Annotated in this window: 55 protein-coding genes, 1 riboswitch and 1 other annotated feature (1 of these 57 cut by a window edge); of the genes, 44 read left to right on the forward strand and 11 right to left on the reverse strand. The window is 44.1% G+C overall.

Translation table 11 applies throughout. The annotated features are described in order from the left end of the window. Nucleotides 1–14 carry the 3' end of a hypothetical protein gene (locus tag ACTW1R_RS01665; protein WP_008376271.1) on the forward strand. It extends 244 nt beyond the left edge of the window, so only the last 14 of its 258 coding nucleotides appear in the window; its start codon lies off the left edge, out of view; its stop codon occupies nucleotides 12–14. 24 nt (nucleotides 15–38) lie between these two features. Here ACTW1R_RS01665 and ACTW1R_RS01670 read toward each other — a convergent pair whose 3' ends face one another. After that, nucleotides 39–932: a hypothetical protein gene (locus ACTW1R_RS01670; protein WP_271814677.1), complete on the reverse strand. Its 894-nt coding sequence runs from the start codon at nucleotides 930–932 to the stop codon at nucleotides 39–41. Between the two features lie 464 nt (nucleotides 933–1,396). Between ACTW1R_RS01670 and ACTW1R_RS01675 the strand changes: the two genes are divergently transcribed. The 13 genes from ACTW1R_RS01675 to ACTW1R_RS01735 all read left to right on the forward strand — a co-directional run bounded on the left by ACTW1R_RS01675 (nucleotide 1,397) and on the right by ACTW1R_RS01735 (nucleotide 15,924). Beyond that, the gene (locus ACTW1R_RS01675; protein WP_086338981.1) at nucleotides 1,397–1,786 is read left to right on the forward strand and encodes a hypothetical protein; all 390 of its coding nucleotides are present in this window, start codon (nucleotides 1,397–1,399) and stop codon (nucleotides 1,784–1,786) included. Between the two features lie 1,026 nt (nucleotides 1,787–2,812). Then, nucleotides 2,813–7,681 carry a hypothetical protein gene (locus ACTW1R_RS01680; RefSeq protein ID WP_489927379.1) on the forward strand — a complete coding sequence of 1,623 codons (4,869 nt, stop codon included), beginning with the start codon at nucleotides 2,813–2,815 and terminating at the stop codon, nucleotides 7,679–7,681. A 14-nt stretch (nucleotides 7,682–7,695) separates the two neighbouring features. After that, the gene (locus ACTW1R_RS01685; RefSeq protein ID WP_010748658.1) at nucleotides 7,696–8,064 is read left to right on the forward strand and encodes an LPXTG cell wall anchor domain-containing protein; all 369 of its coding nucleotides are present in this window, start codon (nucleotides 7,696–7,698) and stop codon (nucleotides 8,062–8,064) included. Beyond that, nucleotides 7,997–8,710 carry a WxL domain-containing protein gene (locus tag ACTW1R_RS01690; protein ID WP_221889157.1) on the forward strand — a complete coding sequence of 238 codons (714 nt, stop codon included), beginning with the start codon at nucleotides 7,997–7,999 and terminating at the stop codon, nucleotides 8,708–8,710. The genes ACTW1R_RS01685 and ACTW1R_RS01690 overlap by 68 nt, the downstream gene beginning before the upstream one ends. Nucleotides 8,711–8,755: 45 nt before the next feature. Beyond that, nucleotides 8,756–9,556 (forward strand): WxL domain-containing protein, encoded by an 801-nt coding sequence (locus ACTW1R_RS01695; RefSeq protein ID WP_015508841.1) that lies wholly within the window; start codon nucleotides 8,756–8,758, stop codon nucleotides 9,554–9,556. A gap of 11 nt (nucleotides 9,557–9,567) precedes the next feature. Continuing rightward, nucleotides 9,568–10,308 carry a WxL domain-containing protein gene (locus ACTW1R_RS01700; RefSeq protein ID WP_060792398.1) on the forward strand — a complete coding sequence of 247 codons (741 nt, stop codon included), beginning with the start codon at nucleotides 9,568–9,570 and terminating at the stop codon, nucleotides 10,306–10,308. A gap of 67 nt (nucleotides 10,309–10,375) precedes the next feature. After that, nucleotides 10,376–11,458, forward strand: a complete 1,083-nt coding sequence (locus tag ACTW1R_RS01705) for a WxLIP family cell surface protein (protein ID WP_087626807.1) — start codon at nucleotides 10,376–10,378, stop codon at nucleotides 11,456–11,458. After that, nucleotides 11,448–12,248 carry a class A sortase gene (locus ACTW1R_RS01710; RefSeq protein ID WP_087628152.1) on the forward strand — a complete coding sequence of 267 codons (801 nt, stop codon included), beginning with the start codon at nucleotides 11,448–11,450 and terminating at the stop codon, nucleotides 12,246–12,248. The genes ACTW1R_RS01705 and ACTW1R_RS01710 overlap by 11 nt, the downstream gene beginning before the upstream one ends. A 44-nt stretch (nucleotides 12,249–12,292) precedes the next feature. Then, nucleotides 12,293–12,784 carry a hypothetical protein gene (locus ACTW1R_RS01715; RefSeq protein WP_015508844.1) on the forward strand — a complete coding sequence of 164 codons (492 nt, stop codon included), beginning with the start codon at nucleotides 12,293–12,295 and terminating at the stop codon, nucleotides 12,782–12,784. After that, entirely contained in the window at nucleotides 12,762–14,222 is a 1,461-nt protein-coding gene (locus ACTW1R_RS01720) for a helix-turn-helix domain-containing protein (protein ID WP_010748665.1), read from the forward strand. Before ACTW1R_RS01715 ends, ACTW1R_RS01720 begins: the two co-directional genes overlap by 23 nt. A gap of 208 nt (nucleotides 14,223–14,430) precedes the next feature. Further along, a complete protein-coding gene (locus ACTW1R_RS01725; RefSeq protein ID WP_005227190.1) occupies nucleotides 14,431–15,000 on the forward strand; it encodes a TetR/AcrR family transcriptional regulator in 570 nt (189 codons plus the stop codon). A gap of 3 nt (nucleotides 15,001–15,003) precedes the next feature. After that, a complete protein-coding gene (locus tag ACTW1R_RS01730) occupies nucleotides 15,004–15,462 on the forward strand; it encodes a low molecular weight protein-tyrosine-phosphatase (protein WP_005227191.1) in 459 nt (152 codons plus the stop codon). A gap of 108 nt (nucleotides 15,463–15,570) precedes the next feature. Beyond that, nucleotides 15,571–15,924 carry a hypothetical protein gene (locus tag ACTW1R_RS01735; protein ID WP_005227192.1) on the forward strand — a complete coding sequence of 118 codons (354 nt, stop codon included), beginning with the start codon at nucleotides 15,571–15,573 and terminating at the stop codon, nucleotides 15,922–15,924. Between the two features lie 63 nt (nucleotides 15,925–15,987). On the opposite strand, the gene ACTW1R_RS01740 is transcribed toward ACTW1R_RS01735, so the two are convergent. From ACTW1R_RS01740 to ACTW1R_RS01765, 6 genes are all read right to left on the reverse strand, one after another. Continuing rightward, the gene (locus tag ACTW1R_RS01740) at nucleotides 15,988–16,347 is read right to left on the reverse strand and encodes an iron chaperone (RefSeq protein WP_087626808.1); all 360 of its coding nucleotides are present in this window, start codon (nucleotides 16,345–16,347) and stop codon (nucleotides 15,988–15,990) included. Between the two features lie 360 nt (nucleotides 16,348–16,707). Further along, nucleotides 16,708–18,213: a helix-turn-helix domain-containing protein gene (locus tag ACTW1R_RS01745; protein ID WP_005227194.1), complete on the reverse strand. Its 1,506-nt coding sequence runs from the start codon at nucleotides 18,211–18,213 to the stop codon at nucleotides 16,708–16,710. A 118-nt stretch (nucleotides 18,214–18,331) separates the two neighbouring features. Then, a complete protein-coding gene (brnQ, locus tag ACTW1R_RS01750; RefSeq protein ID WP_086338985.1) occupies nucleotides 18,332–19,684 on the reverse strand; it encodes a branched-chain amino acid transport system II carrier protein in 1,353 nt (450 codons plus the stop codon). Nucleotides 19,685–19,888: 204 nt separating this feature from the next. Beyond that, nucleotides 19,889–20,623 carry an amino acid ABC transporter ATP-binding protein gene (locus tag ACTW1R_RS01755; protein WP_005227196.1) on the reverse strand — a complete coding sequence of 245 codons (735 nt, stop codon included), beginning with the start codon at nucleotides 20,621–20,623 and terminating at the stop codon, nucleotides 19,889–19,891. An 11-nt stretch (nucleotides 20,624–20,634) separates the two neighbouring features. Further along, nucleotides 20,635–22,224, reverse strand: a complete 1,590-nt coding sequence (locus ACTW1R_RS01760; protein ID WP_087626810.1) for an ABC transporter permease subunit — start codon at nucleotides 22,222–22,224, stop codon at nucleotides 20,635–20,637. A gap of 115 nt (nucleotides 22,225–22,339) precedes the next feature. Further along, nucleotides 22,340–22,513: riboswitch (Lysine riboswitch) on the reverse strand. A gap of 147 nt (nucleotides 22,514–22,660) precedes the next feature. Further along, nucleotides 22,661–22,963, reverse strand: a complete 303-nt coding sequence (locus ACTW1R_RS01765) for a hypothetical protein (protein WP_005227198.1) — start codon at nucleotides 22,961–22,963, stop codon at nucleotides 22,661–22,663. Nucleotides 22,964–23,280: 317 nt separating this feature from the next. Here ACTW1R_RS01765 and ACTW1R_RS01770 point away from each other — a divergent pair, with 317 nt between their 5' ends. Next, the gene (locus ACTW1R_RS01770; protein ID WP_311903421.1) at nucleotides 23,281–24,198 is read left to right on the forward strand and encodes an ABC transporter ATP-binding protein; all 918 of its coding nucleotides are present in this window, start codon (nucleotides 23,281–23,283) and stop codon (nucleotides 24,196–24,198) included. Between the two features lies 1 nt (nucleotide 24,199). Beyond that, nucleotides 24,200–24,961: a DUF2705 family protein gene (locus tag ACTW1R_RS01775; RefSeq protein WP_010748673.1), complete on the forward strand. Its 762-nt coding sequence runs from the start codon at nucleotides 24,200–24,202 to the stop codon at nucleotides 24,959–24,961. A 75-nt stretch (nucleotides 24,962–25,036) separates the two neighbouring features. On the opposite strand, the gene ACTW1R_RS01780 is transcribed toward ACTW1R_RS01775, so the two are convergent. Further along, nucleotides 25,037–25,942, reverse strand: coding sequence for a sensor histidine kinase (locus ACTW1R_RS01780; protein ID WP_087626813.1), 906 nt, complete (start codon nucleotides 25,940–25,942; stop codon nucleotides 25,037–25,039). A gap of 14 nt (nucleotides 25,943–25,956) precedes the next feature. Next, nucleotides 25,957–26,625 (reverse strand): response regulator transcription factor, encoded by a 669-nt coding sequence (locus ACTW1R_RS01785; protein WP_087628153.1) that lies wholly within the window; start codon nucleotides 26,623–26,625, stop codon nucleotides 25,957–25,959. Nucleotides 26,626–26,782: 157 nt separating this feature from the next. Here ACTW1R_RS01785 and ACTW1R_RS01790 point away from each other — a divergent pair, with 157 nt between their 5' ends. The 7 genes from ACTW1R_RS01790 to ACTW1R_RS01820 all read left to right on the forward strand — a co-directional run bounded on the left by ACTW1R_RS01790 (nucleotide 26,783) and on the right by ACTW1R_RS01820 (nucleotide 33,495). Beyond that, complete coding sequence (locus ACTW1R_RS01790) at nucleotides 26,783–27,475, forward strand: NAD-dependent protein deacylase (protein WP_015508851.1); 693 nt, start codon at nucleotides 26,783–26,785, stop codon at nucleotides 27,473–27,475. A 13-nt stretch (nucleotides 27,476–27,488) separates the two neighbouring features. Next, nucleotides 27,489–28,337 carry a chorismate mutase gene (locus ACTW1R_RS01795; RefSeq protein WP_087626814.1) on the forward strand — a complete coding sequence of 283 codons (849 nt, stop codon included), beginning with the start codon at nucleotides 27,489–27,491 and terminating at the stop codon, nucleotides 28,335–28,337. Continuing rightward, nucleotides 28,334–28,858 (forward strand): transcription repressor NadR, encoded by a 525-nt coding sequence (locus ACTW1R_RS01800; protein ID WP_005227206.1) that lies wholly within the window; start codon nucleotides 28,334–28,336, stop codon nucleotides 28,856–28,858. The genes ACTW1R_RS01795 and ACTW1R_RS01800 overlap by 4 nt, the downstream gene beginning before the upstream one ends. A 121-nt stretch (nucleotides 28,859–28,979) precedes the next feature. Then, nucleotides 28,980–29,218, forward strand: a binding site (T-box leader). Nucleotides 29,219–29,577: 359 nt separating this feature from the next. Then, nucleotides 29,578–30,654 carry a methionine ABC transporter ATP-binding protein gene (locus ACTW1R_RS01805; protein WP_010748679.1) on the forward strand — a complete coding sequence of 359 codons (1,077 nt, stop codon included), beginning with the start codon at nucleotides 29,578–29,580 and terminating at the stop codon, nucleotides 30,652–30,654. After that, nucleotides 30,655–31,335, forward strand: a complete 681-nt coding sequence (locus ACTW1R_RS01810) for a methionine ABC transporter permease (protein WP_010748680.1) — start codon at nucleotides 30,655–30,657, stop codon at nucleotides 31,333–31,335. Between the two features lie 52 nt (nucleotides 31,336–31,387). Beyond that, on the forward strand, nucleotides 31,388–32,227 hold the full coding sequence (locus ACTW1R_RS01815) for a MetQ/NlpA family ABC transporter substrate-binding protein (RefSeq protein WP_005227209.1): 840 nt from the start codon (nucleotides 31,388–31,390) through the stop codon (nucleotides 32,225–32,227). A 59-nt stretch (nucleotides 32,228–32,286) separates the two neighbouring features. Then, complete coding sequence (locus ACTW1R_RS01820) at nucleotides 32,287–33,495, forward strand: M20 family metallopeptidase (protein WP_087626815.1); 1,209 nt, start codon at nucleotides 32,287–32,289, stop codon at nucleotides 33,493–33,495. A 78-nt stretch (nucleotides 33,496–33,573) separates the two neighbouring features. Here ACTW1R_RS01820 and def read toward each other — a convergent pair whose 3' ends face one another. Further along, complete coding sequence (gene def, locus ACTW1R_RS01825; RefSeq protein ID WP_005227211.1) at nucleotides 33,574–34,137, reverse strand: peptide deformylase; 564 nt, start codon at nucleotides 34,135–34,137, stop codon at nucleotides 33,574–33,576. A 246-nt stretch (nucleotides 34,138–34,383) separates the two neighbouring features. Between def and ACTW1R_RS01830 the strand changes: the two genes are divergently transcribed. The 21 genes from ACTW1R_RS01830 to ACTW1R_RS01930 all read left to right on the forward strand — a co-directional run bounded on the left by ACTW1R_RS01830 (nucleotide 34,384) and on the right by ACTW1R_RS01930 (nucleotide 56,819). Next, on the forward strand, nucleotides 34,384–35,448 hold the full coding sequence (locus ACTW1R_RS01830; protein WP_311903419.1) for a DUF871 domain-containing protein: 1,065 nt from the start codon (nucleotides 34,384–34,386) through the stop codon (nucleotides 35,446–35,448). Further along, nucleotides 35,441–36,349: an N-acetylmuramic acid 6-phosphate etherase gene (murQ, locus tag ACTW1R_RS01835; protein WP_005227213.1), complete on the forward strand. Its 909-nt coding sequence runs from the start codon at nucleotides 35,441–35,443 to the stop codon at nucleotides 36,347–36,349. The genes ACTW1R_RS01830 and murQ overlap by 8 nt, the downstream gene beginning before the upstream one ends. Continuing rightward, the gene (locus tag ACTW1R_RS01840) at nucleotides 36,349–38,361 is read left to right on the forward strand and encodes a glucose PTS transporter subunit IIA (protein WP_087626817.1); all 2,013 of its coding nucleotides are present in this window, start codon (nucleotides 36,349–36,351) and stop codon (nucleotides 38,359–38,361) included. Before murQ ends, ACTW1R_RS01840 begins: the two co-directional genes overlap by 1 nt. Before the next feature lie 128 nt (nucleotides 38,362–38,489). Beyond that, complete coding sequence (locus ACTW1R_RS01845) at nucleotides 38,490–39,521, forward strand: LPXTG cell wall anchor domain-containing protein (RefSeq protein ID WP_086294464.1); 1,032 nt, start codon at nucleotides 38,490–38,492, stop codon at nucleotides 39,519–39,521. Between the two features lie 266 nt (nucleotides 39,522–39,787). Beyond that, nucleotides 39,788–40,456 (forward strand): TetR/AcrR family transcriptional regulator, encoded by a 669-nt coding sequence (locus tag ACTW1R_RS01850; RefSeq protein ID WP_005227217.1) that lies wholly within the window; start codon nucleotides 39,788–39,790, stop codon nucleotides 40,454–40,456. Further along, nucleotides 40,449–42,176: an ABC transporter ATP-binding protein gene (locus ACTW1R_RS01855; RefSeq protein ID WP_005227218.1), complete on the forward strand. Its 1,728-nt coding sequence runs from the start codon at nucleotides 40,449–40,451 to the stop codon at nucleotides 42,174–42,176. Before ACTW1R_RS01850 ends, ACTW1R_RS01855 begins: the two co-directional genes overlap by 8 nt. Then, on the forward strand, nucleotides 42,173–44,053 hold the full coding sequence (locus tag ACTW1R_RS01860) for an ABC transporter ATP-binding protein (protein ID WP_005227219.1): 1,881 nt from the start codon (nucleotides 42,173–42,175) through the stop codon (nucleotides 44,051–44,053). Before ACTW1R_RS01855 ends, ACTW1R_RS01860 begins: the two co-directional genes overlap by 4 nt. Nucleotides 44,054–44,257: 204 nt before the next feature. Continuing rightward, entirely contained in the window at nucleotides 44,258–45,403 is a 1,146-nt protein-coding gene (argD, locus tag ACTW1R_RS01865; protein WP_015508858.1) for an acetylornithine transaminase, read from the forward strand. A gap of 146 nt (nucleotides 45,404–45,549) precedes the next feature. Further along, entirely contained in the window at nucleotides 45,550–46,572 is a 1,023-nt protein-coding gene (gene argC, locus ACTW1R_RS01870; protein WP_016609579.1) for an N-acetyl-gamma-glutamyl-phosphate reductase, read from the forward strand. A gap of 78 nt (nucleotides 46,573–46,650) precedes the next feature. Further along, nucleotides 46,651–47,841, forward strand: coding sequence for a bifunctional glutamate N-acetyltransferase/amino-acid acetyltransferase ArgJ (gene argJ / locus ACTW1R_RS01875; RefSeq protein WP_015508860.1), 1,191 nt, complete (start codon nucleotides 46,651–46,653; stop codon nucleotides 47,839–47,841). A gap of 35 nt (nucleotides 47,842–47,876) precedes the next feature. Then, complete coding sequence (argB, locus tag ACTW1R_RS01880; protein ID WP_074535346.1) at nucleotides 47,877–48,638, forward strand: acetylglutamate kinase; 762 nt, start codon at nucleotides 47,877–47,879, stop codon at nucleotides 48,636–48,638. Nucleotides 48,639–48,813: 175 nt separating this feature from the next. Beyond that, nucleotides 48,814–49,635, forward strand: coding sequence for a VOC family protein (locus tag ACTW1R_RS01885; RefSeq protein WP_015508862.1), 822 nt, complete (start codon nucleotides 48,814–48,816; stop codon nucleotides 49,633–49,635). Between the two features lie 199 nt (nucleotides 49,636–49,834). After that, on the forward strand, nucleotides 49,835–50,851 hold the full coding sequence (locus ACTW1R_RS01890; RefSeq protein ID WP_142974005.1) for a serine hydrolase domain-containing protein: 1,017 nt from the start codon (nucleotides 49,835–49,837) through the stop codon (nucleotides 50,849–50,851). Nucleotides 50,852–50,896: 45 nt separating this feature from the next. Further along, nucleotides 50,897–51,850: a mannose-6-phosphate isomerase, class I gene (manA, locus tag ACTW1R_RS01895; RefSeq protein WP_170927559.1), complete on the forward strand. Its 954-nt coding sequence runs from the start codon at nucleotides 50,897–50,899 to the stop codon at nucleotides 51,848–51,850. 199 nt (nucleotides 51,851–52,049) lie between these two features. Further along, on the forward strand, nucleotides 52,050–53,189 hold the full coding sequence (locus tag ACTW1R_RS01900) for a cysteine desulfurase family protein (protein ID WP_015508865.1): 1,140 nt from the start codon (nucleotides 52,050–52,052) through the stop codon (nucleotides 53,187–53,189). 68 nt (nucleotides 53,190–53,257) lie between these two features. Then, nucleotides 53,258–53,599, forward strand: coding sequence for a DUF1831 domain-containing protein (locus ACTW1R_RS01905; protein ID WP_005232263.1), 342 nt, complete (start codon nucleotides 53,258–53,260; stop codon nucleotides 53,597–53,599). Nucleotides 53,600–53,776: 177 nt separating this feature from the next. Continuing rightward, the gene (locus ACTW1R_RS01910; RefSeq protein ID WP_005227233.1) at nucleotides 53,777–54,622 is read left to right on the forward strand and encodes an aldo/keto reductase; all 846 of its coding nucleotides are present in this window, start codon (nucleotides 53,777–53,779) and stop codon (nucleotides 54,620–54,622) included. A 41-nt stretch (nucleotides 54,623–54,663) separates the two neighbouring features. Next, nucleotides 54,664–55,269, forward strand: coding sequence for a metallophosphoesterase (locus ACTW1R_RS01915; protein WP_005227234.1), 606 nt, complete (start codon nucleotides 54,664–54,666; stop codon nucleotides 55,267–55,269). A 205-nt stretch (nucleotides 55,270–55,474) separates the two neighbouring features. After that, nucleotides 55,475–56,038, forward strand: a complete 564-nt coding sequence (gene amaP / locus ACTW1R_RS01920) for an alkaline shock response membrane anchor protein AmaP (protein ID WP_005227235.1) — start codon at nucleotides 55,475–55,477, stop codon at nucleotides 56,036–56,038. Nucleotides 56,039–56,049: 11 nt separating this feature from the next. Next, entirely contained in the window at nucleotides 56,050–56,244 is a 195-nt protein-coding gene (locus ACTW1R_RS01925; protein ID WP_005227236.1) for a DUF2273 domain-containing protein, read from the forward strand. A 56-nt stretch (nucleotides 56,245–56,300) separates the two neighbouring features. After that, on the forward strand, nucleotides 56,301–56,819 hold the full coding sequence (locus ACTW1R_RS01930; RefSeq protein ID WP_005227237.1) for an Asp23/Gls24 family envelope stress response protein: 519 nt from the start codon (nucleotides 56,301–56,303) through the stop codon (nucleotides 56,817–56,819). An 86-nt stretch (nucleotides 56,820–56,905) separates the two neighbouring features. On the opposite strand, the gene ACTW1R_RS01935 is transcribed toward ACTW1R_RS01930, so the two are convergent. Further along, complete coding sequence (locus tag ACTW1R_RS01935; protein ID WP_087626828.1) at nucleotides 56,906–57,619, reverse strand: C39 family peptidase; 714 nt, start codon at nucleotides 57,617–57,619, stop codon at nucleotides 56,906–56,908. Between the last annotated feature and the right edge of the window lie 52 nt (nucleotides 57,620–57,671).

Below are 57,671 nucleotides of genomic sequence, written 5' to 3' on the forward strand. Positions count from 1 at the left end.
ACAAAAAGAGATAAGCGTAAAGCTCATCTCTTTTTATACTATCTAGAAACTTCGTGGATCACTTCGATTTTATAAGGAATGATAAAGCCTGCTCTTTGCATTGCATAACAATAATTGTTTCCGAATCCCACCTCGAAGTTGCCATCATAACCATTTAGCTCCCATTTGAAATCAAATATATCCGTAACCTTTACTTGAGTCCAATAATTTCCATTGGCTTGTTTCTTATAAGTTACTGTGTAACTAACTCCACGTAACGCTGTGTGAAGTTGGCCGCTTAGAAATGTATAACTTCCTGAGAAAGAACCAGATTTTTTACCTGTAGAAAATGCTTCTTTTTTAAGTCTAGAATAATAAGCGGTCATTAACTCCTCGCCGTCTACAGTCTTTGCCCAGCTATCGTTTTTATTAACATATGTCGAAGGTTTCCATGTTGGATTCCAATAGTAATTCTCAGCAGAAATAATGGCGTGCTTCATATAAGCAGCAGTCTGATTGTGACCTTTTTTCTTAACCATTGATATACCTTTATTGTATGCAGCAATTGCAGCCGCATAAACTGGATTTGCAGGAGTTACCGATGATCTAGCACCTATCTTAGACTTTGGTTCAACATAAAAAGGATCAACTGATTCGGCAACGTCCGCTTTATACTCTTCCAACAATGCATCTTGTTCGGCATCATAGGAATTTAAAACTGTTAAACTCTCATTTAAAGATGCGTTGAACTCTTCAGCACTATCAGAATCTTCAAACATTCTAATTACACCATCAATATACTCTCTATTGGACTCTTCATTGGATATTGCCTCATTAATTAATGATTGATTAGTTTCATCTATCTCAAAACCATTCTCATCTGCATAACCATTTATTTGACCAAAACTTAAAACTGATATACCAAACACTACAATAATTAAAAACTTCTTCATTGTTTTAATCTCCTTTTTCATTATTATTTTACTAACAAAATTAATATAACATACTATAATATATAAAAAGTGTTTTAAGTTATATTTATATCCTAACAATTTTGTAATATGTAGGAAAGGATGTAAAATTGAACAAAGTTGAATACAATAATATGCAAGTAAACCTTCGTTCTTTGCGGCACAAACTTGATTTTCAATGTATAATATTCGTTATACTGTATTATTAAAAAACGAACATAATAGGGTATTTATGAAAAAAGTATAAAAATATTAGGGTTTACTTGTTGGTTATAATTGGATTTGTAGGAGGCTATTTTCTATCTGTAGATCCAGCTAAAGACTTCTATGGTGATTGGTATGGTGTTGCTAACGAGGGGAAGGAGAGTTTTCTTTTAGAATAGATAAAGAAAAAAATAATCGATTATGGAAATGATGATTATAATTCACCTGGTTTTCCTTACACAGTGAAAAAGTCTGGAAATGGATTTTATATTGAAGTGTCTGATGATGAGCTAAAAAATATTTTTCCCGAATTAATAAACTTTAAGTATAAAAACAATATGACATTTTTACTGAATGATGATGAAGAATCAATTGAGTACTTTGTGGCTATAGATGGTTTTTTGAATAATGTAAAACTACATAAAACATCCTTTGAAGATTCGTATAACAAAACCGAAGAGTCAACATCACAAAGTCTAATAGCAAGTGAAACAGAAACTTCTTACAGTTCTTTGCTTAATGAAACTCATTCATCAGAAACGACATCATCAATTGATTCTCCAAAAGTATCAGATCTAAGTGAAAAAATTGATTCATTTATTGCGAATTATACGTCAATTCCACCAGATTAGATTATGGAAAAGGAACTTGATGGAATTACAATAAGAGCAACAAACTTTACTGCAACAAATGAAGCCGAGGCATCATCTATTCAGTATCATTTGCTAATGGAGAGGCAACATCTTGCAACGATGTATACGCACAAGTCATTGGAGAATAATAGCTATTTTCAATAGAGGCTAATATGCAAAAAGATAAATCTGAGCAGGATGAAACTCATTCTAGCTCAGATTTTTTTGAATATTATTTTCCTTGTTTTGTATTCATATTTGTAGAATCATTCATACCACTTATCGTCCTCTTAGTTTGTTTATTTTGTCGTGATTTAATCATATTAGAGAACGATATTTTTTTTTAATACCGAAAATGAAAATGAGGCTGAAGAATCAATTTTGACTCATCAGTCCCATAAATTATAGAGCCTTTCTTGCGGCTTTCTTTTATGGGCTTTTGTCACAGTCTCTTTTTTGCGTTATTTCAAAAATAACTTTACTTATTTTATCAAAATCAGTGATTTATAAAAAAAATAATAATTTTTATTTTGTTATTTTATATGCAATGGAATTTTTAAATAACGTTTTTTATTCATTTTTGATTATAACATTATCATTATCTACAGTCAGAAGATAGGAAGCGTTCTTTTAACTTATTATTTTAGGTCGTTAGAAAAGAGTTTTGTGCCGCTGAATTTTGTCAAATATTCTAACTTTTTATTTATTTTTCTCATCTTAATTTAATTATGAGTGTTGATTTATCCCTCGTTTTTTGTATGATTTATGAAAGAGAAAAGCAGTTTTTTGAAAAGAATCGATGATTCATCCTGATAATTTGCGCTTTTTTTCAATCGATGAGTCACAGATAGCTCTAAGATGTGGAAGTTACAAAAATCAGAATTATGAAAAATCAATTATAATCATAATTTTGAATGGAAGAAAAAAAGAATTATAATTCTCTTTCGCCAACTCGCTAAACTAAGAGTTGTAACACAGGGCGTGCACTGCGCGATACGTTTATTTTTTTAAGATAGGAGGGATAAAGTGAAACGGTTTTTAACAACTTTACTTGTTTTTCTACTAACATCAGGTCCGTGTTTTTCATATGCAATGGTAGTGGCACAAGCCGAAAGTGTTACAAAAACAAGTGAAGAACAAAGTATGTCTTCTTCTGACCCTGTCGTTTCATCGATCGACAGTCTGGAAGAGACGAACGAAACTGAAGTGCAAGCATCTAGTGAACCTGCTTCGACAGATTCGTCTACAGGAGCCACTGACACAGCTTCATCTGAAACAGAAGCTTCATCGGAAGCTGCAGAAGAAGTACAGGTGACCTTTCTGACAGACACGGAGCATCTATTTGCTACCGGGGAAACCCGCACTCAGATCAGCAAAAACAAAGGGGAAGCACTAAAAGAAAGTGAGTTGCCAGTTTTTGAAGATGATACTGCTTTTGAAGGCTGGTCGTTAGATGGCACGGTCTATACAAGTCAAGCGTTAACCGAATTGATTCTCACGGAGAACCAAACCTTAACTGCTGTTTTTAAACCGACGGTTAAGGCAAGAGCGGCGGACATCTCGTTGGCAGAGCAATCGATCAAAGAGATCATTGCAGAAGCCGATAAAACGAAAGTGATCGCTGTACCAAGCCCAGCTGGAGATGGATCAGCATATGCGGAATACACCAATAGTGCTGAAGGCATTCGTCAAGCGTTGTTTGATATGTATCAAAACGGCAATGGCCAAGAATTTGCTTTGTATGTTGGCTCGGGTGGATCGCTATCACTGCCAACGAATCTGACTTCAAAGACGATTCCAGCCACAGTCGATAATACCAACATGACTTTTTATGCGCTACAAGGAAAAGTCAGCCGCTTGATCATCACAGGGCATAGTGATGATCCCATCACCGATGCAACAACGTTGACCACTGGGAGTCGCACGGTTGCACTTGGCACGGACATTTACTTCGGTTCTGATGTAGTGATTCGAAACCTCAACTATAGTGGTACGAGGATGTACATGAATGGGTATAGCCTTTCATTGAACGGTGGGTCCACCGGGAACGGTCTTGCGATTTATGGGGGAAGCAACAATGGCGACCTTTCGGGAAACCCAACGATCACATTGAATGCGACAGGTTCAGGAACTTGGAACATTTATGGGGGGAATCAAAACGGTGGTACGTTGACCGGGAATACAGCGATTGTCGTAAATAATACAGTAGGTAATATCAGTACGATCGCTGGAGGTGCCAATATCGGTACGATTGATGGGAATACCAGTGTCACGATCAATCGTTTAAATGGCACATTAGGCAGTTATTATGGCGGTGGTCTTGGAACGAACGCTTCCAATACAGCCAATGTGACAGGCAATGTTGAAACGACGATTCAAACCACCAATGCAAGCTTCCGTTTAAGTACTTTTGCTGGTGGCGTTCAATATGGCAACATCAATGGAACGATCCGCAGTACGATCTCGGGTGCAGGCGGTTGGTCAGGAATATCCAATCGGTTTGTAGGCGGTTCATTTTATGGCAACATCGGCTCTGACCGTTCTAAGGATGCCATCGTGACTAACCTTGATGCCAGCAGCTATTCCACTGGTCGGAGTGAATTTGAAGGTGGCAATCGGAATACTGGTACTATCACAGGAAACATCGTCAATACCGTGAAAGCGGGACCGAGTGCCAGCGTCGGCGGAATTGGTGATTTTAACGGCGGTGGAGGAAACAACGTTAGTACCTTGACTCAAAGTTCAATGGGGGCTTCGAATACGACGACGTATGACAATTATACTCCGGAACAACGAGCAGCACTGGCAGAAGCAGCGGCAAGTTTTAAAGTTTATGGCGATATCACTTCTCATCTAGTCAGCGGTTCCTTTTCAAACGGTGCGATTTATTCGACGGCAGCTGGTCGAGGCGGCTATGTTGAGGGAAATACGACGATTGAAGTTGGTACGATCACTTCGGATGGTAGTCCTGGGGGAGATGGGATTGCTTACACAGGATCCAGACCGACAAATCTAGATTACTCAACGAGCAATAAAACGAGAGGCTATTCATCTGGATGGGATATCGTTGGTGGCGGCGGTTATCCAGGAACAGCTTGGGATATCTATATTAAAGGGAATACCAAAACGATCTTGAATAACACGGTTGCTCGCTGGACCTACGGTGGTTCCTTCTCAGGTGTCATTGAGGGAAATTCTTCCAATACTTTGAACTCTGGGATCGTCGATACGCTAGAAGGAACAGGCTATACTGGACGCCGTGTTTACGGAGATGGACGAACGACAGTAAATAATGGGCAAGTAGACTGGTTTTTATCTGGTGGCGGCTGGGATGACTTATTAGTGACCGGCAATGTCGCAGTAACGGTTTATGATGGGGTGATCAATGCCTCACTCGGTGCCTCTTATGGTGTCGCTTCTTCCCACACCATTAACGGAAACTCAGATAATCGAGTGTTTGGCGGAAACTTCTCAGGTACTCCGCGTACAGGGTCTAATGGTTTTTCAGGCGGTGTTACGAACAATGGACGGTTATTAGGAAATGCCAGTTTGACATTGGATTTGAGAAATTACGATGGTGAGTTTGCCCTTCCTTCTGGAACGAACATCTCAGGCGGTAATCCGTTTAACAGTACAAATATCGTTGGGACCGACAGCTCCAATACGATTACATTGAACATTTACACAAAGCCGGGGTCAGATGCGCTGAATGGGGCAACGATCTATGGTGATGGCGGACGGACTGCTAGCAATACGAGAAGTGGCAAAATTTATATGAATATCCAGGCGGAAGGATCAAGTATCGGGAATTTATACACCACGTATTATTCCAATATTTCTTCCAATCAAATTTTAAGAGATGTCGAGATGCGACTTCAAGGAGCCAAAAGTATCAATGGGATCTCAGGCGGAAACGCGTCAGATAACTTTACGAACACGATCGTAGCCAACAGCAGTAATCAAGTGAAGATGAACTTTGGTGAAAATGTCGATGGGACAGCTTCTTATCAAACCGACCCGATCGCTGTGACAGGTCTGGGGATCGTCAACTTTACCGAATTGAATGTGACAAACGGCATCAAGCTGATGGCCAATGGGGGAGACATCAAAAATGGCCGTTCAGCGACTGCTGCCAATCACGCAACGACCTATCATCAGTTCGGTGACATCCATCTTTCCAAGGATGCTGGTATCGGGATTTCTTCCGCAACGAATTTGATTTCAGGAGCGAAGTTAACGGTAGAAGACAAAGGGACGATCGAGTCGCCGCCGGGAACGGGGCGAATCAATCTTTCAGATTTCGCTACACCAGATACGGACAAAGATCACTTAACGTGGCTGAAAACGACGACCAATGATGCAGGTTCTCGAGTCAACAGTCAAGGAACGTGGTTTGGTGCGGTTAGTGCCTATCAAGTACTGACCATAAATCCAACTGCTGCTAATGCTGCAGCAATCACGCCAATCAATTTCAGCGGGATCGAAAAAGCGACTGGGAAAACCTTCATCGGGGATAACGATGTGACCAATGCAGCCAACGGGTACGGTATTGCAATACCAGGTTCGATCATTGACTACGAAGTCGAAACACCCGGAGTCGCGAATGGGATCGGTGCCATTAGTCACAATGTAACGGCAGTCAAAGAGAACAATACGCCGTTGACTTTGCAAGCATGGGGAACTGAGCAGGCGGGGACACAGGTGCAAAAAGGGCGATTATTGATTCCCTACACGGTAACGGAATTGCCAACATTGACGTTCACACCAGAAACCCAAACGTCCGGTTCATGGGTCTATGCGGGTCAAATCAAATCCAGCAAGCTGGATAGCACGGAGCAGCAGTTGACGGAACAACCAGATTCAGAGCCAGTTGATTGGACGAGTCCTGATGGGGAGTATAGTTACGATATCAGTGTCCGCTACTCAAATAAGGCGGAAGTCCAAGCCCGCAATGTGATCCTTACAGAGCAAGAGGCACAATCGCTGACAAAAGAACAAGCCGTGACTTATCTCGAAGCCAGCGGGCGTCCTTTCTTTAAGGATACGCTGACAGATGAGGTCTTAGCTGCGATTCAAGAACCGTTAGAAACAGCGGTCTACCGCAAACAAGCGGTCACTTTTTCTGTAGGGGAAAACGATCAGAATCAGGCAGAAACTACCGTGAATCTGGTGGTGGTCAAAAATGAAAGTGTCATTTCTGCTGATCGGCAATTTGCCGTCTATGCAAAAGATGTCCGTTTGACCTTACCAGAAGCAACGGCGCTGACAGATGAAGCCGCTTTGGCAGACTATACCCAAGCAACCACGATTTTTGCAGATAATCGGGCAAATGTACCACCGACTGTCGATCCGCAAGCTTTTGCCGCGATCCAGCAAGCAACGGAAGCTGAGCTGTTGAAAAATGTGTCAACGGCTTACCATTATGAAGCAGGCAGTCAACGGGCAGAAAAAGTCGTCAATGTCGCAGTTGCCGGCGAGCTTATTTTAAGCAGTGTGCCAACAGACTTTGATTTTGGGCAGCAGAAAGTTGCTACAGAAACACAAGATTATTGGCCAACGATCACAGGCGAGCTAGCGGTGAAAGATACGAGAGGATCCGAACGAAGTCCATGGCGCTTGACGGTCAAAGAGCAACAGCCATTAACGGATGGAACAGATCAATTAACCGATGTCTTCCGCTTTGTGACAAACGGTCAAGAACAGATGATAACTAGTGGGGAAATGATCATCGAGGAAACGGAATTGACAGAAAATGGCACCTACGTCGTGAATCAGCACTGGGGCGAAAGTCAGAATGAAGGAATCAAGCTTACCGTTCCAGTCGAACAGCAAAAAGTCGGGGACTATCAAGGAACCTTGAGCTGGCAGCTAGTTTCGGCACCTGGCAACCCATAAAGGCAGGAAAATAAATGAAAAAAATCATGATCGGTATTATTGCTGGCTGTCTATTAATGTTTCCTCAGCTCGTTTCAGCAGCCGAAGCAGGTGCCTATGACAGCAATGGCATTACTTCCTTTTTCGGTGTCTATGAAGAACCAGTTGAGGAGCCAGAAGAGCCCGTAAAAGAACAGCCAGGGAATAAACAAGTAAATCAAAAAGGCAACAACATTCTGCCGGCAACAGGGTCGGATCACTTTAATAGCTATCAAAGCAGTGGTCTTGTCGTTTTGTTGGCAGCAGGAATCATTTTAATCAAAAGGAGAACAAAAAATGAAAAAACTTTTCTTGACGGCAGGCATTCTATTGATGAGCACTGCTCTGTTACCAACAACCGTTAATGCCGCTGAATACACCTCAAATGGAGCAATCACTTTTGAAGCGGACCCGAATCCAACCAATCCAGTTGATCCGACCGATCCAGAAAAACCAGTGGATCCCGTCGATCCAACCGATCCAGATGGACCAAACCCTGGAACGCCTGGACCATTATCGATCGATTTTGCTTCAAGCTTTCAATTTGGCAACCAATTGATCACTTCCGAAACAAAAGATTATTACGCACAGCTGCAAGAGTTCACAGCTGGCGCTGCTGGACCAAACTATGTGCAAGTAACAGATAAACGAGGAACGCAAGAAGGCTGGTCATTGAGTGTTGTGCAAAACGGACAATTCAAAACGGCTGATGACGAAGAGCTAGTCGGCGCTTCATTATCGATCGCCTCAGGTGCAGCAACTTCAGTCACCGATATGCAGTATGCACCAACGGTTACGGCAAGTCATACCTTTGTACCCGATAGTGAAATCACATTGGTCAACGCACCTGTCGGAAAAGGAATGGGGACTTGGATCTACAAGTTTGGGAACGATGCAACGGAAGGGTCAACGGCAGTAAAATTAAATGTACCAGGCAGTTCCGTAAAATTAGCCAAAGAGTATCGGACGACATTGACTTGGAATTTAAAGAATGTCCCTGAAAGCAATTAAAATCACTGATTTTCAGTAAAACAGATAAAGGAGTGTCAAATAGAAATGAAAAAAACAGCATGGGTCTTTTTAAGTCTTGCCGTATTGGCAGCAGCGAGTGCAGCAACTGAGGTTTCAGCAGCTGAAGCGGCTTCTTACACCTCAAATGGGGCGGTTGATTTTATTCCAAATACCGATCCGACGAACCCAGTCAATCCAGAAAATCCAGATCCAGAAAACCCAGTCAATCCTGTGGATCCAACCGATCCAGATGGACCAAACCCAGGAACAAATGGACCATTATCGATCGATTATGCCTCTAGCTTAGATTTTGGTGTCAATAAAATCTCCAATAAAAATGAAGTCTATTATGCACGAGCACAAGGGTATTTGAATGACGATGACACAGCTTCTACATTAAAAACTGCCAATTATGTTCAAGTAACGGATAATCGCGGTAGTAATGCTGGTTGGCGGTTGTCTGTGAAGCAAAATGGGCAATTCAAAAACGAATCGACGTTGAATCAAGAATTGACTGGTTCTGTCATTACCCTAACAAGTCCTGCTGTTAAATCAAATGCGATCGGCGTTACTGCTCCAGTGGCAGAAGCGACGATCACATTGGATGCAGCAGGTGCTGAATCAGTGGTGATGACCGCAGCAAATCAAACGGGGGCTGGAACATGGGTCAACGCTTGGGGAAGCGTTGAGACGGTCACTGAAATAGATAAGGATGGCCAAGAAGTACAAGCAGATGTTACCAAAGCAGTCGCACTTTCTGTACCCGGCAGCACACCAAAAGATGCCGTTAGCTACACGACTACACTAACTTGGGTATTATCAGATACACCAGGAACGGAAGGATAAGGAGTATAGACATGAAAAAAACACTAGCATTTCTCTCAGTATTAGGGCTAAGCTTCGCTGCTCCTGTGCTGGCACAAGCAGCGGACAGCGCAGAATACAATTCAAACGGACAGATCACTTTTGAACCAAATACAGACCCAACCAATCCAATCAGTCCAACAGACCCAGATCCAGAAAATCCGATCAAACCAGTTGACCCAACGGACCCAGATGGACCAAATCCAGGAACCAACGGACCGTTATCGATTGATTTTGCTTCAAGCCTTTACTTTGGCACGCAAAAAATCACCTCAAAAACAGAGATCTACCATGCGGAAACCCAAAAATACGTAGATTCAGCAAATGTGAATCAAGAAGGACCAAATTTTGTCCAAGTGACAGACAATCGGGGAACAGAGAGCGGTTGGACATTGAATGTTCGCCAAAATGGTCAGTTCAAAACAGCAGAAGATCAAGAATTGACCGCCGCGCAAATTCGTTTGACGAAGGGAACTGTAGTAACACCTTCCTTGTCACCAAAACCATCAAATGTGAGTTCAACGATCACATTGAATCCAAATGGTGCCCAATCCTTAGTGATGAGTGCCCAAGATGGCGAAGGGGCAGGGACCTATCTAATGAGCTGGGGCGATAGTTTAGCTGCAGCTATGGATAGCATTGAGTTGGAAGTTCCAGGCTCAACGACAAAATATGCCAGCCAATACAACACCACGTTTACTTGGTTACTGACAGACACACCAACAAACCCATAAGTACCAGCTTTCTCCTTGAACCCTTTCGTGGTTTAAGGAGAATACATAGAAAGAAGGGACATCCATCATGAAAAAAATCAACCAGCTTTTGGCGCTCCTATTCGCAAGTATTTTCTTTTTTGTACCAACGATAGGAACCGCTTCTGAATTTAACTTTGCCGTCAATCCCGTAATTCCAGAAAATCAAATCGATAAAGAAAAAACTTATTTTGACTTGAAAATGGCGCCGGGTGCGGTACAAACCGTTGAAGTCCAATTGCGTAATGACACCGATCAAGAGGTCGTCATCGCACCAGTGATCGCTTCAGCTACCACAAACTTAAACGGAGTCGTGGAATATGGCGAAAACGACATCGAAGCGGACGAAACCTTGCCTTATGATATGGCTGATTTGATTGAAGTGGATGAAGAGATCACGATCCCCAAACAATCCCAAATCACCTTACCCTTAAAGATCACCATGCCTTCAGAATCCTTTGAAGGGGTCATCGCAGGCGGATTGACCTTAAAAGAGACGACAGAGGAAAACGATACTGCTGACAGTGAAGAAGAGCAAGGGTTAGCTATCAAGAATGAGTATGCCTATGTCGTTGCGATTTTACTGCGACAAAACACAACAGAAGTTTCACCGGATCTAAAACTGCTGGATGTTGGACCAGGTCAAGTCAACGCCCGAAATACTATCAATGTCACCCTTCAAAATCCTGAAGCAGCTTACTTGAATTCATTACGCCTGATCAATGAAGTGAAGAAAAAAGGTGATAGCGACGTCTTGTATTCTTCGGATACCTCACGAATGCAAATGGCACCTAATTCCAACTTCTCGTACCCAATCTCTTTAGAAGGACAACGTTTAGAAGCAGGGACCTACGTGTTGACTTCCGTTGCCTATGGTGGAAAAAGCGATGAAGGGCAATACAAAATTGAAAATGAAGAAGGCGAAGAAGAAAGCTATCTCTATAAATGGACCTTTGAAAAAGAATTTACAGTGACGGGAGAGGTCGCACGTGATCTTAATAAGAAAGATGTGACGATCGAAACAGATTACACATGGCTTTATTTCTTGATCGGCGGACTGTTGCTACTACTCGCCTTGCTGCTGCTTTTATGGTACCGACGAAAGAAAAAAAATGAAACGGATGAAGCGTGAGCACCTTGAGAAATACTTGATCGATGGGTTGATCATCGTAGGTATTCTTTTGCTGGCACTGCCTTTTCTCAAAGAAAGCATCGTCAGTTGGCAATTACGCACCACGCAATTGACGATAGCCACGCAGCTGCCGGCAACGATCCCAGAAGAAGAAACGATCCAAATGCCAGCTCTGTCAGATGTATTGGCGCCTCAGCCGACAACGATCACTGGGTACGGCTTTGTCGCAATCGAGGCGATCGATTTCCAGCAGCCGCTGTTGGTGGGACTAACGAATCAACAGCTGCTGAGAGGCGGCGTCGTGATGTTTCCCGAACGTTCGTTGAAAAATAGCAATTTTGTCGTTTTAGGGCATCATCTTGGCAGACAAAGTTTGTTATTTGGTCAGTTGCTAGAAGCACAGGTGGGGATGGAAGTATCAGTGACCTATCTCGAGGAGAGCCAACAGTATATCATCACGGATAAAAAAATCGTAGACGAGTCGGACTTGTCGGTGCTAGAGGAAGAACAGACACCAAAATTGACCTTGATCACTTGCCCTACGCCTACTCGAACAGAAGAACGGTACGTGCTGACAGCAATTCCTGTTGAGCAGGCAACTGCCGATCACCCACAAAAACCAGCGGCGACAATCAGCACGCCGAAAGCAGAAAAAGTGATGGTTGAAAAACAAGAAACGGTATGGAAACAACAATCAATGAAAAATTGGTTTCTTTTATTTGTTATTTTATTTATAATTAGTGGATGTCTGCTGGGCGCCCATAAGTTGTTGGACCGTTCAGCGTCGTAGAAACATCATCAGAAGATGCGCTGATGATAAGGAGGGTGAATAAAATGAAACGCAGATTTGGCTTTGTCATTGGTGCGTGCATGATTATCGGAATGATCGATCTTGTTACAGAACAAGTCGTTTTTGCGACCATTTATAATCCGCTGGACCCCTCAGAAGAAATCGTCCCCACGGACCCACCAGAAGAAATACCAGAAAAAGTGGAGGAACCGCCAACTGAAATGGAAGAATCCAAAGAACAACCCGCGCCTGAACCAGAAACCGTTCCGAAAAAAGAGCCGGAGCGATCCTCACTGTCAGAAAGCAGTTTTTTGGAAAAGCAAAAACATTTTGCCCAACGAGTCATGCTGGAGGATGTCTTTGCGCCGGATCGTTTGAACGTCGATCTAGCACTGCCAGGAAATAATACAGATGGTGATGGCGATGATAAGCCTTCTTATCTTGCCAGCTTGTGCTACTTATTTTCAGGAAACGTCCTTTATGGCCAAAAAAACAATGGAGGCTTGAAAACGCATGTTTGTGACATTTTTGAATAAGGCGGACAAACGAAAACTGGTGATGCTGCAATATTTGGAAAACGCAGTCGCTCTTTCGGAAACGAAGGAAACATTGATGGATCAATTGACCATGTCGGAATTTTTGATCAACAAAACCGTTCAAGAATTGAATCTTGATTTTTATGAACTCGGATTGAACGAGGAATTTGAGATCGTGACCGATGGGACGGTCATTAAACTGAATGCCTCGGGTCTGGCAACTTCCGATACACTGCTGACCTATTATTTGGATCAAGCGTTGAAATTTTCCATGTTGAAAGAATGTTTTTTTGAGCAATTGTCTTCTTTATACGAATTTGCCACCAATCACTATTTAAGCCATAATCCCGTCTATAAAGAATTTAAACAGTTCAAACTGATCTTGAAAGAATATGATATTGAAGTGACGAAAGAATTTCAGCTGGTTGGGGAGGAAAGTGAGATCAGGGAATTTATTTTCCTCTTTTTTATGAAGGAATACTATCTGAATCATTCCCCTTTTCCAAAAGAAATCTTGGAGAAAGAAAAGACCTTTGATCGTTTTAATGAAAGCACCTGGCTTAAACCAGAACAGTCTGCTCGCATGCGGATTCGCAAGAAACATTATCTAGGAATCGTTTTGGCACGGATGACGAATGGTCATTACCTGCAAAACAGCGTGGAAAATGATTTAGTCTTGCCCAAACATCTCGTGATCATTGAGGAATTGAAACGCTGGCTGCAGGAGATTTTGACGATCACCGATCAAGAAGTGCTAGAGCGTGAAGCTCGAGATATTTTGCGCTTTTTGATCGTTGAGGGCTGGCTGATCGACAACAATAGCTACATCGATCAAGAACAAACCTATATCCAACAATTAAACGAGCATTTTATTCAAGCCGTCCAACAGCAGTTTTCCTTAACCGCAGATACGTTGGCACTTCTTCATGCTGAAACGACAACGATCCATTATCAGCTTTTGTCGTTTTCCTTTAGTTCTCGCTATGAATACCAATATATGGATGTGACGTATTTTCTTGAAACCTATCCAGAATATGCTGCCTTTTGCCGTAACTATCTGGAAGAAAGCCGCAACCGGCCGATCTTATGGAACAATAAAGAGTTTTTGTTTTTCAGGTATCTGATTCTGTTGATTTCCACGATTCCGCTAAAAGAGATTTTGGTTCCCTTGTATGTCTGCGTGGACTTTTCATTTGGCGATTCCTACAATCAGATGATCCAAAAGAATATCGAAAAAATCCTCGATTTGAATGTCCAATTCCAAAGTTACCCAGATGATCATACGCATCTGATTCTTTCAAACTTACCCTTTTATGGTGCATTGGGGATCGACCATATCTTATGGCTGGCACCACCTAGACCCATCGACTGGGCCAATTTCACTGAAAAAGTCAGTGTGATTCGAAGAGAACAGTTTCAAACCAAAATGGCACAATGAGCAACCTGCCGTTTAACTATCGAAAGCAACGTCTGCCTCAAATGGAGGCAGGCGTTTTTTGTAGAAACCTGTCCTATTTAAAAAGCGCCCAGGAATCTATTGCTCTGATGAAGGTTTCGGGGAAGGTCTGTGAAAAAGGACCATTTGATAGGATTTTTTTTTGCAGGAAAATTTGGTATGATAGAAAGAGAAGAAAAAGAGGTGCCCTATGATGGATGGGAAACAAACGAAGGCTGTGATTGGCCAGACATTGATTACCCTTTGTGAGACCAAAGAAGTGAATAAAATCAGCGTACAGGAGATCGCCGAAAAGGCGCAAGTCAATCGGCAGACGTTTTACTACCATTTTCCTGATAAAAAAGCTTTGATCCAATGGATCTATCGGCAAGATGCCCTGATTTTTTTGACGACAGAAGATGTCTCCCTTGATAACTGGGAAGAAGCCGCCTTGCGCATGCTGAAAGCAATGAAACAAGCGCCGGCCTTTTACCGCAAATCACTGGCTTATGACCGCGAAATCTTAATGAACGGATTTCTACAGATCACAGAACCGCTTTTTCAGCGCTTGTTCTTGGAGGTCGATCAAGAGCAGCAATTGACGAAACAAGACATTCTATTTTATAGCCGGTTCTTTTCCTACGGCTGCGGAGGCATTTTGGAAAATTGGATTCACAACGACTTTCCAGAGACCCCTTTAGAGATTGCAACGCAATTGTTTCGTTTGGCGAAGGATGTGGAATTTTTTGGCCACCAAATCTATGAAAAAGAGGAGCAGTGAGCGATGACGAAAGTTTTATTTGTTTGTTTAGGTAATATTTGCCGTTCCCCCATGGCAGAAGCTATTTATAAAGCAGAAATAGCAAAACGCAATTTGGATTGGCAGATCGATTCGGCAGCGACCAGCTCATGGGAAGTCGGACATTCTGCTCATCCCGGAACCAAAAAAAGATTGCGTCAAGCAGACTTATCGAGCGAGGGACTCATTTCACGGCAGATCACGGAAGCAGACTTTGCCAAATTTGACTGGATCATCGGTATGGATCAAAGCAATGTTGAAACACTTCAAGCGCTGGCACCTGCCGATACCAACGCAAAGATTCGTTCGTATTTGAGTGTTGTTCCTGGTAAAGAAAACGCGGAAGTACCAGATCCTTATTATACAGGAGATTTCGAAGAGACCTATCAACTGCTGCAAGAAGGAATTCCTTTTTGGCTAGAGGTTATTTCTTCTGAAAAATAAGGCGTGTTCGCTTGTATTTTACCAAAAATTTGCTAAAATAGAACCATGGAAATGCGAACGTATGTGTGGTTTTTATAAACTGCTGCAACGCGCAGAAAGGAATGTCCAATGGAAAAGAAACCATCGCCCATCAAACAATTGGGCAAACTCATTGTGATGACATCCACAACGTTGCTGGATACCTTTTTCAGTGATGATGCTGACAAGAAGAATCAGTCTGAAAAAGTCAAAGAAATCCAGCGAACGCTGCAAGAGGCAGCCGCTGCCAAGCACCTGGTCGTGCTGCAAGTAAAAACAGAGAAATTGGGTGGTTTTGAAACCGTTACCGGCTGGATCGTCGGCAAAACGGTAGCAAAAGAACAAGTTGTCTTGAAATTACAAAGCGACCGCCAGCAGCTGCGGATTATTCCCCTGCATCATGTGCTAAAAGTTAGCACCTTGAATACAAAACCTGGCTTGTAGACAAGCCTGTGCATAGCAAAAAAACCGCTGCGTCATTAGACACAGCGGTTTTTTTATTGCTGGTTAAGCGTGCTTGTTTTTGACTTCTGCGAGTCGCCAAGCGGTCATCACAGCGATCAGTTCGTAAGGGATCGGCTGTGCAAAAGGAAACTGAACCGCCCCTTTACTGGTTTTGTAGGGTTGTAGGTCTTCTTGGAAGGCCGTGATCGCAGAAGGCGTGGGATAAAAGCCAAGATGCTGTTTGGCGCAGGCAAAATGCACGATAGTTTCTCCCTGATGATAGGTAGGCATTTGATAACTGATTTTTTCAAACGCTTCAGGTAAAACGGCTTTGATGGTTTGACGGACCTTTTTTAAAGTCGCTTGTCGTTCTGCTGGAGCTGCTGCAATGTATTGGTCAACTGTCGTAATGGCTTTTGTCATAGGACACCTCCTGGCTTTAGTATACGGCAAACCCCGTAAGAAAAAAAGGAGCCTGTCAGTGGGTAGCTGACAGGCAAGGAGTAAAAATGAAAAGTGTTAGTTAGGGTTGTTTGTTGGGTTATGTATACTATACTGTTCAAATATGAATTTTTTGTGGAGAAAAGATTGGAAAGTGTTTAAGTTTGCTGGCTGCGAAAAGAAGCAAAAAAAGACCCGTCGGTGGGTGGCCGACGGGAAGGAGTTAAAAATGAAAAAGTGTTAGTTAGGGTTGTTTGTTGGTATACATAGAGTATACGAGATAAATATGAATATTTTGTGACAAATCTTTTCGGAAGTTCTTAAGAAACCGTAACGGTTTGATTACAGAGAAAGGTTCTTTTCATCAAAACGGTTTTTCAAGGTACGATACAAATCAATGTATTGCCGATCATCTGCCGCATAATCCCAAATATAACTCATTTTTTCTGGTTTGAGTTTTTTCATCAACTGATTGGAACTAACGATGACATCATAGTTTTCTTGCTGGTTTAGATCATAAGGTTCTGCTGCTACGAAGGTCAAGTCATGTAAGAATTGATTCAATCCTTGAACGACTAAGAAATTGTCTTCTAACGCAACCCCTACCCGTAAACGATTCGAATAACGGATTTGATCATAAAACGGCAGCAGGGCGTGGGTATACATCGTTGCCATCTGCTCTTGGTTTTCATCGTTGATATAGTCCACCGCGGATTCTTCGCGATAACTCGTTAAGAATTCATCGATTTTTTGCTGCAGCTGCTCTTCAGCAGACCCGCGATTGATCGATGGCGTCAGCAAGCGATAGATATTTGGAAACGGCTGACGGAAAACGTAGTTGCCGAAAGTCACATTGATTAAATTGCCCACGACCAATGGCTCATCTAACAGGCCAGGTTGTGAAGCAAAGAAGGTTGCTTTCATCTCTGCTAACAAGTCTGCGACTAATGGATAAACTGGGTTTTGTTTGCTTGAAAAGAATTGCAAGGTTTGTTGCAACGCTTCTTCTTCAGGACTCAAATAGAATGGGAAGATTTGCGCCATCAAGTAAATAAACCCTGATTCGCCTTTTAATTGTTTGTCTGTCATTGAAACTTCAGGATCAACGACTTGTGTCAAACGCTCAAAATCGAAATATGGATTATTTTTCATTAGGAAATTGTACCGCTTGTCGTATTTGGCAAAATTTCCTTTTTTGATTCGTAAAAGAATCAAGGCGGCGAAATACTTCAACTCTAATCGGCCAAGATAAGAATGAGTCATTGGGAAGTACTCCGTGAATCGATCCACCATTTTTTCTGTCTCACTCTCAGCGATCGCAAATGGCCATTCTATTCCACGAGTACCTAACCAAATGATATTGAATAGGGAGAGCCGCACAAGACGCTCATCGCCCACCAAGTTTGATTCAGTGTACGTAAAGCGAAGCTGAAATTGCTTCAAATGTTTTTTTAGATGTTCAAATTTGCGAGACACCGTTGAACGACTGACATCGTATTTTGCACAAAAATCCGTGATCGTAGGATGGTCTTCATTCAGCATGTAAAGAACATATAAGAACGGAACGCTTTTATTCAATAAATAGAAGCGGTATTCATCGATCGTTACCGCGATATTCTGAGGCTGTAATTTACCGCCACGACCGAGTATCGACATATGATCCGGAGTTAACTCAGTTAGATCTTGGTCGATCTCAGTCAACTCTATAAAAGCTTGTTGGTAGCTTAACTCCATTTCCTTTGCCAATTGTGCGATTGGGTGGCTAGGGTTTTGCAGAGTCAGCATACGCCGGAATATTTTAAATTTAATTAATGTTTGCGGGTCCATCATAAGTTCTTCATAAAACATAGGTATCCTCCTTTGTGGCTCTATTGTATCTTTTTTTTACGAAACTGTCAGTCTTTTTAATCAAAAAAATAGCCTACCCTTTAAAAAAAGGTAGGTTATTTTCATCTTTTTAACTAATTTAGGCTGAAACAGGGTCTTTTTTGAACCACGACCATAGCAAACCGATCAAAAATCCGATCGCAGCCGGTACGACCCACCCCATCCCGATTTGGAAGAAGGGCAGATATTCTGACGCAAAAGACAAGATTCCTTGCACGAAAGCGTTGTTGGTAATCAGTGCAGGACTTGCATTTAAACCGTCGATGATTGCAGCGATCAATGTGAAGTATGTCGTCATTCGATAGACACTGGCACGATGATGAAACAAGGGACTGATAATCGCCAACAAAATCAACGTGATCGCCAGTGGATAGATAAACATCAAGACTGGAATAGAAAACTCGATGATATTGGTCAAGCCGACATTGGCGAAGATCGCTGGCAAGATACTTGTCAAAGCGATAAAGAACCCGTAGCTTTGCTTGGGAAACAATCCAGCAAAGGTTTCGGAAAAAGCCGTGATCAAACCAATGGCAGTTTTTAAACAAGCGGAGATAACGATCAAAGCTAACAGCAGACTGCCGACAGTGCCAAGGTAATGGTTGGCGATTTGTGCTAAAGCGATCCCCCCGTTTTCGCTGATAGGAAATTGCCCTAGACTTTTGGTTCCCATATAAGAAAGTAAGGTATAGATGATCCCCATCAACACGATGCTGACAGAACCAGAAAGGATCGTATCTTTTGCGACCGTCGTAGGTTTTTCAACCCCCATATTGCGAATCGTCGAGACGATGATGATCCCGAAGGCTAAAGATGCCAGCGCATCAAGGGTATTGTAACCGTTGGTGAAACCAGTAAAGAAAGCATCGCTTTGATAGCTAGGATAGATCGGCGCATCGCTGATGGTTCCTAGAGGTTGCCAAAAAGCAAAAAACAGCAAAACGCCTAGTAAGACCAGAAATAATGGATTCAAAAATTTCCCTACATAATCTAAGATTTTGCTTGGTTTACGAGAAAACCACCAGGCAGCGCCAAAGAAGAGGGCAGAAAACAACGCCAATAACCAAGTTTGCATGTCAGATGAAACATGGGGAGCGATCCCGATCTCATAAGAAGTGGTAGCCAAACGGGGCAAAGCAAAGAACGGCCCGATCACTAAATAAAGCAAAATCGTAAAAATAAGTGCGTAGCGTCGATTGATTCGAGAAGCTAATTCAAAAACACCGCTGCTTTGGGAAACGCCAATAGCAATGACCCCTAAAAACGGCAAGCCGATTCCCGTTACTAAAAAGCCAAGGTTGGCTAAACCGACATTCGCACCAGCTTCTTGTCCCATGTGAACTGGGAAGATTAGATTTCCGGCACCAAAGAAAAGACCGAAAAGCATTGATCCAACATACATATAATCCTTAAACTGTAACTTTTTTTCCATAAATGAAAGCTCCTATAATTCCTTAGTTTTAAAAAAAATAACAAAGTTTCTAACAAATAGCAATGGTTTTTTGTGATTTTTTGATAAATTCTGACAATTGTCGTTTAGAGAATAAAAAAACACTTAGCATTGAATTCTTCCAAGCGTACTTAAAAAGGACGAAAAAGCTCGGAAGAAGACCGCTAAGTGTTTCAAGACAGAAAATTAATTCAACACACGGGAAAGGAATTCTTTGGTGCGCTGTTCTTTTGGATGAATAAAGATATCTTCAGGAGTCCCTTGTTCGGCAATGACACCTTGATCCATAAAGATGACCCGATCAGACACTTCTTTGGCAAAGCCCATTTCGTGGGTAACGATCACCATCGTCAAGCCAGTATGAGCTAACGTATTCATGGTCTTCAACACTTCACCGACCATTTCTGGATCCAGTGCAGAAGTCGGCTCATCAAACAACATGACATCTGGATTCATCGATAAGGCACGGGCAATGGCTACCCGTTGTTTTTGTCCGCCTGAAAGCTGGGAAGGCTTGGCGTTGGCATATTGAGCCATACCGACTTGCTCTAGATTTTCTTTGGCAGTCGCTTCTGCTTCTTTGCGATCACGTTTCAAAACAGTGACTTGTCCCGTCACGCAGTTTTCTAATACATTCATATTGTTGAATAGGTTAAAGGATTGGAAAACCATTCCTAGATGCGTACGGTATTTCGGCAAGTCGTAGCCTTTTTCCAGCACATTTTCACCTAAGTAGATGATTTGCCCACTGGTTGGTTTTTCTAACAAGTTGATGCAGCGAAGAAGTGTGGATTTTCCTGAACCAGAAGAACCGATGATCGTGACAACTTCTCCTTTATTAACAGACAAACTGATGTCTTTTAAGACTTCGTTGTCGCCAAAACTCTTTTTTAAATGGTCAATTTCAATGATTGCTGACATGTTCTTCCTCCTTATTCGTTCGGGTTGATGTCTTCTAATTTGACATACGCACTGGGACCGTCCATTTTGCGTTCAACAAAGCGCAAGATCTGGGTGGCACTGATGGTCAAGACTAAGTAGATCACACCGATGATCGCAAATGTTTGGAAGTATTGGAAGTTCGTTCCAGCAGCTGATGTACCTTGGAAGAAGAGGTCCGCAACACTGATGACACTTAAGACGGCAGTATCTTTGATATTGATAATGATCTCATTTCCGGTAGCCGGTAAAATATTGCGCATTACTTGCGGCAACACGACTTTGATCATGGTTTGCCAATGGGTCATTCCGATGGCTTGAGCTGCTTCAAATTGACCGTCATCTACAGCAAAAATCCCTCCACGAACGATTTCAGACATGTAGGCACCCGTATTGATAGAAACGATCAGCACGGCTGCCAGCGTGCGATTCATGGAGACACCAAAGGCTAGAGCCGTTCCGTAGAAAATAACCATTGCCTGAACCATCATTGGGGTACCGCGGAAAACTTCGATATAGATGGTCAGCAGGCCGTTGACGATTCGTTGGAAGAAACGTCCTACTGGATTTTCTGAAAGCGGCAATGTCCGAAAGATACCGACTAAAAGACCGATGATCAATCCGATGATCGTTGAAAGGATCGCGATGAATAAGGTCAAGCCAGCGCCTCGTAAAAAGAGCATGCCGTAATCATCAATGATTTTTTTGAAATCAGCGATCAGGCCTTGATCCGCCGTTTCTCCGCTGGCATCTGCAGGCTGATCTAAGACTGCTTGATCCATCAGGGAAACCCGTTCTTCTTCAGAGATTCCTGCAAGGATCTCATTGACTTTTTCAACATCGGGATCGCCTTTGCGCATCCCGACTGCTACTTGGACGTCTTCTGGATTGGTTTCAAAACCAGCCCCTTCATCGAACTCGACCATCTTCAGATCAGGATTTGCCCCGACGGCAGTGACGCCTTCTGGTCGTTCGCTGACGTAGCCGTCAATGATGCCCGAAGCTAAAGCAACGCGCATGGAGGAGAAGTCCCGCATGGCTTGTTCTTTTTGGACCTCAGGGATTTGATCAATGACCGTATAATGGAAGGTATTCAGCTGAGCAGTGATTTTTGCCCCCGAAAGATCGGCGAGGCTTTTGGCATCGGCGAATGCCCCATCTTTACGTACTACGACCACCAAGTCGGATTCATAGTAAGGATCGGTAAAATCAATTTGCTCGCGGCGTTCGGCCGTTGGTGACATACCAGCGATGACGGCATCGATAGTCCCCGCCTGTAAAGCTGGCGGCAGACCGTCCCATTGGGTTTTAACGATCACTAATTCCTTGCCTAAACCTTCAGCGATTCGTTTGGCGATCTGGACATCGTAACCGCCGGCAAACGCAGAGCCTTCTTCCCCAGAAATCGGCACGGCACCATTGGTGTCCGTCGTTTGCGTCCAGTTGAAGGGGGCATAGCCTGCCTCCATACCGACACGGAATTGTTCCGCAGGCGTTTGGTCATCCGCTTGCACGGTTAGGGGCAGCTGAATGAGGGTTAGACAGAGGGCGAAGACCGCCCAGATCCAATTATTTTTTTTCATTTTATCTCTTTCCTTTCACGAGTTGGACAAGCAGGTAAGGATGAAAAAGCAAAAAAACAGCCGTACTCCATGATTGGAAAACGGCTGTTGACAGGTCATCGTCGACAAACCTTTCACAAAACATAGCGCAACTTAGACAAGCTAAGACAGTCCGCAAATTGTTCATTTGCGGCCCAACAAAATCGATGCAAGCAAAACCGATCTTGTTTCGGCGATGTTCCCTAGCTCTGCTGTAAACGTGTTGCTTCACTCAGCAGGATTAATGAACCTCGCGACCTCTACCTAAATGTTAAAGGGTACTCGTATTTAATTTGATTCTTCTCAGAGTTTAGAAGAAAAGCACCCAAATGTCAATTCTTTTTAACAAAAAAACGACCATTTCCCTATTTTTATCAAAGAGAAAGCGGATCGTTTTTACGAGTGTCTATTGGAACCCTTAAGCGACTTTCGCTTTTGGTTCACGGCCTAAAACAGCTTGGATGACTGTCAAGCCAAGCAATAAGCCAAGTGCTAGATAGATGAGGCTTGAGTATTGTGTAACGCCCCAATCTTGTCCTAAGGTACGGTAAACCACAAGGACGATGGCTTGAATGATTGCAGTGATGACATTTAAAAAGCCGAATGCCCATAAATTGCCATTTTCTTTACGTGCTAAATAGAAGATAGAGAAATATAAGCTGACTGCCAACCAACCGAAACTGATAATGATCATTGCCCAATAAATAATAGCTGCTACCAATGTATTTCACCTCACTTTGATTCGTGACTAGTTTACCACGTTTTTTGTTCCTTGTCATGAAGGAATCTCTTTCTTTGTGAGGCAAAAAACAAAGCGCAAAAGCAGTAATGAAAAGATCGTCTGCTACATTTGCTATTGGTGGGTTTGCTGAAAAAGGGATGATTTTTCTCACTAGGGCTATTTTCAGCTGTGTATAATAGAAATAAGTTGTTTTTTTGCAAAAAACTACGAGTTAAGAATCAATTAATAATTAGTTAATAGCTGATTTAGATCTGCTTGCTAGAATGATCACAGAAGCAAGCAAGGAGGAAGTAGAAATGGAAAATGTTCTTAAAATCAAAGGATTAAACAAGCGTTACGGCAAACAGCTGGCGCTGCATGATGTCGATCTAACGATCGCCAAAGGAGATATTTATGGATTGGTAGGGAGAAATGGTGCTGGGAAGACGACCTTACTAAAAGCGATCGTGCAGTTGATCCAACCCACCAGTGGCAGTCTGCAATTGTTTGGTGTTGAAGGCGGCAAAGCATACATCCAGATGCTGAGACGGGTCGGTAATGTGATTGAGACTCCAGTCGCTTACGACCAATTGACGGCTGAACAAAATTTGAGCTATTATTGCAAAATCAGCGGGGTGGTGGAACCTGATGCCGTTAGTAAAGCACTGGCGTTTGTTGGTTTGACCAATGTCGGCAACAAGAAATACCGTGATTTTTCTTTAGGGATGAAACAAAAACTGGGCTTAGCGATTGCTTTGTTGAATCAGCCAGATTTTCTAATTTTAGATGAACCGATCAATGGCTTGGATCCTGTCGCGATCGTTGAATTTCGAGAGCTGCTTTTACGATTGAATCAAGAACGCGGCATGACGATTTTGATCTCCAGCCATATTTTAGAAGAGCTGTACTTAGTGGCTACACGCTTTGGGGTCATTAGTGAGGGGCGTCTGATCAAAGAGATGACCAAACACGAATTCGATCTGATGGCGAAACGGTTTATTCAATTAGAAGTCGATGATGTAGCCACAGCTAGCCGCTTACTGGACAGTCAACTGATTTCTGAATATAAAGTTGTCAGTGACCACAAGATCCACATCTACCAAGAAAATGTATTGATTCGTGATCTAATCCGTCAATTGGTTTATGAAGGGATCGCTATCGACCAGATTTCTTTTGAAGGGGAAAACCTAGAGTCGTATTTCAAAGAGTTAGTGACAAGTGAAGGGGGAAATTAAGATGTTGAATTTTATTCGGGCAGATTTGTATCGTTTATCTAAAAGTAAAAGTTTTTGGATCACAGAAGGAATTATTTTATTGTTGGTGATTTTAGCGGTTGTTTCAAATGGTGACGTGGGAGTCACCCTGGGAGATAGTACGCAAACCACAGGCAGCCTTGCCGAAATGACGGGCTTTCTTGCGATCCAGACCAGCCTGTCTTCCATGTTATTGTATTATTCACTGCCGTTAGTGATGCAAGTTTTAGGGAGTGAGTACACGAAAGGGACGATGAAGAATATCATTACCGTCGGTGTTTCTAAACCCGCCTATCTCTTTGGAAAATTCTTGGTGTATGCGTTGGTACTTGTCTTGCAAATTTTGGCTATTTGCTTAGTGAGCTTTGTTGCGGGAACGATCATTGGCGGTACCGGCTTTGAAGACATCTCTCAGCTAGAAAACTTAGTGTATTATTTCGCTGGCTTTGTATTGATCTTACTGGCTACCTCATCTTTTGCCTTGTTGGTGTTGTATTTGACCAAAAATACAGCAGTCAGCGTGTTGGCGACGATCTTTATTCCGATGGGCTTTGCGATTGCACGTTTTTCTTTGCCAACCTGGAAATTCTTAGAATACTTGGATTTCCAAGGCGGATTAGAGATGGTGACTATGACCACTTTCAAAACGTGGGAAATGGTTCAACCAATTTTTGTTGGGAGTCTGATTAGTTTGTTGCTTTGTCTTTTGGCTGCACATCTGGTGTTTAAGAGACAAGAATTATAAAGAAAAGAAAAACGTCCAACAGGACCGACCGCAAAAGGTCAGACTGTTGGGCGTTTTTGTCCGTGTAGCCAGTGTTTAATGGGACTTAGCAGACTGCTGCCAAGCCAAAGTCAAACGAAACGTCTCTTCGGTTGTATCCAGTTGAATCTCGCCAGCTAATGCATGAGTCAATGCCGCGATGATATACAGACCAAGTCCAGCTTGCTGTTTGTGCCGTGAAAGGTCTTCCGTATAAAAGCGGTGAGTCAATTTTTCTGGATGCTGGATCGGTGTCCTCAGCTGATTTTCCTGTTGGAAAACGATGCGATCTCCTTGTTGTTTCAAGCGGATCGTTCCCGTTTCATTGCCATGTTCCAGCAGATTACCAAGGACATTTTGAAAAATACGCTGCCAACTTTTTTTATCTGAAATGATCATGATATTGGGTTGGATCGCCACCGTCAGTGATAAATGGTTTTCCTCAAAAGAAGGATAGAGCTGGAGCAGTTCCTCCTCCAGCAAACGAGAAAGATCGAATTCTTCTAAGGTCAAAGCCAGTTGATTGTCTTTGAGGCGCTGATAGGTCAATAACTGTTCCAGATGATTTTCGACTTTTTCTAGGTTACTGCTGACTTTTTCCAACAGCTGCAGCTGTTGGTTGTTGAGGGTCGTATCGGCTTGCAGCAGTTGTGTGTAGCCGCTGGCGACCGTTAAAGGTGTGCGCAAGTCGTGAGAGATATTTTGAATGGCTTGTTCCAATTGCTGGTTTTCTTGCAGCATTTGATAGTGTTGCTGCTTATTTTTTCTAAGTATCTGATTGTTTAACAAGGCGATCGCTTTTAAAACGGGCACTCGGGTCTGCAAATGGATCTCTTGATTTGTTTCGATTTCGCTGATTCTTGCTAATTGTTGGTGGTACTTTTTCAGATCATACAGTAAAAATAGCCAGTAACCGATCAATAAAGCAACGATCAAGGCAGCGAAAAACTGAAGTATATGCATGGGGTTCCTCCTTTTTAAGCTAGCTTGATGCCGATGCCCCAGACAGTATCGATATACGCTTCCTCTGGATCGAGTGTTTTGATTTTGCTGCGTAAATGGCTGATATGGACATTGATCGTGTTTTCTTCACCGTAATAGGGTTCTTGCCAAACAGCTTCATAGAGCATTTCTTTCGTATAAACTTTTTTGGGGTTGGCTAAGAGCAGGGAAAAAATCTCAAACTCCTTTTTCTTCAACTGAACCGTTGCTTCTCCTCGTTGCAGCTGAAACGAGTCAGGCAACAGTTGAATGTTTTTATACGAGAGGCTGCTGGCAACAGGAGGGGCTTGTTTATTTGTGCGTAACTGAACAATGATACGGGCTTTTAATTCTTCGACATTGAAGGGTTTGGTCAAGTAATCATTGGCACCCGCCAGCAAAAGGGTGGAAACATCGGCTGGTTCATCTAAGGCAGTCAAGATAATGACGGGGACCCTGGAGGTTTGGCGAATCTCTTGCAAGACTTGTGTCCCATCTTTACCAGGGAGCATTCGATCTAGCAAAATCAAGTCGAAAGCATCTTGCTGAAAAAGTAGCAGACCTTCCGTGCCTGAATAGGCTTGCTGGACAGTATAGTCAGCTGCTAAAATAGTAGCCAACATTTCGCTGATCTCATTGTTGTCTTCGATAATCAAAATTTTCATTTGGTTTTCCCATTCTCCTTGCATTTATTTCATCTATTATAAGCAATTCCGCACGAAAAAGCATTAGTTGCTTTTAAAAAAGAAAATAGCTGATTTTTCGCAAAAACGGTTCTTTTTCGGTTAGAATAAGAGAAAAGCCATAAAGGAAGTTAGAACGATGAAGGTATCTATTGAGCAAGCAATCGCAGCGGTCACCGCCGCATCATCCGTGACCTTTTTGACGGGGGCTGGTGTTTCGACCCCATCTGGCATTCCTGATTACCGTTCCTTAAAAGGGGTCTATCAAGGAGTGGCACAGCCAGAGTATTTGTTAAGTCATGACTGTTTAGAAAACGAACCGGAAACATTTTATCAGTTCGTCAAGCACCTCTACCATCCTCAAGCACAGCCTAATATCATTCATCAAAAAATGGCTGAGCTGCAAGCGAAGAAAACCGTCTGGGTCGTTTCGCAAAACATCGATGGCTTGCATGAAAAAGCAGGCAGTCACCAAAGAATCGATTTTCACGGCTCTTTGTACAACTGTTATTGCCGAAAATGCGGCAATCAGGTACCTTGGCAAGCGTATTTGCAAGATTGGCACCATGCAGGGTGCGGTGGTCAGATTCGGCCAGCGATCGTGCTTTACGGGGAAGGATTTACGGATGAAACCATTGAAGGAGCCATTCAAGCCGTTGCTCAAGCCGACCTGACGGTGGTCGTGGGGACTTCGCTGCAAGTCTATCCTTTTGCAGGGCTAGTCGATTACAGCCAGCAGGTGTTGGTCATCAATAAGGAACCATTGGCGATCCCGAATGAATATGGCATGTTGACCGCAGCAGCCGAAACGTTTTTCCAGAAAATTGAATGAAGGAGTTTATGATATGACACAACGTACCGAAAAAGAGAAAATGATTGCTGGCGAATTGTACTTTTCCCCAGATCCAGAATTGGTGGCAGATCGAAAATATGCCCGTGAACAAATGAACCTGATCAACCAAGAAACTGATACAAAAATCAAAGAGCAGTTACTAAAAGAAACTTTCGGCTCTGTGACTGGTCGAATCTATATCGAACCGAATGTCCGTTTTGATTATGGCTACAATATTTCTGTCGGCAAAAACTTCTATGCTAACTATGATTGTGTGCTATTAGATGTTTGTCCAATTACCTTTGGCGACAACTGTATGCTGGCACCCAATGTTCGGTTGTTTACGGCGACTCATCCATTACATCCGGTCAAACGAAACAGCGGCTTAGAATTAGGGGCACCGATCGTGATTGGCGACAACGCATGGATCGGTGGTGCGGCCACGATTTTGCCAGGGGTCCGCTTAGGCAACAATGTCGTGGTAGGCGCTGGCAGTGTCGTTACCAAATCATTCCCAGACAATGTTGTGCTGGCGGGAAATCCAGCACGGGTCATCAAGACGATCGATTTAGAAGAAGAAAACAACCAGCAAAATCCCTTGGCTGTTCAGCGGGCAGCGATCGATGACATTGATTGGCAACTCACGCATCTTTTGGAAAAACGTATGAGCACGGTCAACGAAATCGTACAATTGAAGAAAAGCAGTCAATTGCCAGTATTAGATGAAAATCGTGAAGAGAAAGTGCTGGAAAACATTCTGCAGGCGATTTCTAATCAAGCCTATGAAGAAACGATTTTGGCTATGTTTAAATCAATTATGAACCACTCAAAAACCTATCAAGAGAATCAATTGGAGGAATGAGTATGGATGGAGGAACACGTCGAGAAAACATTTTAGCGGCATTGAAGCAAGCGGACAAAGCGATCAGTGCCAGCAAACTGGCAGAATCCCTCGGAGTCAGCCGTCAAATCATCGTTGGGGACATTGCCTTATTGCGAGCAGCTGGTGAAGCGATTGTGGCTACGGCTCGCGGTTATCGTCTGCAAGCGCTGTTGGATGAGGCAGGACATGTAAGTAAGCTAGCAGTGCAGCATCGACCTGAACAAACGGAAGAAGAATTGCGCATCTTTGTCGCTTGTGGTGTGGAAGTGGTCGATGTCATCGTTGAGCATGAGATCTATGGAGAGATCACTGGCAATTTGCAGATTCAAACAGACCAAGACGTGACTGATTTCATCAACAAAACCAAACATGCAGAAGCCCGCTTGCTCTCAGATTTAACCAATGGGGTACACTTGCATACGTTGCGCTACACCGATCCTGCGGCTCTGGAAAAAGCCAAACAACAGTTAGCAGAAAAAGGCATGCTCTATCAAAATTGAGGCGTAAACCATTCTGGCAAGGACGCTTTGCGGAAGTCTTGGCAAATCCTCAGATGAAAAAATTGTGATTTTTTGTTGACAAGGCGTTCATTTTCCAGTAAAGTACTCTTCAACAAGAATAATGAATCTGTTGAGAAGGAAAGTAACCGCGGATACTTCAAAGAGAGACTCTGGTTGGTGGAAAGAGTCAAGTCAGAAGCGATGAAAAATGGCCTTGGAGGATTGATTGTCGATAAGTAGGCAATCACGGATGCGCACTACCGTTACAAAGTGCACCAATCTCTAGCACGACTAGACGTTGGGTTGAGGGAAGGGAAACCTTCTAAACAAAAGGTGGTAACACGAGTATTCGTCCTTTTATTAGCAAACGCTGGTAAAAGGACTTTTTTTATACCCAAAATCAAATAGCACCACACACGAAGAATTGGTAAGTACAAAAGCACGTTTTTTCAACAGAGAGCTTCGGTAGCTGAAAAGAAGCATCAAACGACTTTTAGAAAATGGCCAAGGAGTGATTCGTTCCGAGCAGTAGTTTGCAAGGCGACGACGGTAGCGACCGTTATCTGGCTAGAGTATGATCGTACTCGAAAAGGAGCTGTATGCGAGTGCAGCTTAAACTGAGGTGGTAACACGCAAAAAGGCGTCCTCAAACAAGTCACAGGTGACTTGTTTGAGGACGCCTTTTTTTATTGAAAAAGACAAGAACTAGGGGGAAGACGATGATTTCATTAAAAGACATATCAGTAACATTCAATCAACCAAAGAAACCCGCGATCCAAGCGGTCAAAAACGTATCGATCGAGATCGACAAAGGGGACGTTTACGGCATCGTGGGCTACTCAGGCGCCGGGAAAAGTACACTCGTCCGTGTGATCAACTTATTGCAGCGCCCAAGTAGCGGCAGCGTCGTCGTCAATGGTACCGAGCTGACCACGCTTTCTGCGAAAGCCCTGCGAGAAAAACGGAAAACGATCGGAATGATCTTTCAGCACTTCAACTTGATGGACAGCCGCAATGTTTTTGATAACGTGGATTTCTCCTTAAAATATGGGGGACGGTCCAAACAGGAACGTCATCAGAAAGTAACCGAGCTGTTAGCATTGGTGGGATTGGAAGAAAAAGCCCAAGCGTTTCCTAGCCAACTATCTGGAGGACAAAAACAGCGGGTCGCGATTGCCAGAGCGTTAGCGAATGATCCAGAGATCTTGCTTTGTGATGAAGCAACCAGCGCCCTTGATCCGAAAACGACCTTACAGATATTGGCTTTGTTGAAAAAATTAAATCGAACCCTCGGCTTGACTATCGTGATCATTACTCATGAGATGCAAGTCGTCAAAGAAATCTGCAACAAAGTGGCAGTGATGGAAGACGGCGAAGTCATCGAGCAAGGTTCAAGCGTTCAGATTTTCAGTCAACCAGAAAAACCATTGACCAAAGATTTCATCCGAACGGCGACGCACATCGACCAAGCCTTAGAAACGATCCTTGGCAGTTCGAAGTTTTCTTCCTTGGCACCAAATGAATGGCTGGTGGAGCTGTCCTACGTTGGCGATCAAACCAATGAACCACTGATCGCCCAATTGTACAGCCGCTACAAAGTGACCACCAATATTCTTTACGGCAACGTGGAGATCTTGCAAGAAGTGCCGATCGGCAGCTTAGTCGTTAGCTTATCTGGCGAATATCATCAGCGTAAACATGCCTTAGAATACTTGAAGGCTCAAGGAGTTTACACCAATATTTTAAAAGAAAATCATGCAGAACCATTAAACAATGTGATTAAAGGAGGATTTTAGATGGCTGCCTTATTAGAAAGATATTTTCCCAATGTTGTTGCGATCCAAGATGAATTTGTGACAGCAACGATCCAAACCTTGTATATGGTTTTTTGGACCTCTTTGATTGCGGGCATCTTAGGTATCTTGTTAGGGATCGTCTTGGTAGTAACTCGACCGAATGGGATTTTAGAAAATCGACCGCTCTTTGAATTTCTCGATAAAGTCATCAATGTGGTCCGCTCGATCCCCTTTATTATCTTATTGACGTTATTAGGAACCTTTACCCGATTCCTTGTTGGAACGACCATCGGCGAAACAGCAGCATTGGTTCCTCTGATTGCTGGGATCATTCCTTTCTTTGCTCGGCAGATCGAGATCGCCTTGCTAGAAGTTGACCCTGGTGTCGTAGAAGCAGCTGAAGCGATGGGCACCAGTCCTTTCGGTATCATTTTTCGGGTCTATTTACCAGAAGGCGTGGCGGGAATCATTCGGGTCTCTGCGTTGACCGTGATCAATGTGATCGGATTGACCGCTATGGCAGGAGCAGTTGGCGCTGGCGGTTTAGGCAACTTAGCCATCACCCGCGGGTACAACCGATTCCAGACCGACGTCACGATCATGGCGACCTTGATCATCTTAGTATTCGTTTTTATCAGTCAATTTGTCAGCAACCTACTCATTAAACGAGTATCACACTGACCACTACTTACGTACAAATAAAAAAACAAGCAAGTCTATGGAGGAAACAAAAATGAAAAAAATCGTACAATCAATCGTCTTAGGGGCAGCATTATTATTTATTACAGGATGCGGAAACAATGGCAGTGCCGCAGCCAATGACCAAGAAGAAGTGACGGTGAAATTAGGGGTGATCGGGGCGGACACCGACGTTTGGGATGATGTCAAGGATCGTTTGAAAGACGAAGGCATCAATTTAGAATATGTCCAATTCTCTGATTACAATCAACCCAATGCAGCTTTAGCTGATGGTTCCATCGACCTTAATTCATTCCAACACCAATTTTTCTTGGACAACTATAATGAAGAATTTGGTACTGATCTCGTATCGATCGGCAATACAGTCAATGCGCCATTAGGCATTTATTCCGACAAAGTGACGGATGTCAACGACTTGGCTGAAGGAGCTAAAGTTGCGATCCCTAATGATGTGACCAATGGTGGTCGGGCATTGCTTTTGTTACAATCAGCTGGATTGATCAAAGTGGATGAAGCAGCCGGCCAAACACCAACGGTCGCGGATATTACAGAAAACCGTTTGAACTTAGAAATTTCAGAACTGGATGCAGCGCAAACCGCCCGGGCACTTTCGGATGTCGATGTTTCGGTCATCAATAGCGGCATGGCGGTGGATGCAGGATTTGTGCCAACCGAAGATGCGATCTTTTTAGAGCCTGTTGATGAAACGGCCCGTCCTTACGTCAACATCATTGCCGCCCGTAAAGAAGAGGAAGACAATGAAGTTTACCAAAAAGTGGTCGCGGCTTACCAAACAGAGGATACGAAAAAAGTCATCGAGGAAACGTCAAAAGGATCAAGCGTTCCTGCTTGGGAAACCTTTGGAGCAAAATAAGCACCATGTAATTTGATAAAAAAACTGAAAAAGCATGTATAAAAAGGAGAGATTTGATTATGACAACAGCAACTATTACGAAAGCAGCCATCAAACCATTTATCCAAGAGCGTTTAGCCGCTTATCAAGCCTTGGCATTAGATATCCACAATCACCCAGAAGTCAGCAACTATGAGTTTTATTCAGCCGATGCCCTGATCGCCCAATTAGAAAAAGAAGGCTTTGCTGTTAAAAAGGATGTGGCAGGCCATCGCACCGGCTTTGATGCCCGCTATGTCAGTGGGAAACCGGGTCCGACGATTGCCTTTTTAGCCGAGTATGATGCGTTACCTGGCATCGGTCATGCCTGCGGACACAATCTCTTCGGGACTTATTCCGTCTTAGCTGCCAGTGCTCTGCAACCTTTCATCGATGAGCTAGGCGGGGAGATTCGAGTCTATGGGACGCCAGGAGAAGAAGGTGGAGAAAATGGTTCCGCTAAAGGCAGTTTTGTCCGTGAAGGGTTCTTCGATGATGTCGATGCCGCTCTTTGTGTCCATCCAGCCCATCGCTATGGCAAAACGACGGCTTCATTAGCCAATGATCCAGTGGATATCAAGTTCTATGGTCGGGCTTCCCATGCGGCAGCTGCACCAGAAAAAGGCATCAACGCGTTAGAAGCATTGCTGCAAGTCTTTAACGGGATCAATGGGTTGCGCCTGCATTTACCAAAAGATGTCAATATTCATGGTGTGATCACCGATGGCGGCGTGGCAGCCAATGTCGTGCCAGAATATGCAGCCGGTCGTTTTTATTTACGAGCTGCCAATCGAGCAACCTTGAATGATGTCTACGAGAAAGTCAAAAACATCGTAAAAGGAGCCGCTTTAGCTACGGGAGCGACCTATGAATTTGGTTTGTTCCAAAACTCCGTCGACGATGTGATTGTGACACCAAGTTTTGATGAGATCTTCTTCGCCCATGCCCAAGAAGCGGGCGTACCTGCCGATGAGATCGATACGGAAGCCAAAACAAGCCTTGGTTCGTCTGATGTCGGCAATGTCAGTCAAGTGATCCCGACGATCCAACCCACCGTTTCGATTTCAGATGACTACATTGCGGGTCATTCGGAAGAATTCAAAGCCGCTGCCAAGAGTGAAAAAGGCTTGCAATCGATCGCCATCGCGGCGGAACTTTTAGCGCTGACGGCATTAGACCTTTTTGAGCAGCCAGCGTTATTAGAAAAAATCAAAGCCGATCATCAAGAAAGCCTAGCGAAAGGCAATTAATGCCAAAACCGTGAAGGAAGATAGTCAATAGTATAGAAAAAAAGTCTCTGCCGCAAAATGTCGGTAGAGACTTTTTAGTTAGTCGATGACTAAAATGCCTTCTTTCAATGAAAAAGGATTTTGTTGATTGATATGATCGTAGAACATGACCCCGTTCAAATGATCGATCTCATGCTGAACGACGATCGCAGGATAGTTCTTCAAACGAACTTTTTTCTTTTTGCCGTTGATGTCGTAATAGCTGATCGTGATCCGGGCATGGCGTACCACGTAGCCAGGGACTTCACGGTCCACGGACAGACAGCCTTCGCCTTCACCCAAACAAGCTTCTTGCACGGAATGACTTAAAATTTTGGGGTTGTATAGAACATCTTTAAAATCAGGTTCTGTTTTTTCTGGGTCGCTACTAGGGACGAGGACCGCTGTGATTCGTTTTGAAATATCTAATTGAGGAGCTGCTAGACCAACGCCGCCTCTTAATTCAAGTTCTTCTGCCTTGACTGGGTCTTGGCTGTTTTCTAAAAAGGTCATCATTTCTTTTCCTAGTGCGATATCTTCTTCGCTCAAAGGAAAAGGTACTTCTTTTGCTACTTCACGCAAGGTTGGATTGCCTTCGCGAATAATATCATCCATTGTAATCATTGATGATGTGATTCCTCCTACTATGTAAAAATGACGAAAGCAAGTTTCGTTCCTAATAAAGTGTACCATAAGTGTAGAAAGAAGGGCATAAGAAAGTTTAAACGGTAAAGCTTTCTTATTAAATGAAATTATATTTCTATATTAATGATTTAATTATGAAATATAGTTGCGAACGGGAAAAGAATCAGTTATAATGCTTTTATAGAAAACGGTATCACGAAAGTGACCCACCAAGGAGGCAAAGAGATGTTCGGCTTTTCTGTATTTATGAACGAAGACTTGACGGCAGCAGAACTTGAGCAGATGACTGCGATGGCATCAGGCTTTAAAGGGATTTTCACCTCCATGCACATACCAGAAGATGATCGCAGTACTTACCGGCAGCGTTTGACGGACTTGGGAGGTTTCGCAAAAGACCATCAGCTGTCTTTAATGGTAGATATTTCTGGAAACGCATTAGCAGAAGCGGGCTTTTCCATCGACAATCTGGCGGAACTAAGGGAGATCGGTGTCACTGGTTTACGAATGGATTATGCGATCGATAATCAGCAAATCGCAGCTTTTTCAAAGGAAATGACCATCAGTTTGAATGCCAGTACATTGACGGAAAAAGACATTCGAGAGCTGCAGGCGTATGGAGCCGATTTTACTCGTTTGGAAGCTTGGCACAATTATTACCCCCGACCAGAAACGGGACTGGATGTTGGCTGGTTTCAGGAGAAGAACCGCTGGTTGAAAGCACAAGGCTTTTTCGTCCAAGCCTTTGTTCCAGGGGATGCCAAGAAACGCGGACCGTTATTTCAAGGATTACCCACACTGGAAAAACACCGCAACTGGTCGCCTTTTGCCGCAGCGATCGACTTATTGGCAACTGGCTCAGTCGATGCTGTTTACATTGGCGATGGCATGGTTTCTGAAAAAAGTGCCCAGCAGTTTGCGACGTATCTGCAAGAAGCGCGGATCGTTTTGCGGGTCAAAGATCTTGGTTCCACTTACTTTGAACACGTCTTAGGGAATCACCAAAATCGTTACGATGAAGCTCGGGATGTCTTGCGCAGCGCCGATGCCCGTTTCAATGCCATTCCAGAAGTCAAACCTGAACTTAGTCAAGAGCGGCCAGTGGGGGCTGTGACGATCGATAACCAAGAGTACTTGCGCTATATGGGAGAGATCCAGGTGTGCAAACGACCTTTGCCGGCAGACCCAAAAGTCAACCTCGCCGCTCAGGTGATACCAGCCGATCTGCCGTTGATCCAACAAATCAAAGCAGGGATGCGATTTAAATTAGAAAGAGATGATTCCGATGAATAAAATCAATTTAGACAAATTAACGACCGAACGACGCAATAGCGAAACGAGCAATTTAGATGAAATGACGATTTTAGAAGCGTGTCAAAAAATGAACCAAGAAGATCAAAAAGTTGCCTATGCGGTGGAAAAAGAAATTCCTAGTATTGAAAAAGTGATTGAACAAACCATCGTCGCTTTTAAAAAGGGCGGACGCTTGATTTATCTTGGCGCTGGGACGAGTGGTCGATTAGGCGTCTTGGATGCGGCCGAATGTGTCCCAACCTTTGGGGTATCACCTGAGATGGTGGTCGGTTTGATCGCCGGTGGCGAAGAAGCGATGACGGTCGCTGTCGAAGGAGCAGAAGACTCCTTAACGCTAGGGAAACAAGACCTTATCGATTTGAAGTTGAACCAAAATGATATGGTGATCGGGATCGCTGCCAGTGGCAGAACCCCTTACGTGATTGGGGCGCTTGACTATGCCAATGAGCTCGGTGCCACAACGGCTACGATCGCTTGTAATAAAGATGCGGAGATCTCTCAGCATGCCAGCTTTCCAATCGAGGTCGATTGTGGACCAGAATTTCTGACAGGTTCGACTCGTTTGAAATCAGGGACTGCCCAAAAATTGATTTTGAATATGATTTCGACGTTATCGATGGTAGGGATCGGCAAAGTCTACAATAATTTGATGGTCGACGTGAAAGCGACCAACGAAAAATTGGTGGAACGCTCAAAACGGATCATCATGCAGGCGACTGAAGCTGATTATGAAACAGCCGCCGCGGCATTTGAAGAAGCAGATCAGAATGTCAAATTGGCGATCGTGATGCTGTTGACTGATAGCACGAAAGACGAAGCACAAGCAAAACTTGCCACGGCACAAGGGTTTGTCAAAACGGCGTTAGGAGGAGAAAAGTAATGGCAAAAGAAACACTAACGGTAGAAGAGTTAGCGGAGAAGATTTTTCAAGAAGCCGGCGGAATGGACAACGTAGAAACAGTCAATCACTGTATGACTCGCGTACGAATGACCGTCCGCGACCACGACAAGGTCGATCAACAAGGGTTAAAAGAGATTCCCGGTGTGATGGGTGTGGTCAATGATGAGCAGCTGCAAGTCATTATCGGACCAGGGAAAGTCAACAAAGTAGCCAATGCAATGGTGGCAAAAGCTGGTGTTGATTTAGGGCAAGAGATCCCACCGCAAAAATCAGGCAAAGAGGCGTTATCAGAAAAAACGGCAGAGATGAAAGCAGCCCAAAAAGCCAAACAAAAATCATCGCCATTAAAGTCGCTGCTGAAAGATATTTCTAATATCTTTGTTCCAATGATTCCAGCCTTCGTTGGTGCAGGACTCGTCGCAGGGATCGCTTCTGTTCTGACCAACATGATCACGGCTGGCCGATTAGATGGAGATACTTGGAATTATTATGTCATGATTTTAAACGTCCTCAGAAATGGGATGTTCACCTATTTAGCGATCTTTACTGGGGTCAATGCAGCGCAGGTCTTTAAAGCCAATCCAACCCTTGGTGGCGTGATCGGTTCGATCATCTTGCTGACAGGTATGAACCCAGAAGCCCCGATCCAAAACTTGTTCACTGGCGAAGCTTTAGCTGCCAACCAAGGAGGGATCATCGGTGTGATCTTCGCAGTATGGCTTTTGGCGAAATTAGAGGCAGTGCTGCATCGAGTGATTCCTGAAGCGATCGATATTATCGTGACCCCGACGTTGTGTTTGCTGATCATCGGTTTGACGGAGATTTTCTTGATCATGCCATTGGCAGGTCTGATCTCTGACAGCTTAGTCGGTTCGATCACTTGGGTCTTGAACGTGGGCGGTGCTTTCTCTGGGTTTGTCTTAGGGGCGGCCTTCCTACCAATGGTCATGTTTGGTTTGCATCAAATTTTGACCCCGATCCACATTCAAATGATCGAAGCAACAGGCAGCACGCAATTATTACCGATCTTAGCCATGGCTGGTGCTGGTCAAGTCGGTGCAGCTTTAGCCTTATGGGTACGACTACGTAAAGACAAAGAGCTTTCTGAAATGATCAAAGGCGCATTGCCAGTTGGGATCTTAGGCATCGGCGAACCATTGATCTACGGAGTGACGTTGCCATTAGGTCGACCATTTATCACTGCTTGTATTGGTGGTGGGATCGGTGGTGCGGTCATTGGCGCTTTGACAAATATCGGCGCAACGGCGATTGGACCATCAGGGCTAGCTTTGATCCCCTTGATTGCCAACGGCCGTTGGATGGGCTATATTTTCGGCTTGTTAGCAGGCTATGCTGGCGGCTTCGTTGCCACCTACTTCTTTGGGATTCCGAAAGATCGCTTAGAAGCAGTCAAAGAAAGCGAGGCAGAAGAAGCAAAACCAGCTGCAACCGTTACTGTGCAACCGCAACCAAAAGAAACGAGTGAAACGGCTGCAAAGGAAACGACAGCAAATCCATCAAAAGAAACGATCGATACCCCTTTATACGCAGTAGCCACAGGCACGACAAAAGCGATCAGTGCATCAAGTGATCCGGTATTTTCGCAAAAAATGATGGGCGACGGGTATTTCGTCTTGCCAGACAATGGTGCGATCTATGCACCAGCAGCAGGAACCGTCACGACGATTTTTCCCACGAAACATGCATTGGGGATCAAGACTGCCAGCGGGCTAGAGATTCTGCTGCACATGGGTGTTGACACCGTCGAATTGCAAGGAGCACCTTTTGAGATCCTGGTGGAGGAAGGCCAAGCCGTGACACCAGCTACCCAAGTTGCCCAAGTCGATTTGGCACAGTTGACGGCTAAAGGCAAAGCTTCTGAGATGCTCGTGATCATCACCAATATGGAGCAAGTAGCCAATATCGAAGGGTTACCAGGAACAGAAACAAAAGCGGGTCAAGCCGTCATGCATGTGGCAACGATAAAATAATGTTAAAACCTCTATCGGATAAAGATAGAGGTTTTTTTTAAGAAGTTACTAAATAGATTGCGAAAAATTTTCCTTTATGTTACAGTTTCGTTACAAAGGGAGTGATCCCATTCGAGGAGGCAATGAGGATGAAAAAAATAATTTGGTTCGGACTAATGACGCTGGCTTTTTCACCACTGATGGTTCATGCAGATGAAACAGCTACGAGTGAAAGTGGCAATCAGGCTGCCGTTAGCGAGACGCTTTCATCAGAGGAGCAGTCAGGAACGGATCAGACACAAGCTGCTGTCCAAGAAAGTACAGTAGAAAATCAAGAGACGGATCAATCCGCTGCTTCAGAAACTACGACTACCGAGAATCAAGAACCAGTCGATTCCGAAGCTGTTATTGCCTCGATCCAAGCAGAGACGGGGACGCAAGATGTCAGTGAGATCAACACGTTAGCCGATGAACCTAGTTCGCTGCGTAGCGCCTTAACCCAAGGGATCACTGAAGGAAGTGTGACCGCATTTACCCAAGAACAGTTGGACCAGTTGACAGATGAAGAATTGACCAATGGCAATCGTCTGGCGCTACGTTATTCCAGTGATGCGATGGGCTTTGATATTGCTTACTTAGCAAAAATCATCGGTGCCTTGTTTGTCGATCAGACGTTATCCTGGGAAGCCATTGAGCCGCAACTGGCTTTTGATGCAAATAGCTACGCCAGTTTTGCTGACTTGATTCCTGTTGTGGATCAGCTGCAGGAATATTTACGGGTCGTCTATCCAGCAGACGGAGTCTTTTTACATTTGAATCAAGCCGTTTCCAACGAATGGATGATCTCAATTTTGACCAATTTAAATCAGATGGAACAAGAGATGCAAGTCGATCCAGGTGCCTTTGTCCCAGGACGGATCTCTTATATCATTCAAGCGGCAAATGATTCCATGTATCTGCCTACAGGCACGCAAACGAGTACGACTGAAGAAGCGACCGCAACATCGACGAGTGCTCAAGAAACAGCGACAACGACTTCTTCGAAAGAGGCCAACGCTACTGCCGATGGTGAAAAAACATTACCTAAAACCAATGAAGCGCCAAGCTATACCTTACTGATCGCAGGTGTTATCCTGCTGCTGATCGTTTTCTTGATTCTATGGCGCCGCAAGAAAAAATGATTGTTATTTATAATCGTCAGAATGAAAAAATAGCAACCTTCGTTTTCCATCAGGGAAACGAAGGTTTTTTGTTTTCAGAAATTTCATTGGTTATTTCTTTTCAAATAACGCCCTTTATAAAAAGACCAGAATCGATTCCTTCATAAAAAAGTCAAATTTAAATTCTTGCATTCTCTGGTGAGGGGTGTATAATGACACAGTGTCATATGACAACGTGTCATATCGAGAGCTGTGATTTATTTTAAATTAGAAAGGAGTTGCTTGTGATGCCGACCGATACATTTTTTCACTTGCCGCCAGAAAAACAAAAGCGCATCTTAAATGCGGCGAAAAAAGAATTCTCAAGACTGCCGCTGAAAGACGCCTCGATCGCCAACATCATCAAAGATGCCGAGATTCCTCGCGGGAGTTTTTACCAATACTTCGAAAACAAAGAAGATCTTTATTACTATTATTTCCATACGTTGAAAAAAAATAGTCAGCGAGATCTGCTGAAATCGATCCAACATGAAAACGGGGATCTGTTTGCGGGGTTCGAATGGTACTTTTCACGGATGATCGCCGAGGTTTTCAAAGGCAAAAACGCAAACTTTTACCGCAATTTATTTATGAGTATGGATTATCGTTCCTTCCATAAAGTCGTGCCAGAGATGCAGCACAAGATGCATCAAGAAAACAAAGCCGATCGGCAGAAGCAGCAAGCCATCTTTTTGTCAGAGGTCGACAAAGATTTATTGAAAGTCAAAGACGACCATGAGTTGAAAATGCTGATCCAGCTGCTGATGCATACCGTCTTTTCGACGATTGCCGAAGCCTATCGCCAATCAGCGTTTGATCCAGACTATGATCCTGCCGAAGCGATCGCTGATTTCAACAGTAAAGTCCGCTGGTTAAGAGAGGGCGCAAAAAAAGAAAGAGGGGAAACCTATGATTAAGCTGATAAAACGCGTATCCGTCATTTCCATAATCATGGCAGTGGTGTTTATGGTGATCCAAGTCGTTTCTGATTTGTATCTACCGACATTGACTTCCAATATTATCAACAATGGGGTGGCGACAGGCGACATTGATTACATTTGGAAAACCGGCTTTTACATGATCGGCTTTTCATTGATCAGTATCATCGCCGCTTTAGGAAATACGTATTTCGCAACAAGAGAATCACAAAAATTAGGACAAAAACTACGTTCGGACATTTACCAAAAAGTTGAGAATTTTTCTTCTCGATCTTTTGATAAATTTGGGACCGCATCATTGATTACAAGAACCACCAACGACGTCAACCAAATTCAAATGGTGACGCAAATGTTTTTACGTATGATGATCAATGCACCGATCACACTGATTGGGGCGAGTTTCTTGGCCTATCAAAAAGATGCCCAATTAACACGAATCTTTTTAGTCGTTATTCCTATCATGCTAGTATTGGTCGGCGGTATTATGTATTTTGCCGTTCCTTTATTCAAAAGTATGCAAAAGAAAACCGACCGTTTGAACTTAGTCTTTCGTGAAGGCTTGACGGGGGTCCGCGTTATTCGGGCATTTGACAAGACGGATTATGAAGCGAATCGCTTTGATGAAGCCAACAAAGATTACACCCACACCGCGATTAAAGTAAACACCATCGTGGCATTGATGATGCCATTGATGACGTTGATCATGAGTGGGACGAACATTGCCATCACATGGTTTGGGGGTCATTATATTGCCGAAATGACTTTAGAAGTCGGAAACTTGATTGCGTTTATGACCTATGCAATGCAAATTTTGATCAGCTTTATGATGCTGTCCATGATCTTCGTGATGGTGCCAAGAGCCCAAGCATCAGCTGATCGGATCAACGAAGTCTTAAATGAAGAAGATGAAATTCTCGATCCAAAAACACCAGCGACATTGAGCTTACAAGGGGACCAAGCAACCTTGGCCTTTGACCATGTGGCGTATCGCTACCAAGGCGCTGAGAAATTGGCGTTGGAAGATATCGATTTTCAAGCAAAATCTGGTGATTTTGTTGCCATCATCGGTGGGACGGGCTCAGGGAAAACGACCTTAGTCAATCTCTTGCCTCGTTTGTACGATGTGGAGTCTGGTGCAATCAAAATCAATGGGGTCAATATTGCAGAAGTCACCCAGCACAATCTACGAGAAGTCGTGGGCTTTGTTCCGCAAAAAGCGGTACTGTTTTCTGGTACCATTCGTGAAAATATGAAATACGGAAAACCCGATGCATCAGATGAAGAAATCTGGCAAGCCTTAGAGATCGCCCAAGCCAAAGATTTTGTCTCCGAACTGGCAGATGGCTTAGATAGCCGTGTAGAACAAGGCGGCGGCAACTTCTCTGGTGGACAACGTCAACGTTTAGCGATCGCTCGTGCGTTAGTGAAACAAGCAGATGTCTATGTCTTTGATGATTCCTTCTCCGCACTGGACTTCAAAACCGATGCTAACTTACGAGCAGCGCTGAAACGCGACATGCAAGACAGCATTATGGTCGTGGTTGCCCAACGGGTCAGCACCGTCATGGATGCCGATACGATCTTAGTATTGGATGAAGGAAAACTCGTAGGAAAAGGGACCCATGAATCATTAATGGCAGACAATGAAACCTACCAAGAAATCGTTTCTTCACAATTGAGAGAGGAGGATCTTGCATGAGTGAAAAGAAAACAACAACACAACACCGTGGCGGACCAATGGGCGGCGGTCCAGGCCGTAACATCGGTGCCAAAGGACCAAAACCAAAAAACTTTTGGGGGACGGTCAAACGGCTTTTCGGGTACATGTCGAAACGCTCCATCGCTATCATTGCCGTCTTCGTTTTAGCGATCGCAGCCGTGATCTTCCAAATCCAAACACCGAAAATTTTAGGGGAAGCGACCACTGAAATTTTTAAAGGTGTCATGATCGGTGCGCAGCAGATGCAAGCCGGCCAACAGGTAACAGAATTTCCTATCGATTTTGAGAAAGTTGGTCAAATCATTTTGATCGCGATCGGCATGTATGTGATTTCAGCCGTCTTCAACTTTCTACAACAGTTTATTATGACCCGTGTCTCGCAACGGACGGTTTATGAGCTGCGTCGTGACTTAGATGAAAAAATGAACCGCTTGCCGATCTCTTACTATGATACTCACTCAAATGGGGATATCATGTCACGGGCGATCAATGATATGGATAATATCGCAAGTACCCTGCAACAAAACTTGACCCAATTTATTACGAGTGTCGTGACCTTTATCGGGGTTTTGTGGATGATGTTGACGATCAGTTGGCAACTGACTTTGGTTGCTTTAGCAACGGTTCCTTTAAGCTTGATCGTCGTGATGATCGTCGCACCAAAATCGCAAAAATTCTTTGCGGCACAACAAAAAAGTTTAGGATTGCTCAATGACCAAGTCGAAGAAACTTACGGCGGTCATACCGTTGTCAAAACCTTCAACCATGAAGCCGCCGATCAAGTCGTTTTTGAAGAAGAAAATGACCGTCTGTATTCCGCTGGTTGGAAAGCCCAATTTATTTCAGCGATCATTATGCCCTTGATGAACTTCATTAAAAACTTAGGCTATGTCTTCGTGGCTGTCCTTGGTGGGATCAAAGTGGCGAATGGGAACATGACGTTAGGGGATGTGCAAGCATTCTTGCAATACACCAATCAATTCTCTCAACCAATCACTCAAATCGCTAGCTTACTAAACACCATCCAATCAACCGTTGCATCTGCCGAACGGGTCTTTGAAGTCTTGGATGAAGAAGAAATGACTGATGAGCCTTCTGGATTGCCAGTGGAAGACAGTGAATACAAAGTTCGTTTCGATCATGTTCAATTTGGTTATGCGCCAGACAAATTATTGATGACCGATTTTAATCTGGATGTTAAAGCTGGTGAGATGGTGGCTATCGTAGGACCTACCGGCGCTGGGAAAACCACGCTGATCAATCTCTTGGAACGTTTTTATGATGTTTCTGGCGGTAGCATTCGTTACGATGGCAAAGATACCCGAGACTTGACTCGTGATGAGTTGCGTAGTAATATCTCGATGGTGCTGCAAGATACGTGGTTGTTTACTGGTTCCATCTATGACAACATTCATTATGGAAATGAAAAAGCAACCAAAGAGCAAGTGATCGCTGCGGCGAAAGCTGCCCATGTGGATGATTTTGTTCGCAAATTGCCAGAAGGCTATGATACGGTCTTGAATGAAGAAGCCAGCAACATCTCCCAAGGTCAACGTCAGCTGATCACGATCGCCCGCGCCTTCTTAGCGGATCCCGACGTTTTGATTTTGGATGAAGCAACTTCTAGTGTCGATACGCGGACGGAAATCTTGATCCAAAAAGCAATGGGTCGTTTGTTAGAAAATCGGACCAGCTTTGTGGTTGCTCACCGTCTCTCTACGATTCGTGATGCTGACAATATCATCGTGATGAATCACGGGTCCATTGTTGAGACTGGAAATCATGAGGAATTGATGGCACAAAACGGTTTCTATGCAGACCTGTATAACAGTCAATTTTCAGAAGAAGTGGCGTGATCCACTGTTTGTAATGAAAGAAATTCTTCCCCAAATGATGATAAACAGACCGCCAAAGGTTGACTGAAAGAAAGCAGTGATTGTCACTGCTTTCTTTTTTTTATGAATTTTTATCGCTTTAATTTAAATATTTATTGCAATTAACTGGATTGAAATGTATATTAATACATAATTTCGAATAATCCAAGACAAGGAGTGAAACCAATGAGTCATCTTTTTCCTAATTACAGCCGTTTACCCATCGATATCCAGCAAGGCAACGGCAGCTATGTGGTAGATTCGCAAGGCAACCAATATTTAGATTTAACAAGCGGCATCGGGGTCGTTAATCTCGGTTATGGGCATCCCAAAGTGCAAGCCGCATTGATGACACAAGCAGAGCAGATTTGGCATGTGCCGAATTTGTATGACAGCCAGTTGCAAGAAGAAGTTGCCCAAAAGCTGACCCAAAATCAAAAGAGCGCTTCAGACGAGCCGTATCTGGCTTATTTTTGCAATAGTGGCGCTGAGGCGAACGAAGCTGCTTTAAAGTTGGCTCGCAAAGCGACTGGCCGCAGCAAAGTCATTAGTTTTGAACAATCTTTCCATGGTCGGACCTTTGGGGCGATGTCTTTGACTGGGCAAAGTAGTATCCATGATGGGTTTGGACCGTTAGTACCAGAGATGGTGTATGTACCCTTTAATGACCTTGAGGCATTGCAAGCCGTTTTAGATGAGCAGACGGCAGCCGTTTTTTTAGAATTGATCCAAGGCGAAGGCGGTGTGATCCCTGCTGAGGTGGCGTGGGTCCAAGCGGTGGCAGCCCTTTGTCAGGAGTTGGGGGTACTACTGGTGGTGGATGAGATCCAAACCGGGATGGGACGGACAGGAACACTGTTTGCTTTTGAAGGATATGGCATTGAACCTGATCTTTTTACCGTAGCAAAAGGGCTTGGTAACGGGATCCCTGTCGGAGCGATGCTAGGCAAAAGCCATTTGCAAACGGCTTTTGGACCCGGTAGTCACGGTTCGACCTTTGGTGGCAATAAATTAGCGATGGCCGCTGCTAGTGCCGTTTGCAGTGTGTTGCAAGAAGGGGACATTCAAGTCAATGTTCACTTGCGCCAGCAGCAGTTTCTCGACGGATTGCAAGGACTATCTAAGGTGCAGGCGATTCGTGGGAAAGGATTGATGATCGGTATCGAATTAGCCGATTCGGAAAGCTTGCAATCCGTGTTGACCCAACTGCGGAACCAAGGCCTCCTCGCATTAAAAGCGGGAACCAAGGTTTTGCGCTTGCTGCCGCCTTTAACGATCTCGCAAGAGGAAACGACAGCAGCCTTGGCGATTTTGCAAGCTGTCTTAGCATAATTGCATAAAAATAGATTTTTCGGGCTTTTTTTCTTATAAAAACCGAATAATAGCGAATTTATTTTGAATAGTTTTATAAATAATCATTGACAGAGCGATGGGAGTTTCTTATAATCTTAAGTAAATTCTTTTGAGGAGTGACGTGTTTGAAGGCAGCAATCGTTGGTGTAACAGGGTATACCGGAATTGAATTGATTCGTTTGATCCAGCAACATCCCCAATTGGAGGTGGGCACCTTGCATAGTCATTCTATGCATGAAAATTCATCTGTTTTGTATCCTCATTTAATTGGACTGACAGAGCGGCTGATCGAACCTTTTGATGCAGAAAAAATCCAAAAGGAAAATCAACTCGTGTTTTTTGCGACTCCTGCTGGAATCAGCAAAGAACTCGCAGCGACTCTTGTCGCAAATGACTTTCCAGTGATTGACCTTTCTGGTGATCTGCGATTGAAGGATCGGGATAGCTATCAAAAATGGTATCACCAAGAAGCTGCACCTGCCGAGTTGTTGGCACAAGCGACCTATTCGCTGCCTGAGTTTGCAACGACTCCTGGCAATTTGATCGCCAATCCAGGCTGTTATGCGACTGCTGCCATTTTAGCTGCTGCGCCGTTGGTTCAGCAAAAACTATTCAGCGGTACGTTGATTTTTGATGGCAAGTCGGGTTTGTCGGGTGCTGGTAAGAAATTGACGGACAGCAGTCACTTTGCAACCGCTGCGGATAACATGACGATGTATAAGCCAAATCAGCATCAGCATATTCCTGAGATCATGCAACAGTTTCAGCAATGGGATCAGGCAATGCCGCCGATCCAATTTTCTACCAGCTTACTGCCTGTCAAAAGAGGGATCTTTATGACGCTTTATGCGCCTATCAAAGACGCGATTTCGCAAGAGGACATCTATGAGCAGTACGTAAAAACGTATCAAGACCATCCGTTTGTCCGAGTGCAACCGTTAGGAAAGCTGCCCGAGCTGCGGCAAGTGACGGGAACGAATTTTTGTGACATTGGCATATGTTTCAATCCGCTGACCCAAGTGTTGACCGTTGTCGCAGTGATCGATAATTTAGGCAAAGGGGCTGCTGGCCAAGCGATCCAAAACTTCAATCGATGGGCAAAGATACCAGAAACGACTGGTCTTATGCAAGCACCGTTATATCCATAAAATAGCCAACAGACGCGTGAGGATACTCGTGTCAGCCAGTGGACAATCCGCAAAAAGGTGGCAGTAGGAGGAAAGAAAATGAAAGAAATCGAAGGAACGATCGCAACCCCCAAAGGTTTTTTTGCCGACGGTCTGCATTGCGGTCTGAAGAAAGAGAAAGTCGATCTTGGTTGGATCGTCTCTGAAGTGCCAGCCAGTGCTGCGGCAGTCTTTACCACCAATCAAGTACAAGCGGCACCCATTCTCGTTACAAAGGAAAAAATGCAAGCAGGCACCTTGCAAGGCGTGATCGTCAATGCGGGCAATGCCAATGCTTGTACCGGGGAGCAAGGTTTAAAAGATGCACAAGAGATGGCAGAATTGGCAGCAGCCCAGCTGCATACGAGTCCCGAAGCCTTTGCGGTAGCCTCCACCGGGATCATTGGTAAGAGCTTACCGATGGAAAAAATCACTGCAGGGATTCAGCAACTAAACAGGCAAGGGGATGCCCACCGATTTCAAAGAGCGATTTTGACGACGGATCTGACTGAAAAAAGCAGTGTCATCCAATCAACGATCGCTGACAAAACGGTGACTGTTGCGGGCTGTGCCAAAGGGTCTGGTATGATCCATCCCAATATGGCTACGATGCTGGCCTTTGTTACGACGGATGCGGCGATCGCTCCAGCACTCTTGCAAGCACTGCTGAAAGAATTAACCGACGTTACCTTCAATCAAATCACGGTCGATGGCGATACATCCACCAATGATATGGTGTTAGTTTTAGCTAACGGGTTAGCCAAAAATCCAACGATCGAAGCTGGCACGCCAGCTTATCATGAGTTTAAAGGGATGCTCAAAGCAGTTCTGACCGCACTAGCCAAAGCAGTTGCAAAGGACGGAGAAGGCGCCAGCAAATTGATCGAAGCTCATACGAGTGGAGCTGTGACCGATGAAGCAGCCCGAATGATCAGCAAAACCATCGTTGGTTCGCCACTGGTCAAAACAGCCCTCTTTGGCAAAGACCCGAACTGGGGGCGTATCTTATGTGCAGTGGGCTATAGTGGGCAGCCGATCGATCCAGCAACGGTATCGATTGCATTAGCCGACATTCCCGTCTTTGTCCAAGGGACACCGGTAGCTTTTGACGAAACCATCATGCAAGAACAATTGGCGGAAAATGAAGTCAAGGTCGTTGTCGAGCTGAAAGAAGGGGCAGGTGTTGGCACCGCTTGGGGCTGTGATCTGACGTATGACTATGTGAAAATCAACGCACTATATCATACCTGAAAGAAATCAGGTACTAGACAAAAAGGAGCGAGTAGATGGAAACGATCGTAGTAAAAATCGGCGGTGTCGCCTCAGACAATTTAACCCCGTCATTCTTTGAGACTATAGCAGATTGGCAAGCTGCGGGCAAAAAAGTAGTCATCGTCCATGGCGGCGGTCACTACATCTCAGAAATGATGGAGAAAATGGCGTTGACAGTCACGATCAAAGACGGCCTGCGGGTGACCGACCCCCAGACGCTTGAAGTAACTAGAATGGTCCTTTTGGGACAAGTTCAACCGCTGATCACGACCGCTTTCCAGCAAGCTGGGTTCCATGCCGTAGGACTGAATGCTGGCTGTGATCAACTGATTCAAGGAGAAGTCATTGATGAAGAAAAATTAGGACAGGTGGGGAAGGTTCAACAAATCAACGCTGCTTTCCTGCAGCTCTTGACAGAGAAAAAACATGTCCCGATCTTGGCACCGCTAGGAATTACCCCAGAGGGGCAATGGCTGAACATCAATGCCGATGAAGTAGCGTGTCAGGTTGCTGCCAGTTTACAAGCCGAAAAACTATATTTGTTGACGGATGTCCCTGGGATCAAGCAAGAAAGCCAGTGGTTATCGGCTGTTTCTTTTGAAGAGATCCCCCGTTTGATCACCGAAGAAGTAGTCACAGGCGGCATGCTGCCAAAACTAAAAAGTGCGCAGAAAGCCTTGAAAGCAGGGGTAGCTGCCGTTTGTATCACCGATCGAATCGATCGTTTAGGAACCCAGATCCTCGCGGCAAGTCCAGCCGCAGCTGTCTGTAGCTGAAGTCATTAGCAACACCCAAATGCCTCTTCTCTACTCATAAAAATGCAAAATTCTGACTTTTCTGTGCTTTTCTTCTTATTTTCTCTAAAAAAAGAATAAAATAGGTAGGGATTTCATTTGCTAGAATTTCGTTTTATCAGTACAATGAGTACATATGTAAGTAGGGGGAGAAACAATGACAGATTTCTTATTGGGGAGCAGTACGAAGTTGCTGACTGTTGCAATCCGGGTAAAAGACCGCGATCAAGCGATTGCCTTTTATCGGGATGTACTTGGTTTTGAGTTGAAAAGAGAAGAAAATGAATTGGCCATCTTTGGTCTAAAAGGATTAGATAGAGAAGTTTTATGGTTGGAAGAAAGCCCGCGTGCCAACGATCACTTCGGCGAGATCAAAAAAATGCAGCGCATCGTCTTAGCCGTATCCTCATTAGAAGAAGCGGCAACTATCGCGAGCAATGCCCAACAAAAAGCGATTGCTTTCGAAGAAGCTCGTTATGAAGCGAATCAATTAGGCTTTATTATAGCTGATCCAGAAGGGAACAAAATTGAAGTCTTATTTACAGCACCCGCAGGAACTGCGGTACCAAAAGACGAAGCAGAATTGATCAAAGCGGCACCTGCAAAAGCGGCTGGCTTATCAAAAGAAGCTCATTTTGGCAAGCTGTATTTAAACGTCAGTGATCTAGCCAAAGAGCAGCTTTTCTTAGAAGAAAGCTTAGGCTTGAAAACAAAAGAAGCCGAAACGAAGGAATTTATCCTCAATGATGGTGACTTCCAAGTCGGCTTGACTGAAGCACAAGGTGGTACGATCGATTTGCCGACCCATGAGGTGCTTGGCTTAGACTTCTTGAAAATCTCCATCAGTCAAGAAGATATCGATACATTGGAAAAGCACTTGTCTGAGAAGAACCAAGAGTTCTTCATCGACAAAAAACGGAAGTTGTTGACGACCTACGATGCGATCGGTATCGAATGGTGGTTTATCGTTAAAAAATAAATCTAAATAGATAAGAAAAAACATCGGAAACTCTTTTGAGTAGTCGATGTTTTTTGATGACTAAGAAACCAAGCAAGCGAATCGACTAGCTGATCGAGTCGGATAGTTGGAGGAAAAAAGGGGATAACGAGTTTTGTTTGCTGCTAAAAAGTGCTAAAGTTAGAAGCAAGACAAGCCTGAAAGGAGCGAGTATGGAACGATGACAATGTACCCAAAAACAATACAGCTCATTCAAGAAAAAATGCCGACCGTTTTCCCAGGAGCGGTGCTGCGTTTTATCGCTGGTGAAACCCAAGAGACCCATGTATTCGGACAGGCAGCGCTTCTTCCGAAAACCGAACCTATGACGAAAGACCATTTGTTTGATTTAGCCTCATTGACGAAAGTCGTTTGTACAACGAGTGTTCTGTTAAAATTGTGGGATCAAGGAAAAATCGAGATGGAGGCGCCGCTTACTCGTTGGCTGCCAGCGTTTAAAGACGATCGGGTAACGATCAAGCACTTGCTGACGCATACGGCAGCCATCAACACGTGGATTCCTCATCGAGACCAGTTGGATGCTGCTGCCTTGCGCAAGGCGTATTTGCAGCTTGAAAGCAGTGATACGATCGGTCAAACGGTCAACTATACGGATACTGGGACGATTTTGCTGGGCTTTTTATTGGAGGAGCTGTATCAAAAACCAGTGACCGAGATTTTTCAAGAAGAAGTCTTGACGCCTTTAGGCATGAAGAACAGCGGCTTTCCGCCTTTTCCTCCCTCACAGCTGCCAATGATCGTGCCTACCCAGCAGCAGCCAGACGGCAGCATCCTTAGAGGAATCACCCACGATCCTAAGGCACGGGTGTTGGGAAACCATGCCGGCAACGCAGGGTTGTTTTCTACCGTGGATGACTTGACGCTTTTCGTTCAACTGTTACTGGCAAATGGTCAGCAGCAAGGAGCGCCGTTTTTCTCAGAAAAAGTCATGCAGGCGCTAGCTCACAGGCAGACGCCTGAAAGCACAAAGCCCCGCACCTATGGCTGGGACTTATTGGGTGCGCCGTACCAATTATTTCATACAGGCTATACAGGCACGTTTCTCGCAGTAGATATCCCTAACAAAAAAGCGTTTATTTTCTTATCGAATCGGGTCCATCCAGTGGATCATCGAGAAAGCTACTTGGGTCATCGTGACGAAATCCTGCAATGTTACTTAAAAGAATCTGCCGAATAAGCGGATTCATGCTATAATATGCACGAACAACTAGAGAGGGGAACAATTATGGAACCATTGTTTATGAAACCTGTTTTTCAAGAAAAAATTTGGGGCGGCAGTCGCCTGCATTCTGTTTTTGGTTTTGATTTACCGAGCGACAAGATCGGTGAAGATTGGGCGATCAGTGCGCATCCTCATGGGGTGAGCGTCATTGAAAATGGTCCGTTTAAAGGCAAAACATTGGCGGATCTTTGGCAAGACCATCAAGAACTATTTGGTCATTCAGACGAACCAGTCTTTCCATTATTAATTAAAATTTTAGACGCGGAAGATGATCTATCCGTTCAAGTCCATCCTGATGACACGTATGGGTTAGCCCATGAAGGGGAATTAGGGAAAACGGAATGCTGGTACATCATTGATGCCGAACCAGGTGCGGAAATCATTTATGGCCACCATGCACAAACCAAAGAAGAACTTGCGGAAATGATCGAAGCGGGTCGTTGGGATGATTTGTTAACAAAAGTCCCTGTGAAAAAAGGCGATTTCTTCTATGTGCCAAGTGGAACGATCCATGCCATTGGAAAAGGGATCATGATCTTGGAAACCCAGCAGAGCTCGGATACGACTTATCGGGTGTACGACTATGATCGTACCGATGATCAAGGACAAACTCGGGAGCTGCATATCCAACAATCGATCGATGTGACGACGATTCCTGCACGGACGCCAGAATTATCGATCCGTGAGGTCAAACAAGGACAATCAGCAGTTGTTACCTATCTTGAAACGCCATTTTTCAATGTGTATGAGTGGGAAGTACGTGGAAAATTATCGTTGGCACAAAAGGCCGATTATACCTTGTTGACCGTGATCGATGGGTATGGGCATTTGATGATCGACGGTCATTCCTATGAACTAAAAATGGGCACGAGTTGCATTTTGCCAAACCCGATCAAGAAATGGGAATTGGTTGGTGAATTGACTGTCATTGCCTCTGAACCTGGAAAAAAATAAAACGATCAGTAAGTGACGTGAGCCGCACGAGCAAAACAGCACACGTTCCTGATTTTTCGTAAGGCTGAACTCGTTCAGCTGCCTGTCATCATTGGCGATTTTTCCGCTTTTGACTGACAGGTTTTTTCGTATGGACACTCACGATAGACGTCTGAGGAAGATTTGTTATAATGGCAGTAATGAAGGATAGGTGAAAAGAATGGTTTACTTAGATCATGCAGCAACGACACCGCTGCATCCAGAAGTGATCAAAGTGATGAGTGAAACGATGCAGACATTTTTTGGCAATCCATCAAGCATTCATCATTATGGTCGAGACGCCCACACCCAATTAGAATTGGCTCGTCAAGCGATCGCTCAGCAGCTAGGAGTCAAAGAACATGAGATCATTTTTAATAGTGGTGGTACCGAAAGTGATAATACAGCAATCATCGGTACAGCCCTTAGCAAACAAGCACAAGGCAAACATATCATTACGACCCAGATCGAACATCCGGCGGTCATTGAGAGTATGCGCTATTTAGAAGGCTTAGGCTTTGAGGTGACCTATTTGCCCGTAGATCAAAAGGGGCAGTTGGCCGTCAGTGAAGTTGAGGCTGCCTTACGTCCCGATACGATTTTAGTATCCATAATGACGGCAAACAATGAAACGGGCAATTTGCTGCCGATTGCAGAAATTGGGGCCCTTTTACGGGAGCATCCCGCCGTGTTTCATACCGATGCCGTGCAAGCTTATGGCAAGATCCCGCTTGAAATCAATGAAAACAGTATTGATCTTCTAAGCATTTCTGCTCACAAAATCAACGGACCAAAAGGGATCGGCTTTTTGTATAAACGAGATGGCTTGTCGCTGCCTGCGCTACTCCATGGCGGCGAGCAAGAAGAAAAACGGCGAGCAGGGACGGAAAACTTAGCAGCCATCATGGGAATGGCCAAAGCAGCTTCTTTGCATACCCCCGAAGCGCAGCAAGCAGCGGCGGAACAATATCAAACGTTTGCCGATGTGCTGATGGAGACCTTAGCAGCACAAGGCGTCGATGTTCAGTTGAATGGTGATCCAGCACACAAATTGCCGCATATTTTGAATCTGCGTTTCCCAGGTGTCAGCAGTGACTTGCTGCTGATGAAATTGGACTTAAAAGGGGCTGCGATCTCGACAGGCAGCGCTTGTACGGCGGGCAATGTGGAGCCCTCCCATGTGCTAGAAGCGATGGTGGGCAAAGAGCATCCAGCTATTCGGGAATCGGTCAGAGTCAGCTTTGGCTATGGTAACACATTGGCGGAAATCGAAGCATTTGCTCAGCTATTAGCAGAAACTGTCTTAGCCACGAAAAAGTAGGAGAACAGCTAGCAATCTCGCTGAAAACTATTTATAATGAAAGAAATGATGTTAAAGAGGTGAAGAACATGGCATTTGAAACAACAGCAACCGTTTTAGGCGCAGCAACCCAATACCGCATTGCTCCTGAAGCAAAAAAATATACGTTGCGGGACAATGGCTTTACAGAAACGAACGGCGGCAACTTCCAATTGATTCGCGGCCTTGAAGCAACACCCCAAAGCAAAGAAGGCTTTAAATTAAAAATCACTGTTGCAAAAGATCTGCAAACCTTCAAGATGTCCATCACGACAGCCAATGGGTTAAAAGCAGTCAACATTTTCAAAGATGAACAGCACAAAATGCTGCAAGAAAAATTTTACTTTTTAATGGATGGTTTTATCAGCCGCGGGTTGTTTGTCAAAGCGTAAGCTTTTGTCAAAAGCAGCTATATCGTTCAAAGGGCAAGAAGTGTGTCACTCCGCCAAGCAGGCATGGGATTGATACACTTCTTTTGTATCTTTGGCGGTTTCTTTTTATACTATAGAAAACAAACCCAAGGTGTTCGCAGGAACAGGATGAGTTAAGACGAGAAAGAGGGAATCAAGATGAAACGAACCTTAAACAAGCAATCAGTGCTAGCCGTCGGCATGGGGACTTGGCATATGGGGGATGACCCAGCTAAGGAAAAAGCCGAGATCGATGCGTTGCAAGCGGGCATCAAAGCTGGAGCGGCTGTCATCGATACCGCAGAAATGTACGGCGAGGGAAACGCAGAAACGCTAGTTGGCAAGGCGATCCAGCCCTTTACACGAGGGGATCTTTATTTGATTTCAAAAGTCTATCCCTGGAATGCCTCCGCAGATGAATTGCCGAAAGCTTTAGACCGCAGCTTAACGCGTTTAGGCACCGACTATCTTGATCTGTATCTGCTCCACTGGCGAGGAGATGTGCCGTTAGCAGAAACAGTTGACGCACTAGAAGCTGCCAAAGCCTCTGGAAAGATTCGTGCATGGGGTGTCTCTAATTTTGACGTGGCAGATATGGAGGAGCTGTTGCGGTTAGAAAACGGCGATCAATGTGCCGCCAACCAAGTACTCTATAATTTAGGTGCCCGGGGGATCGAATACGATCTTTTGCCTTGGCAGGCAGAGGCTGAGATTCCTGTGATTGCCTACTCACCCATTGCTCAAGGCGATCGGCTAGGGCACCACTTCAAAAATGATGAAGTGTTGAAAGAGCTGGCAGAAGCCAAAGGCTGCACGATCTTTCAGCTGCTTTTGGCATGGACCCTTCGACAACCCCACGTCTTAGCGATCCCCCAAACCAGTGACTCGCTGCATATGCTGCAGAACATTGAAGCTTGCAAAATCGTTTTTTCCCAAAGCGAATTGGCAGCAATCGATGCGCGGTTTCCTGCACCGACGAAAAAGCAGCCGCTAGCGATGATTTAAAGACGCTGATCACAGAAAAAGCACCAAGGTAAGGAGCGACTATGAAATTTTTTACGTCTGATACCCACTATTTTCATGCAGCCTTGCTCGGGGACAATGACTTTGCCCCACGCCCCTTTGAGACAGTGACGCAAATGCATGAAACGATGATCGCCAGCTGGAATGAGGTCGTTGCGGATAAAGATGTCGTCTATCATTTAGGGGATGTCGCGATGCACCCTGATTACGAAGCGGGCTTTCCAGAAATTGCTGCGCTGTTAGCACAGCTGCAGGGAAAAATCGTTTTTATCAAAGGCAATCATGATACCCGAGCTTTCTTTGCGTACTTGCGCAAGCATGATCCTGGTTGTTTGGGAGCCGAAAAGTATGCGTTTGAAGATGTCGGTGTCTTGCTGAAGTTTGCTCATCAGCAATTTATACTGACCCATTATCCTATGCTGCTGGGGATCACCAAAAACAGCCGTAATCTGCATGGGCATATTCATCATCACAGTGTACCGATCGCTGAGAATCTCAACGTAGGAGTCGATGCACCAGAATTGGCGTTTCTGCCACAGCCGCGTCCTTTTGGTCGGCCAGTTTCCGAAAATGAACTGGCGGTGTTGTATCATGCAAAACAACAAGAACTTACTAAGCTGGCTCGTTAACAGATAACAAAAAAAGCAAGCGTCCAAACAGATTTGGGCGGCTTGCTTTTTTTGTGATGACTTTGACAGCAAGCTTTGATTAAGGAAATTTTTTTGATAAAAATAAACTTTATATGTAAAAAATAATCGATTCCAAGAGTTATTATTTGATGGATATTTAAGAAATGTGTATGCTTTAAGTAGAAAGCAGTAAAGGAGGTTGCCAATGCGTAAGATTTCTAAAGTGATTTTTATCATCGGATTGCTTTTACTCTTACTTGTCTTTTATTTTGGGATCATCGCCAATCAGCAAGCGGCTTCATTGCCTGTTTACTTGATTCCTTTGGATGAATATCCTTGGGTCGGATCTTCCATGAGTATGCTGCTCTTTTGGTTATCTGTTGGCTTTGCCATTTTTACCGTGATCGCGCTCTTTGTCGTTTTGTTTTATCCAAAACGTTCGGACCGCTTGATCATTTCCCACAAGACAGGCGATTTAGTGATTCAGAAGAAGGCGTTAGAGCATTTTGTGCTTGAACGGGTGAAACAAGCAGATTTCATCCATCAGCCGTCCGTAAAAATCAAAATCGTCAAGAATAAAGTATCCGTAAAAATCGATGGAGAAATGAAACAAACAGCAGCCATCCCGCAAAAACAAGAAGCATTGGTTGGTGAGATCAGCAGCAGTCTGCAGCAGCTTTTCGGTATCGAAAGCAATATCCAAACGGAAGTTGTCTTAAAAGATACGCAAGAAACGCCAGCAGCCCATAACCAGCCGCGTGTAGTTTAGGAGGAACAGGTATGAGTGAATGGTTCTACCACTATAAGATCCCGCTTATCTTTGCAGGTTTCGGTTTGATCCTAGCGATCCTGTTTCTAACGATCGGCTTTTTGAAAACCATACTGCTGGTGCTGTTTACGGCACTAGGTATGTATCTGGGATTTTATCTCAAAGAAGTCGGATTCTTTGAACAATTTCAAAGACCGCGCCGTTAACTTTGGTAACATTATTAGTTTAATTTATATCAAGATTATAGTAGGAGGAATGTACGATGGAAAACCAAACAAAACCAACAACAGGTGTTAAAGGAGAATTAACTTACGAAGATAAAGTGATTCAAAAAATCGTAGGCATTGCATTAGAATCTGTAGACGGACTCTTAACAGTCGATGGCGGTTTCTTCTCAAATATTGCAGGTAAATTAGTCAACACCGATGATGTGACTTCAGGGATCAACGTTGAAGTTGGGAAAAAACAAGTGGCAGTCGATCTTGATATCGTTGCAGAATACGGCAGCGACATGACCACGATCTACGACCAAATCAAAGAGGTTGTTTCAACACAAGTCAACAAAATGACGAATTTAGACGTCATCGAAGTAAACGTGAACGTAGCAGATGTCAAAACACGTGAACAATTCGAAAAAGACTCTGAAACAGTTCAAGACAAAGTAAGCAGTGCGGCAGAAACAACTGGCGACTTTGCGTCAAAACAAACACGTAAAGCCAAAGGTGCCTTCAACCGAACAACGACGCGTATTCAAGAAAACAACGAACCACGCGTTCAATAATAGTAAGATAAGCAAAAGACTAGCTTCGGCTAGTCTTTTTTTGTCCCACAAAAGGCGTATTTTTGCAGCTTCAGCCGATCAGAACGTCAAAGCCAAAAGCTCCAATAATGGATTCCTTCTGCTTGAAAGACATCGTTAGGATAGCTTTTCTCATAATGGGCTTTTTCGGGGGAATCATTAGGATCGAATACTTGAATCGCTCCTTCTTTGTTCAAAGCCAATACCATGATATGTCCTGAGGTCGTAAAGGTTCCTGCTTGAACCGAGACCACAACGGGGATGCCTTGTGTCATTTTCTCATAGGCAGCCGCAAAGGAACTTCCTAAATCGGCAAATTGGTAACCAAAAGCTTCGGCAAACTGAGGAAAGATTTGCCAACTCGTTCCTTGTTTGGGAAGATAAAATTGATCGCCAGCCCACTTTAATAGTTTGTCAGGATTCGACGGATGATCCGTCCAAAAAGAATCGATCATCGCTAAAGAAGCAATAGCGCACCCGTTTGCTGCAAACGTATTTTGCGTTTCTCCATATCCATATGTGTCATTGCCCCAGCGTTGATCGGTTTGTACAATCAACGGCACTTGCTGCGTGTCTGCCATCGCTTGTTGAATCGCTTGATTGGCTTGGTGAGTGAACTCTTTTGAGACAAGCGCTGTCTGATCAAATTCAGCATCCCTGGCCTGATCCATCACGTAATGAATGACAAAAATACCACCGATGAGAAAAAGTAGTAGCGCCAGGCTCTTTCTTTTCTTTCCGTCGTTTCTCCTAGTTTTCGATATCCCTGTGTGTGATCTCATGAAATGCCCCTCCTCGTAAAGTAGTATCTAAAAGAAGTATAGTCTTTTTCTG

The organism is Enterococcus sp. R12 (genome assembly GCF_058135755.1).

Coding starts and splice junctions, on each gene's coding strand:
- ACTW1R_RS01810 (WP_010748680.1), top strand. CDS start 30,655: ATGGCTGCCTTATTAGAAAGATATTTTCCCAATGTTGTTGCGATCCAA.
- ACTW1R_RS01685 (WP_010748658.1), top strand. CDS start 7,696: ATGAAAAAAATCATGATCGGTATTATTGCTGGCTGTCTATTAATGTTT.
- ACTW1R_RS01705 (WP_087626807.1), top strand. CDS start 10,376: ATGAAAAAAATCAACCAGCTTTTGGCGCTCCTATTCGCAAGTATTTTC.
- ACTW1R_RS01815 (WP_005227209.1), top strand. CDS start 31,388: ATGAAAAAAATCGTACAATCAATCGTCTTAGGGGCAGCATTATTATTT.
- ACTW1R_RS01910 (WP_005227233.1), top strand. CDS start 53,777: ATGAAACGAACCTTAAACAAGCAATCAGTGCTAGCCGTCGGCATGGGG.
- ACTW1R_RS01710 (WP_087628152.1), top strand. CDS start 11,448: ATGAAGCGTGAGCACCTTGAGAAATACTTGATCGATGGGTTGATCATC.
- argB (WP_074535346.1), top strand. CDS start 47,877: ATGGAAACGATCGTAGTAAAAATCGGCGGTGTCGCCTCAGACAATTTA.
- ACTW1R_RS01785 (WP_087628153.1), bottom strand. CDS start 26,625: ATGAAAATTTTGATTATCGAAGACAACAATGAGATCAGCGAAATGTTG.
- ACTW1R_RS01800 (WP_005227206.1), top strand. CDS start 28,334: ATGAGTATGGATGGAGGAACACGTCGAGAAAACATTTTAGCGGCATTG.
- ACTW1R_RS01770 (WP_311903421.1), top strand. CDS start 23,281: ATGGAAAATGTTCTTAAAATCAAAGGATTAAACAAGCGTTACGGCAAA.
- ACTW1R_RS01780 (WP_087626813.1), bottom strand. CDS start 25,942: ATGCATATACTTCAGTTTTTCGCTGCCTTGATCGTTGCTTTATTGATC.
- ACTW1R_RS01845 (WP_086294464.1), top strand. CDS start 38,490: ATGAAAAAAATAATTTGGTTCGGACTAATGACGCTGGCTTTTTCACCA.
- ACTW1R_RS01855 (WP_005227218.1), top strand. CDS start 40,449: ATGATTAAGCTGATAAAACGCGTATCCGTCATTTCCATAATCATGGCA.
- ACTW1R_RS01840 (WP_087626817.1), top strand. CDS start 36,349: ATGGCAAAAGAAACACTAACGGTAGAAGAGTTAGCGGAGAAGATTTTT.
- ACTW1R_RS01850 (WP_005227217.1), top strand. CDS start 39,788: ATGCCGACCGATACATTTTTTCACTTGCCGCCAGAAAAACAAAAGCGC.
- ACTW1R_RS01820 (WP_087626815.1), top strand. CDS start 32,287: ATGACAACAGCAACTATTACGAAAGCAGCCATCAAACCATTTATCCAA.
- ACTW1R_RS01670 (WP_271814677.1), bottom strand. CDS start 932: ATGAAGAAGTTTTTAATTATTGTAGTGTTTGGTATATCAGTTTTAAGT.
- ACTW1R_RS01790 (WP_015508851.1), top strand. CDS start 26,783: ATGAAGGTATCTATTGAGCAAGCAATCGCAGCGGTCACCGCCGCATCA.
- ACTW1R_RS01805 (WP_010748679.1), top strand. CDS start 29,578: ATGATTTCATTAAAAGACATATCAGTAACATTCAATCAACCAAAGAAA.
- ACTW1R_RS01730 (WP_005227191.1), top strand. CDS start 15,004: ATGACGAAAGTTTTATTTGTTTGTTTAGGTAATATTTGCCGTTCCCCC.
- ACTW1R_RS01915 (WP_005227234.1), top strand. CDS start 54,664: ATGAAATTTTTTACGTCTGATACCCACTATTTTCATGCAGCCTTGCTC.
- brnQ (WP_086338985.1), bottom strand. CDS start 19,684: ATGGAAAAAAAGTTACAGTTTAAGGATTATATGTATGTTGGATCAATG.
- ACTW1R_RS01695 (WP_015508841.1), top strand. CDS start 8,756: ATGAAAAAAACAGCATGGGTCTTTTTAAGTCTTGCCGTATTGGCAGCA.
- ACTW1R_RS01925 (WP_005227236.1), top strand. CDS start 56,050: ATGAGTGAATGGTTCTACCACTATAAGATCCCGCTTATCTTTGCAGGT.
- ACTW1R_RS01905 (WP_005232263.1), top strand. CDS start 53,258: ATGGCATTTGAAACAACAGCAACCGTTTTAGGCGCAGCAACCCAATAC.
- ACTW1R_RS01745 (WP_005227194.1), bottom strand. CDS start 18,213: ATGTTTTATGAAGAACTTATGATGGACCCGCAAACATTAATTAAATTT.
- ACTW1R_RS01830 (WP_311903419.1), top strand. CDS start 34,384: ATGTTCGGCTTTTCTGTATTTATGAACGAAGACTTGACGGCAGCAGAA.
- ACTW1R_RS01760 (WP_087626810.1), bottom strand. CDS start 22,224: ATGAAAAAAAATAATTGGATCTGGGCGGTCTTCGCCCTCTGTCTAACC.
- ACTW1R_RS01860 (WP_005227219.1), top strand. CDS start 42,173: ATGAGTGAAAAGAAAACAACAACACAACACCGTGGCGGACCAATGGGC.
- ACTW1R_RS01755 (WP_005227196.1), bottom strand. CDS start 20,623: ATGTCAGCAATCATTGAAATTGACCATTTAAAAAAGAGTTTTGGCGAC.
- ACTW1R_RS01700 (WP_060792398.1), top strand. CDS start 9,568: ATGAAAAAAACACTAGCATTTCTCTCAGTATTAGGGCTAAGCTTCGCT.
- ACTW1R_RS01690 (WP_221889157.1), top strand. CDS start 7,997: ATGAAAAAACTTTTCTTGACGGCAGGCATTCTATTGATGAGCACTGCT.
- ACTW1R_RS01890 (WP_142974005.1), top strand. CDS start 49,835: ATGACAATGTACCCAAAAACAATACAGCTCATTCAAGAAAAAATGCCG.
- ACTW1R_RS01720 (WP_010748665.1), top strand. CDS start 12,762: ATGTTTGTGACATTTTTGAATAAGGCGGACAAACGAAAACTGGTGATG.
- ACTW1R_RS01900 (WP_015508865.1), top strand. CDS start 52,050: ATGGTTTACTTAGATCATGCAGCAACGACACCGCTGCATCCAGAAGTG.
- ACTW1R_RS01775 (WP_010748673.1), top strand. CDS start 24,200: ATGTTGAATTTTATTCGGGCAGATTTGTATCGTTTATCTAAAAGTAAA.
- argD (WP_015508858.1), top strand. CDS start 44,258: ATGAGTCATCTTTTTCCTAATTACAGCCGTTTACCCATCGATATCCAG.
- ACTW1R_RS01935 (WP_087626828.1), bottom strand. CDS start 57,619: ATGAGATCACACACAGGGATATCGAAAACTAGGAGAAACGACGGAAAG.
- amaP (WP_005227235.1), top strand. CDS start 55,475: ATGCGTAAGATTTCTAAAGTGATTTTTATCATCGGATTGCTTTTACTC.
- ACTW1R_RS01735 (WP_005227192.1), top strand. CDS start 15,571: ATGGAAAAGAAACCATCGCCCATCAAACAATTGGGCAAACTCATTGTG.
- argJ (WP_015508860.1), top strand. CDS start 46,651: ATGAAAGAAATCGAAGGAACGATCGCAACCCCCAAAGGTTTTTTTGCC.
- ACTW1R_RS01930 (WP_005227237.1), top strand. CDS start 56,301: ATGGAAAACCAAACAAAACCAACAACAGGTGTTAAAGGAGAATTAACT.
- def (WP_005227211.1), bottom strand. CDS start 34,137: ATGATTACAATGGATGATATTATTCGCGAAGGCAATCCAACCTTGCGT.
- ACTW1R_RS01725 (WP_005227190.1), top strand. CDS start 14,431: ATGATGGATGGGAAACAAACGAAGGCTGTGATTGGCCAGACATTGATT.
- ACTW1R_RS01715 (WP_015508844.1), top strand. CDS start 12,293: ATGAAACGCAGATTTGGCTTTGTCATTGGTGCGTGCATGATTATCGGA.
- ACTW1R_RS01740 (WP_087626808.1), bottom strand. CDS start 16,347: ATGACAAAAGCCATTACGACAGTTGACCAATACATTGCAGCAGCTCCA.
- murQ (WP_005227213.1), top strand. CDS start 35,441: ATGAATAAAATCAATTTAGACAAATTAACGACCGAACGACGCAATAGC.
- ACTW1R_RS01885 (WP_015508862.1), top strand. CDS start 48,814: ATGACAGATTTCTTATTGGGGAGCAGTACGAAGTTGCTGACTGTTGCA.
- ACTW1R_RS01795 (WP_087626814.1), top strand. CDS start 27,489: ATGACACAACGTACCGAAAAAGAGAAAATGATTGCTGGCGAATTGTAC.